This is a genomic window from Prosthecobacter dejongeii (genome assembly GCF_014203045.1).
GTDB lineage: Bacteria > Verrucomicrobiota > Verrucomicrobiia > Verrucomicrobiales > Verrucomicrobiaceae > Prosthecobacter > Prosthecobacter dejongeii.
On the sequence record NZ_JACHIF010000012.1, the window covers coordinates 1 to 57,671 of the forward strand.

Genomic DNA, 57,671 nt, shown 5'->3' on the forward strand with positions numbered 1-57,671 from the left:
TCAAAGGCGTCCACCAAGGCGGCGACATTCGGTGCGGTCTGCGGTGCCAGTAACCCGGCTTGCGCATCCCCCACATGCAGCACTTGCAGCGTGAAGGAAACGGGCACCGTCGCAGCGCCACGCCCTGGAGAGCCGATATCGGTGGCGCCCGGTGCCTGGAAGGCCTGATAGAGCCCCACCTCTGCCGCTACATAACGAGGGGACTGCAAGCCTGAAGGAACATCCCACACCAGAGCATCCGTCGTCGCTCCACCGCCAGAAACGCCTGCGTGACCACCCAGCGCCCCGCTACCATCTGGCCGCAAGAAGCTCTGAGCGGCATAGCTGAAGTAGAACAACTCGCGCCCGGTATTATCAAACAAAGCGATCCCATCATTCTGCCCAAGACCAGGGGCACCCACGGTTTGAATCACCTGAACGGTCGGCTCTAGCCCCCACCAGGTGCGGAAGGCAGCCGGATCTGCCGTGGTGATGATGATAGACTCACCTGCAGCGATGCTGGTGCCATTTGGGAAGGCCCAGGCCTGGCCCTCGACATACAAACGGCTTTCATCATCCCACGTGAAACCACTGAGATCCAAAACGCTCGTTCCATAATTGGTTAGCTCCCAGTAATCCGCAGCGCCTAAAGCATCCGATGGGCTGGAGTGAATCTCGGTGATGAAGAGCGTCGGAGGTGCAATGTCGCCGTCATCCTGAATGGAGGCGATTGTTGTCGCCAATGAAACTCCCGGTGCAGTGCCAGCCATGAGCACCTGCTGCGTACCATCCGCCAGAGCATCATTCACCGCTGCCACATCGAAGGTCACGGAAGATTGTCCCGCAGGGATGACCACAGACACGGGCACCGTAGCCTCCGTGGTATCTCCGGAGACCAACTGCACCGTCAAGTCAGCTTCCGCATTCCCGTAACGCTGAAGAGTGCCCACAGCGGCAGCCGCACCTGCACCTTCGCTGAAAGAAGCTGGAGCCACCTGCAACAGCAGCAAAGTCGCTGGATCTATGCCAGAGCCAAAAGACCCACCAGGGGAGCCGACATCGGTGCCAGTGGAGGCACCGACGCTGCCATTCACACCATTACTTGCGGCCATGTAACGTGGCAAACCACGGCCTGAATTTGGATCCCAGACAAGAGCCTCCGTCGCCAAGCCCCCTGCGGAAGCCCCTGCATGCCCACCCAGAGATGGCAACCCATTGGAGCGGGTGAATCCACCTGCAGCATAGCTGAAGTAAAAAACTTCTGCACCGGTGTTGTCATAAAGAACAACACCATCGTTCACGCCCAAACCAGGAGAACCCACAGACTGTAGAACGCGTGCAGTCGGGGGCAATCCCCACCAAGCTCTGAACACCTCTGGAGCCGCTGCTGTAAAGACCACGGACTCACCCGGTGCGAGGGAGGTACCTTCTGGCAAAGCCCAGGCCAAGGCCGCAGCGCGGTTACGTCCAGAATCATGCCAAGTATAGCCATCCAACACCTTGGCAGTAGAACCAAAGTTTGTTAGCTCCCAATAATCGCCCACACCCGCCGGGGCGGTGGCAGAGGGGTTCGAATGCAACTCCGTCAGCACAAGCTCAGATGGAGCCACCAACGTGATGTTCACCATCTGTGCAGCCACAGAGCCTTTGTCATCTGTCGCCACTGCACGGATGACGTGCACGCCAGGCGTGCCACCTGACCACAGGAACTGATAAGAGCCTGAAGTCGGGGCAAATTCCTGCAACTCTGTCTCCCCGTCGAAAAACTCCACCTTCACCACAGAACCATCCAAGTCTCCAGCCGTTGCGGAGATAAGAATAGGCGTAGCACTGCGGAATACTTGGTTAGCCTTCGGTGTGTGTAGAGTCAGAGAGGGGGCCTGATTCGTCAACGGTGCACCTGGCACCCACAGCGGCTGCCAACCCACAACTGGGAGACCATCGCCATCCACCGGACCTCTGACTTCACCTGTGAGTGAATCCACAGAGCTCGCGACTGCGGCTCCTGTGCCTTCGTCCAGACCAAAACGGCCCACTAGCCCTGCGGCTGAAACGACCGAAGAATCCTTGGTCGCAGCGATGTCTTCAGGACTGCGGGCATAGTCCCAAACACGGACTTCATCGATCGCCCCGAAGAACGACCCTGCACGCTGCCCTGCGGTGTTAAGTGCCGCACCTATCGCAAACCGATGATTGCTGTCGTAACGAGGCATCACGCCCGGAAGTGTGGTCCGGGCAGCCACCTGCACACCATCCAGGAAGAGTTTCCATTCGCCTTTCTCACCATCGTAAGTCACTGCGGCATGGTACCAGCGTCCGTCCTGGATAGGTTCATGCGTGCCGAAGATGGGGAAATTTGCGCCCCCAGCGACCACACCTGATGTGGGGAAAGCCTCAAAGTCTGCCGCCAAAAAGCCATCTTGAGTCACGCCTACCAAATAGTTGGTATCCGTATTATTGTTGTCGGATTCACCTCGACCTTTGGCAAACAGGGGCTGCACTGTGATGCCACCCGAGCCTGAGCCCGCCGTAGCCCCGAGGCCCTCTTTACGGAACCAGGCCTCAAGAGTCATCCCTTTGGTCGGAGGGCCACCGACCCCCAACTGCGGGGAAGGATTCGTGGCGACATGCTCCACCAGACCATCAAAAAACAGAGCGGTCTGAAGGGGTGGGTTCAGCGGATCTGTGCGCACTACCGCTGTCACAGGCGTACTGGTCGGGGCCAATCCATCATTGTCCGTCGCACGTGCCACGTAAATGTAGCGTCCACCATCCAGGCCGGTCTCTTCAATCGTGTAAGGTTCTGTGGTATCAATGCCAATGAAAGCTCCATTTCGGAAGAACTCCACCTGAGCCACATTGCCGTTAAAGTCAGAGGCATCAGCAGTCACCGTGAAGGACGCCGGGCTGGTGAAAATCTGTCCCTCCGTCGGCGAAGTGACAAGGATATCAGGCAGAATCGGGGCGGAGAAAAAGACAAAGCTAAACATGTCTTCCCCCGCCGTTGCGCCGTTCTCCAGCACTGGCAGTGCGGTGGCACTGACGATATCGCGGCTTTCAATGATCCATCGAGCATTGACTGGATCCCACTGGAAGGAGACGATGTTATCCGAGTTGTTCGTTGCACCACCTTCGGCGCTGATGATCAGAGTCCCCGTATCTGGACTGCCCCCTGGGATCTTCAAAAACCATTGACCCGTCGGTCCCTTCGTAACACTGAAATCACCGCCTGCCACATCCGTCGTTGCATCGCTGTTCACGCGGCCCAGAGCCTGCAATCTTTCCGTTCCCACCTTGCTCACAGGGAAATAAACGAAGGTCACTGGATCCTGCTCTGTGCCTGTGCCGTTGGAGCCATTGTCACGCACACCGATGCGCCATGTGCCATCCGCTTGTGCCGCTGAAGCCGCATAATTGTCCTCATTCTTCGCATGGTTCACCAGCAATACCCCATTGGCGGGAGTGGCTGTGGGGTCGGCTGAACGGAGATCAAGCAACGTCACCCCGGATCCGATATCAATCAGGTTCGAGCCTAAAGCCAACGAGGGACTGCCGTTAAAACGATCTAAAGGCAAGCCATTGCCACGATCTGAAATCCAGCCCGTGCCGCCTAACCAAAGATCATACGGGAAATAACCAAACGACAAGTTCACATTCACCTCAGAGCCCTGTGCTGCTCTGGCAGTGGCAAAAAAGTAAGCGACGGGCGGGTCCACGCCACCGGCCGTGGCCACCGAAGTCGTCGCATAAAACTGCCCGATGGTATCACCAAAGGCATTGTTGTTACGACCATTTTCCGCCACGGAAGAAATCAATGCACCCGAGGTAAAGTCATTCTCATTGAGAAAGCTGATCCCAAAATCAGCCCGGCTGGAAGCGAAAGGCACGGGCTCCCAACGCAGGGTGCCACCTGGCCCACGAAACATCGTGATGGATGTCGAAGTATTCAGGTTATCATTCTGGCGAACAATCAAGGTGCCAAACTGAGTGGAAGGCGGCGGCAACTCCATTTGTGCCCGGAGAGACACTGGCAACAGGGCCACGAGGGCTAACAAAGCCAGCCAGCAGGCCAGCCGCACAGGATTGTTAGCGGCGATCGAAATTCGGGGGGAGCTCATAGTAACGAGCCTCCATAAAAAGCACCCTGCTAACCTTTAGCGACGTGATTAGCGTGACAAAATCGACGTTCTGGAACGTGACGAATTTTTCACACTTCATGTTAATCCAGTTTGGTAAGCTACCGCTAAAGCCGCCTAATCACACAAACTTTCCCGTCACACTCACCTTCGACCCCGCTAAAATCTCCACAAGAAACTGGTATGCAGCGTGAAGTCAGGACTGGCCCGAGTCAGGCCCCCACCCACGCCTAAACGAAGAGACAAATGCTTTGGCAGGCCCACCATGGTGGTCAGCAAAATCTCATGGGAGCTGCCGTAACTGCGAAAGTCTCCGATGGCTTCCACCCCTAGAGAAAGATCATGATGGATCTCACATCTCAATCCCGCTGCATAGCCAAACCCAGGGCCGCCCCCCTGACCGGAAACAAAACTGACGAGGTTCACCACAGCACGTGTGCGTTCTGTGATGTCACTTTCTAAAATGAGGCGGGAGTAAAAACCACTCTCCCCATGCCGATGAATGCCACCATGGGACCCATGGTCATGCCCTCCGCCCCCATGACTATGCGGGGCCACAGGGCCGCCGGCATCGGGGCCGGAACCAGGTGAATGAGAATGCGCACCCACACTGCCTGTGTGGGAATCGTCGGGCCGTTCAGCAAATTCATATCCCGCCCATAGTCCGGCCCTAAAGTTTGTGGGCCCGGTGGGAGGTATCAGAGAAATAACAAACTGAGGTGTGATGCCGGTGTAATTCCAGTCACCACTTTCATCTGAAAAACCCGCCGATAATCCAAAGGCGAGTGATGAGGCAAGGCCGATGAAAAAACCTGGCTCCGTGGAGAAAGAATCCGTGTCTCCATCCCGCTGCCATTCATAGCCTGCAATGGCGACCCCACTCAATGGAGCGGGAATGGCACTGTCCTGTACAAGGATAAAGTCCCGTCCATGATGGCCTAGGACATTCCCAGGAACCAGACATGTAAGAGCAAAAAGAGAGGAAATGACGAAGGCCCTGAATCCAAGGCTGAGCCTTAGAAATTTGGGGTCCATGCAGACTTCTACACAGATGTTCTTCATGGATGGTTCCTTCGTCATTTCCACAGTTAGTTAGGTATTATTCAATGTTTTGCACAGCTTCCAACCAAACGCCGCCCGAGAGAATGGGCGATGTCTTGACCGTGGTGAGCGGACTGAGAGTAGGCATCTGGGGCAGCAGGAAGAATCCGTAGCCTTTTAAGCTTTCACCATCGTCAACAATCATGCCCTGGAAACTGACTGGGCGTTTCAGCGGCTTGTTGGGCGTGACGGTGGTGTCCGTATCTGTCAACTCCAAGGTCCCTTTGAAAGAACCACTGGTTCCTGGTACAAATTTACCAGGTGCACCCGCGACGACGGTGAGCTTGATTTTAGCTGGGTTGGGTTCGGTGATCTTGGTCGTTTTCAGACCTATCTCGAGGGTGTCCAGATCCAGCCTCGTGGTTGGGTCTGGAGCGCCGCCATCTGTGAAGCTGATCTTGGCATTGCCCGGTCCTGCCTGGGCACCCAGGGCTAACTCATCGCTTGCAGGTGTGATGTACTTACGACCAACGACTTCCAGCTCAAGCGGGCCAAAACCCTGGGCATAGGCTCGGTCTTTGGCCACCGCACCTTTGAACCATGAGAACTCTGACATGGCCAGATTTCCCGAGGTCGCGCTGTTTTCACCCACAGTCACAGGAGCTTCGATGCTGAAGGCCCCCAGGAGGGAACCCATGCCTTTGTAAAGCACGCCGAAGACCGTCAAATGACCATGCTGCTCCAGCGGCCCACCAAAGGTCAACTTGGTGTTATCTGCCAAGACGACCACCCCTGTGGCGGCTCCTGTTGGGGCGAGCTTGAAGGCTCCGATGCTGGACCCTTGTGGCAAGGACACATCATCCAGGTTCGTTTCATCCTGCAACAGAGCCAGGGTATAGTCGCCTGCATAGGCACCGGCTGGGCTGAGCGGCTGGCGTGCAATGAAGGGCAGCACTGTGCTACCGTCTGTGACCTCGCCATAGACAGCCTTAGCAGCCGAATCTACTCGCAGGGAAACCTGAAGCGCCGCTTGGCCTGGACGTGGCAGGTTAAGACTCGTTGCAGGCGCAGCAAGCGAAGTATCCAGCAGGGCAGCGACCTTGTGTGCCTTGCTCCCCAGAGTGATTGTTCCCGTCAAGCCCCCCGTCGCAGTGACCTGAAATTTGACGGCTCCACCGAGGAGGCCATTGATGGACGCATCACGGCCCAATGGACCTGTGAAGCTGCCATGGATGCCCGTCGGCAATGCCGTGATGGCAAAGGTATCTGTCACGGGTTCACTCTTACCTGCCCTGTTGGCAGCCACGACCTCAACGGTCACGGATGTGGCAACCACCTGTGGGCGGCCACTGATGGTGCGACTCTTGTTATCAAAGCTCAGTCCGCGCGGCAGCCCTTTCACCGTCAGGGAAACGGGGTTATTCGTAGCCCCGAGTGTGAGCTGGAAAGGCTGGCCGATGATGAGATCAGGAATATCAAAATCATTCACCACAGGCGCAGCAATGACCGCGACGGTTGCAGGAACACTGTGGACCCAGCCCGCAGCATTGCGTACTTCCACTGTGTAATTGCCAGCATCGCTCAAGGCCGTTTCCTCAATCACGAGCGTAGTTGCGGCACCGTCTTCGACGGGCTTGCCGTTGCGTTTCCACTGGTAGGAAAGATTGGGACCGATGGCTTTGACACTCAGCGTGGTTGTTTTACCAGCGACCAATTCTACCGACTTCGGCTGCTGGGTAATCACAGGTGCGATCACAGCGGGGATACCTGTCGTCCATGCAAAGTTAAAACCTTGGCGCAGACTGTTATTTGCAGGAGCATTGCTACCCACGGCGATGGTGTAGTAGCCAGGTGTCAGGGTGTAGGACCGAGTGATCGTTCCTGCCGTGGAATTGTCATAATGATCGAAGTAAGTGATGTCTTCAGCCCAAGCGACGTTGCCACGGTTGTTGTAGGTATGACTATCGGTGCCGTCATTGTCCCAGCCGCGCCAGAGGGTAAAGCTGGGGAACATGCTGCTCGTATCTGCCAGACGGTTCGGCTCTTGCGTGCTCGGCCAGGCGACGTTGGCATCACGGCTCACCGTGAGGTTCAGGGTCAGGTTATCCTTCACATGCACGGCTACCCAGCGTGAAGTATGCGTCCAGCCCACAGGTGCGTCTCCATTCGCTTCGTTAAAAAGCGCATTGTCTTCCCAACTCCAGGCCCCCACATGATTGGAGAAACTGCCACTGTCCCCACGACCCACGCTGATGACATGCGCGTAGCCGATACCACCTTCGGCAGGATCGCCCGCGAGGATGTTAGCGGCTGAGGTGGTTTTGTAAGTGGCTTTGTAACCTTGGCGCAGGGCATTGTTAGCCGGGGCATTGCTGCCCAGCGCGAGGCTGTACTCTCCCGCTGGCAGACGCCACGTGCGAGTGATTTTGTCAGCGGTGGAGTTATCTACATGATCCACATAACGGATATCCTCTGCCCAAAGCACATTGCCGCGATTATTGTAGGTATGCAGGTCTGCGCCATCGTTGTCCCAGCCACGATAAAGCGTGAGGCTGGGGAACATGCTGCTCGTATCCGCCTTACGGTCAGGGGCCGCTAGGCTTGGCCATGGCACCGTCGCATCGCGCTCTACGGTCAGGGAGAAATACACGTCCTCTTCCAGTTTCAGAGCCAGCCAGTTGCTGGTGTGCGTCCAGCCCACTGGTGGCTGACCGGGAGAAAAGAGCGCATTGTCTTCCCAGCTCCAGGCCCCGACATGGCTGCTAAAGCTGCCTGTTTCACCTGCCCCAGCAAGGACCGTAAAGGTGTAACCGATGCCTTCATCTCCTACCACAGGATCAATCTTGGCTTGTGAACTCGTGCTGTAGCTCACTTTGTAACCCTGGTTGTTTGGATTCGTCGCCGGGGCATTGCTACCGATAACAATGCTGTATTCACCAGCGGGCAGCAAATAACTGCGGGTGATCGTTGTCTCCGTGCTGTTGTCAAAATGGTCGTGATAAGTGATGTCCTCTGCCCAAGCGACATTACCCCGATTGTTATAGGTGTGATTGTCAGAGCCATCGTTATCCCAGCCTTTGTAAAGCGTGAAGCTAGGGAACAGGGAGCTGGTATCCGCCAGCCGCTCAGGTTCTTCGGTGGTCGGATCTGGCACTGTGGCATCACGCTCAACCGTGATGGTGAACACAGTCTGGGTTTCAAGACGAAGCGCTATCCAGTTGGAGGTGTGCGTCCAGCCGACGGGCTCCGTGCCCTGACCGTCATTGCCAAACAAAGCATTGTCTTCCCAACTCCATGCGCCGACGAGGCCGGAAACGCTCCCGCTTTCATTTTTGCCTGCGAGGATGGTGTGCGCATAACCCACCCCACCTGTGCCGATGTAATCCGGCTCTGGATAAGTATTCGGCACCGGGTCTACAGCGCCAGAAGGCTGCGAACTAAAAGTGATGCTGTAACCCTGCCGATTCGTATTCGTTGCAGGTGCGTTGCTGCCGAGCGCGAAGGTATAATCCCCGGCTGGCAAGAACCAAGTACGGGTGATGGTTTCTTCCGTGGAGTTATCCACATGATCGGCATACTGGAGGTCTTCTGCCCAATCAATATTCCCCCGGTTGTTGTAGCTGTGGTGATCGCCACCATCGTTATCCCAGCCGCGATAAAGCGTGAGAGAAGGAAACATGGATGCCGTATCTGCACGGCGATAAGGCAACTCTGAGCTTGGCCAAGGCACGTTAGCATCCCTCGTCATGGTGACGGTCAAGATCGTGTCTTTTTGCAGACGAACGGCAGCCCAGTTGGAGGTATGTGTCCAGCCCACGGGTGGCTCTCCAGCCTCGGCATCAAAGAGGGCGTTGTCTTCCCAACTCCACGCACCCACGTGACCATTGAAACTCACGGAGCTTTTCGACCCGAGGTCGATCTGGTGCTGATAGCCGATGCCTCCTGCTGCTGGATCTCCAGCGACATAAGAGCTCGAGACCGAAATGGTCCCGACAAGCCCGTAGGAAGTCGCATCCGGTGTTGGCGACTGGCCCGCGTAATGGGCGCCGCCCACAAAGATGGAGAAATCACCCGCAGGCAGGAAAAACGACTTGGTAACGGTGCCATCAGCATTGCCATCTCCGACCACTCCAGGAACATCCCCGAACAGGCTGGAATCACCATCCACGGCATAGCCTTTAAACACAAACGTGCTCAGACCATCCGCTGCATCGAAGTTAAAAACAGGTCCCGTCTGGTTGTCGCCGCCAACCCGCCAGTCTGCCAGAGACTGGAACACCCCCTCCTTCGCCACTCCACCGAGAGTCGCGAGATAAGCCTGGCTGATGGCAGAGCCATCATGGTCTGCACTGCCGGGCGCATTGGTGATGGGGGCAAGGTGAGCTAGGCCCTGGAAGACTGAGAAGCCAGGTTTGATGCTGCCATCCTTGGTGCCACCATTAGTAGAGCCGCTGAAGGTGATAGTAACATAGCCTGGAGCCGAAAGATTGAAGCGAAAGGCGCGCAGCTTATGACTGTCACCAAAGTCGGCATCCGTCCCATCTGCCCAACCAAAATTGCTGGTCACGGCTTGATCTGAAATCGTGATAGGGGCCGCATTCGGCAACACCGTGCCGAAGTCGCGGCCGGAATAACCGATGTGCGCTGACGCGGTCACGGTGCCCACGAGGAGCGCCGCGCCCGACAAGAGCTGGTTAAAGAAATAGCGTTTATTTTTCATGTGAGTTATGAGGACTCTAGGGTCTATGGATCTCAGTGAGGTCTGGGTTACGTGTTTATTTTCCGCTAGTGAATCATGGGGAAGCAGCCTCAAGAAGGACGCTTCCGGAAAGTTGGGGGCTGGTGGTGGCGGTGGTCTTCGGCTCTGCCGTTGGCATCTGGGCCAGGATGAAAAAGCCATAGCCTTTGACCGAAGTGCCATCGTCCACAAAACTGCCACTGAAGGTAGCTGCGCGTTTCAATAGCTTGTTAGACGGCAGGCTAGTATCCACATCCGAAAGACTGAAGCTTCCTTTGAACACGCCCGTTCCTCCTGCTGTGAAGGCGGTTCCCTTTCCGGGTGTCACGGTGAGTTTAACCAGACCTGGGTTACTCGCTGGGAACACCAACTTAGCTGGACTGCCTGGCTGGATCTCCAGGGCCTCCAGGTTCAGCCGCGTCGCAGCATCTGGTGCTCCGCCTCGGGCAAAAACGAGGCGTGCATTGCCCGCGCCCGCTTCCAGATTCATCGCAATCTGAGTGGTGGAGGGGATGGTGTAAATCCCGCCGATGACGCCTAGATTCAATGGACCAAAAGTCTGCGGATACAGCCGTGAAAAACGCGCCTGAGTTTGTTTAAACCAAGACACCTCACTGCCCACTGCGAGCCTGTGCATGACATCGGCACCCAATTTTAAAAGTCCCTGTGCGGAACCTGTCTTGGCATAGAGAAGGCTGTGGAAGGGTAGATGTCCTCCCTCAGCGATAGGCGCCGCGAAGGTCATCTTTGTGCCATCGGCCAGGAAAATCACCCCCGAGGCCGCCCCCTTTGTGGAAACCTTAAAGGCCCCGTGGCTATGACCTTGGGGAATGTGCGGCTGCCCCTGATCCCCCTCGCTCAGATTCAATGCCAGGGTGTAATTGCCCGTGTAACGGCTGAGTTCTACGTCCGGCAGACGTGCAGCTAAAGGTAAGGTAGTTCCCTCCTCCTCGACCTCTCCCGTCACCATGCGGCTTTCACGACCCAGACTGAGTGTGACTTTAAGGTCGGATTTCCCTTTGCGCTTCACGAACAATTCGTGGGTGGGATCTTCATCCGGCAGCACCTTCAAAGCTCCCTTCAAGGCATATGTCACCAGGCCCAAGCTCAGCGAACCTGAATAAGCACCTGTTTTGGCAACGGTGAGTTTTAGCCGACCTCCCAAAAGGCCGTTCATCCCCAAGTTTCGTGGCAAAATACCGTCATAGGTGCCGATTAACTGAGCTGGGAAAGGCTCCACCGTCAGCTCCTGCGAAACCTGTGGCCCCGTGCCAGCAGCATTCGTTGCCGTGGCCTTAACGAGGTATCTTTTGCTCACCGTGGGGCGTCCGCTGATGACCCCAGTACTAGCATCGTATTTCAGACCAGGCGGCAATCCAGTGATGGTAAAACGAGTGGGCTGCTGAGTAGCACTCACTGTTTCAAAATAGTCTTGTCCAATGATGGCCGATGCAAGATCCAAAGGATTCATCACGGGTTTTAACTGCACACTCAAAGTGGCTTCCTCGCTGGTATCGCTGCCCGCACCATTACTGACGACCACATTGTAAGTGCCAATGTCCGCTGCACTCACTCCATTCAGAACTAAAGTACGTGTGGTTGCACCACCCACAGGGGCAGTGCCACGATGCCATTGGTAAGTCAGTCCACTGCCGGTTGCTGTGACGGTGAACGTGGCGCTTTGTCCCTCTTTCACCGTGATAGACAGCGGGTGTGCTGTGATCAATGGGGCTGGATAGACCTCCAGCTTCACCACCCGACTGGTACGGTTACCGGAGGCATTCTGCACCTGGACGCTGTAGTTGCCAGCATCAGCCGTCGTCACCGCAGTGAGGGTGAGCGTCGCTTCTTTCCCCGTGGGGATTGGCTGCGTGCCCTTATACCACTGGTAGTTAAGTCCCAGCCCTTCAGCCTGGACAGTCAGGCTCACATTTGCGCCAGGAGGAACCGCACGGTCCACAGGCTCTTGGGTGATCGTTGGTAAACCATCCTTCAGACCAGGATTGGGGTCATCACCATTGAGGAAACCGTCTTCATCTTCATCCACACTCAGGCGTGGGCCCGCTCCTGGCAATGTCCCCAAAAAGGAAACTGAATCACTGCCCTCCAGCAAGGACAGTAGCGCACTTCTGGTTAGGCTGCCTTCGCTCGCCTTTTCACTGCGGTAGGTTTTAGGCCCTGGACTGAACTGGTAAACTTTTTCCAGCCCCCCCACTTTACCGCGTACGATCAGGTCACAGTCCGCAGGATCCACCGCAGCGCGAGCTTCGAGCAGATTCAACACCGTTGTGACGCTGGTTTGGTTCCGATTCGAAACGTTCACCGTCGTGCTCATGCCCACCGCAGGTGCCACCCCGGTATCAAAGCACTGCAAAAATGCCGTGACGTGCCTCAGCTCAGCCAAATCCAGATTGTCCAAAACGTAGGGGTGCACGATGGGAAGGACAAAGCCACTGCCATCATGCAGCATGCCGAAGCCACTCAGGGATTCCGCGCCTGCTCGGGGATTATAAAACATGCGCTGATACAGCGTGCGCAGTGGCGGCGTCTTCAGAGGTTGGCTCGCGCCCACTTCCTGGGGTAGGTCAATGTTATTGTCGGTTCCTTTTGGGAGAAGATGGCAAACGGCACAGTGCGACTTCGTGTGATTGTTGTACAAATCGCGACCCATCACCGGATTGCCGTTGCCAAAGGCAGTCGGCAAACTGCGGTCGTTATTGCGATTCGGATTGGGGTGATTGACGATGCTTTCTAAATACTTAGTTAGGTCCGCCATGTCTTCTTCATCAATCTGCTGCCCTCCCATCAAGAGATCGAAAGTCGGATTGAATGCGGCAATGGTCGCCCGGTCACCCCGCCAGTGGAAAGGGGCTCCTCCCTGCATGCCACGGAGGGTCTGGGTCGTCATCGGCCCTTTCATCGGGTGCATCACGCGCGGACGCGGTGCATTGTCATGCACGGAAAGATTCGCCCCTAGCACCGTCATCATCTGCCCACCCGGATCTCCCAGATCCCACGCCAGTCCATCTCGATCCGCATCAAAATGGCAGGTGCCACAGGACACCGTCCCATTGCCAGACAAACGCGCATCAAACAAGTATCCCTGCCCTGCTTTGACGGCGGCGGGCATCGGGTTGAATGCAGCGATGGGCAGCTCATTCACCACGGCGAGAGTCGCCGTCGAAACCACGCTAATGGTGTGCGAGAGTTTATTCAGAACAAACAATCTCTGGCCGGCTTCATCCAAGGCCAGACCGCGGGGCCCTCGCATTGCTGCGGAGGAAGTGTCTGCACCGATACGCAAATCCACCCGTGACTGCACGGATGCATCTTCCGCATTCACTTTGGCAATGCGATCCGAGGCAAAGGCCGCGATCCACAAAACGCTGCCATCGCCGCTAAAAACCAACGCCGCTGGTTGAGCCAAAGCCGTCGCCTGCGCGGCAGCATTGGGCAGCGTCTGGTAGTCAATGCCTGGATTGAGATCAAAAGCCATCACCACGCCCGTTCCTGCAGCAATACGGGTCACCCGATTCTCGGCGAAATGACCTCGGAGATTGGGCTCAAATCGCACCAAATTCAGGGCCTCCGTATTGCCCACCCAGAGATCTCCAGACCCTGGGCGAAAAGCCAGATCAAACAGCGTCGTGCCTACACCCGAAGCATAACCAAGGATGCTGTGAGTCACCGCATCAATCTCCACCACATCATGGTCCAGAGTGAAATGACTGACACGAGGATCATTTGCGGGAACGATCAGAGCCGTCTGTGGCGGTGCCGGAAGATTCGGGTTTTGAGGGACAGGCTGGGCCGGAGCCGCACCTTTAGGCAAGATGGTTGTGCCATTGCCCGAATCTAAAAAAGCAGCATACACTTTGCTGCCGTCCGCACTCGTGGTCAGTGCCCGCGGATACAGCCCCTCCAAAGGAACCGTCGCCACCAGTTGACGCGTGGTCACATCAAAGATGCGCATGCTGTTGTTTCGGGCGCAGGTGACGAAGGCCTTACCTTGAGCGAAGACCACATCCGCAGGTTCATCCGCCGCGCTCAGAGTCGCCAGCACCGCCCCCTGAGTCAGCGAGATGACGGAGACGCTGTCACTCAATTCATTGACCACCCACACTTCATCATTCGTGCGTGCCCGCACCGAAACGGGCTCCAACCCCGTGGGAATCTCCGCCACACGCACAGGCACACCGGCGCCCGTCACATCAAAAACACTCAACCGAGCATTGATAGAATCCACCGCCAGCAGCCGCGTGCCGTCAGGCGTCAGACAGATCGGATGCGTATGGCGTGCCTCAGCATGCTCAAAAGCCGCCTGGGTAAACGCCGGCATCCACACACAGAAAGCCAGAGAAAGGAGAGAGCGAAGGAAAGGAAATTTCATGGGCGGACAGGGGGCATCTTGGTTGGGCTGACCAGATTCAGCGTGCGGACATCGAAGCTTTTAGCCTTGTCCCCCAAGGCCCTCACCGCATCCTCACGCGTGAGTTGATCTGTTGTGGCAATGAGAGTGAGCTTCGGCAACTGCCCTTCAGGTGCCATTTTGATCTTCACCTCCTTCACGCCTTTGATCGTCATCAGTGATGACTTCACATGCGCGGAGCACGCACTGCAGAATAGACCCGCCACCTCGCCTTGATAAACAAAGCTCGGCTCTGCCGCTAAACATGGGCCAGCTAACCAAAGGGTAGATAAAAGCAGATATTTCATAGGATTATAGCTCCGGGTGATCAAGCAGCCGCTGCACATCTTGAGGAAGGTTTTCGCACATCAGCGCGGCGATCTCCGGCTGAGGATGGTAGACCGAGTAATACCGACGCACTTGTCCTTGGCGGTCGATTAGTACCATGCGCAAATCATGCTCATAGTGGTCCAATGGATTTACCCGCTCATCCTCTGGAATAGCCTTGGCGGGCTCCAGGTGGAGCTCTTGAGTCATAAAATTCCAGAGGCTTTTTTGCTCGCCGGTCACGAACCACCAGGGTGAATCAGGCTTGGCCCCCACTGCCTCAGCGTAGTTTGTCAAAAGCGCAGGTGTATCTCGATCCGGATGGATGGCGACAGATAGCAAATGAAAGTCTGCACGCTCACCAAACCTCTTCAACAAAAGCTGCATCTGTGCCGTGATCGCTGCACAGCCATGGGGACAGACTGTGTAGAGATAGGCACACACCACCACTTTTCCTTTAAGATCGGAAAACTTCACGGAGCGTCCAGTTCTCTCGGTCGCGACCAAATCTGCTTGGACCTTGGTGAGTACAGGAAGAGACTTCAGAGGTAAAGACTGCTCAAACAACGCATTTGCTCCCACGCAAAGACCCATCGCGAGGAGGATACCCCCAAGTATAAGCCCCCGGAAAGAGCGTTGATCAGAATGTGTAGCGCGCTGTTTCATCACCTCAAAGATTGCCTGCCAATGGCCATGTTGAGCCAGAAGGGTAGCGCTTTTGGAGTTCATCTAGAGTCCAGGGTTTTTGCCTTTTCCCGTGCTCAGCACGGATGGATGCCACCAACTGAGGAGAAACAGGCAGATGACGCCGCCCCCATATCTGGACGGTGTAAGCCGCCACATCCGCCACTTCGGCATCACTGAGCCAGTTCCCAAAACCCGGCATGATCGGGTGCCTCGCTTGCGTTCCCGGCAGCGGTCCCATGACCCCATAAAGCAACACCGCACTGATTTGCTCTGCACTACACGTGCGTAGCCAAATTGATTCCAGCAACGCGGGTCCTAATGCACTCTTCCCAAGACCACCCTCCCCATGGCACATCTGACAACTACGACGATAGATCAAACCGCCTTGTGTCAGATACTCACTTCTAGATGAAGAACCCGTTGGAGGTTTATTTTCCGGCGCCGGGGCTAGTCGGGCTAACACCGCGAAGGAGCTGCTCATAAACATCACCACCAACAAACAACATAGGACCGACAAGCGCCCCCGACCTCCCGAGGGCTTGTGACCGTTAGCTAGATGCAAGCGAATGTAAGGAACAGACATGGCCTCTATGGATTTCTGGCTTCTGCGGGAACCTTGAGCAATTCAGCCTCAGTCCACATCCCCACTCGGTCCTTATCTGCCTGCCGTACGGCTTGAATCTGTTCAGCTGTTACCGCAGAGGCAGCGTTACCCCAACTGTGGCGAATGTAAGTGAGCACAGCAGCGATTTTCTCATCCGGTAATGCTCCCTGAGGAGGCATCACTGCCGCTGGAGTTGAAAAAGGCTGTCCATTGATATGAATTGGCCCCTGAAAACCATGAAGCAAAATGCGTATCAGTCTCTCCGGCGAAGGAGCTTTCACCCAATCTGATCCCACCAACGGCGGAAACATGTTGGGCAGCCCCAGCCCTGTGGGCTGATGACACACCCCACAGATCGTTGTGTAGATGACTTGTCCTTCCTGATACAGCGGAGGTGCTACTGCAACCGCATTGGAGACAGGAACAACCGGTGCAGGTGCCGCAGTGGCTGCATCTGCACCAAGAACAGGCGCGCTCTCCGCTACAGCAGCACTTTCAAGCACGGGTTCTGCCTGCTTAGGACGAGAGTGCTCAAAAACCCCCATCACAAAAGCACCAACCCAGAACAAGACGAAACCGGCTAGTCCAAAACCAAAACCATAGGTCAATACATGAGTCAGCCATTTAGGCAGACCCGAAGAAGATGGATGCGATGCCATGGTTCAGTTCACAGAAATTTTTTCCAATTCAGCCTGGGTCCACATGGTAGTGCGGGCTTTCTCTGCCTCACGGATGGCCTTCACTTCGGCTGCGGTGACGGCACCGGCTTTATTGCCAAAATTGGATCGTACGTAGGTCAGTACATTGGCGATCTGGTCATCACTCAAGGTGCCCTGTGCTGGCATGATAGGCGCAGGTGAATTGAAAGGCTGGCCATTGAGTTGGATAGGCCCCGTGATGCCATGAAGTACAATGCGAATCAGGCGATCCGACTTAGCCGCAGTGACCCAGTCCGAATTAGCTAGGGGAGGAAACATGCCTGGCAGCCCCAAACCCGTAGGCTGATGACAAGCGAAACAGACCTGCATATACACCGTCTGACCAGCAGTGGCATCTTGTGCAGGGGAGGGAGATAAAAGGAGAGAACAAACCGCAATGATTGAGAAACGAATGAATGAAAGCATGGAATAAAAGATTGAATTAGACACCTGAAGGTCACCTGCCGGCTAAGCAGATGCCCCGCGTCAGTTGGGCAAAGAGTGAAAGTCAGGATGCAGGAGTCATGTCCCGCGCACTGCTTACCCCAACCTCGGAGGTGGCAAAGGCGGCGCAGAAGCCACCCCATTCCACACTTGGTCTAACCAGGGATATTTGATCGTCGGCAGCTTGGGTCGCCACCAATGGATCTGGCAGACAGACAGCATCTCCAATTTCTTTTTCTGGGCGCTGCCACTGTCCTGTTCCTGTTTTTTTTCCTCCTTTTGCCCTGCCGAAACTGCCTGGCAGAGCGGGCATGGATGCGCCCCATCAAAAGTATCACTCAGCCCCTCCACCACGGATCCCTTTTCTATCGAGTATGTCAAAGCCATACCAATCCAAGCCACTGACTGCAAAGCGCCCCAAGGTAGCCCGATGGAGACCATCAGGGCGACCACGATGAGGAGGCGAGCCACGTGTTTCATGAATGGAGAGAAAATTCGAGAATTGTTTACGTCACTAAAACAGGGGTTGACCGCGCTTTTCAGAGCTTCTGAAGAAAACTTTCAAGGGCGATTAGATCCACCCGATGGCCCCTGCCTGGAAACGGCCAGACAGGGACCTCCCGGAACATGGAAACTAGCGGAAACCATGCTCTGTTCTCCGGGAAAGGAGCACGCCCAGGGGCGCGAAAAGAGACAATGGAGTGACCAAAAAACGGCCTAACTTTAAGGATGGCCTGAGAGTGAGAGACAAAGGGCACAGCCTATCGAGCAGCCCCAAAGTAATCTCCCCAATCACTCATTCATCACTGTGCGATGCGTGGCATCATCACGGAGATGATGTCATCTTCAGGCGGGTGAGTTAGGCCAAAACCCCGCTTCGTGGCGGTGGCGATTCAGGCGTGAAAGGGCGTGCATGGCCGGTCTGGGATATCGTGATCCATTCAATTCCCGGCAACTTCTGAAAAACAAACTTCGGGATGGAGGCAACGGCGAGATGCAGCTTCAACTCCTTCACCATCTTCGTGGGAACCGAGTCATCGTTGGGCTGAGGATCTTTGGTCCCCTCTTTAACCATGTGGCAGAGAGGACAGGCATGCTCACCATCAAACGTATCGCTCAGTCCCTGAACGACGGAACCCGTTTTCACCGAATAAGTGACCGCCATACCCACCCAAGCCGCTGACTGCATGACAGCCCAATGCAGCCCGATGGAAATCATCAGGGCAGCAACGAGCAAGATGCGCGAGGCGGCTTTCATCTGCGTTCAATGAAGCAGCTACAGGGCAAGGAGCAATCTCTTTTAGCCCAATTGATCTCGCTTTATTTGCAAATGGCCCCGACCCATCAGCTGAGCGACATCTCTCCTAAAGTTAAAAGGAGTGGCAGGGGGCGGATTTGAACCGCCGACCAAAGGCTTATGAGTCCTCTGCTCTACCGCTGAGCTACACTGCCATGTGATTTGTGGCTCCTGAGGTAGGGTTCGAACCTACGACCTAGTGGTTAACAGCCACCCGCTCTACCGCTGAGCTACTCAGGAGTGTCATTCCGTTCTTTTGAAACGGGCCAATATAGTGCACCGCCGAATTCCATCTGGCAAGTGATTGTTTTCGCGTTTTCAGCTTCTAAGGGCCTAAAAAGTCACTGAACTGGCCTTTGAACACCTCTGCGGGCAGCGATTAAACCATGCTTGGGCGCAAAAATGAAAGCGACGGTGAAAAACAAGGCCTGCGCCAGCACGATGCAGGCCCCCGTGGAGCCATTGATGAAAAAACTCACGTAAACTCCCAGGCAACTGGCCAGGACGGACGAGGCTGCCGCTAGCATTAACATGCGGTCAAACCGATCTGTCAGCAGCCGGGCTGTGCAACCAGGCGTCACTAGCATCGCCACCACGAGAATGATGCCCACGGCCTGCATGGAGGCCACAATGGTGGCAGCCAGGAGCGATAAAAAAACATAGTAAATGACCCGCGTGTTCAAGCCGATGGCGTTGGCATGGGTGGGATCAAAACAAAAAAGCAGCAGATCCCGGCGCAGTAGCAGCAGGATCACCAAAGTCACTCCGGCAGTGATGAGGGTCTGGATCATGTCCGCTCGCTCAATACCGAGCACATTGCCGAACAAGATGTGGTTCAAATGCAGCTCTGACTGGACTTTGGAAAACATCACCAGTCCCAAAGCAAACAGCCCTGTGAAAACAATGCCCATGACGGTGTCTTCCTTGATCCGGCTGTGGGCTTTGATCCAACCCGTCGCGGTGGCGCAAAGCAAGCCCGATGCAAATGCCCCCACCGGTAACGGCAGCCCGACTAAATACGCGACCACCACCCCCGGTAGCACGGCATGAGAGATGGCATCCCCCATGAGCGACCAACCTTTGAGGACCAAGTAACAGGATAACACCGCACAAACAGCCCCGACGAGCGCTGCCACCAGCAGCGCCTCGTTCATAAAGCTGTAGAGAAAAGGCTCGTACCAATTCATGACGATGAAGCTGCAAGATGACGCTGATGACGGGCAGCTAACAAACCGTGTTTAGGAGCCAGGACGAGAGCGATCAAAAACACTGCTGTTTGCAGAACCACGATGCACCCGCCGGTGGAGCCATTGAGAAAGTAGCTGACGTACGCCCCTAGCACTCCGCACACTGCCCCTGTGCCGGTCGCAATCCAGAGCATGCGACCGAAGCGATCTGTGAGCAGATAAGCGGTAGCCCCGGGGGTTACCAGCATGGCCACGACGAGGCAGGCCCCCACCGTCTGCAAAGCCGCGACTGCTGTGGCAGAAAGCAGGGACAGCAGCAGCAAATGTAGAAAGCGAGTGTTCAGGCCGATGCTCCGCGCATGCGTTTCATCAAAGCAGTACAGCATGAGGTCTTTCCACTTCAGCCCTAGAACCAAAATGGAGAGACCCGAGATCACCAGCACCTGAAGGATATCTGGATCTGAGATGGCCAAAATATTGCCAAAGATGATGGTACGAAGGTTTAGATTGCTCGGGTAAAGAGTTAGCAGCAGCAGCCCCAGGGCAAAGAAAGTGGTGAAGACCACGCCAATGACCGCATCTTCCCGCAGGCGGGAATTGGCCTTCACCCAGCCCATGCCCAGGGCAGCTAGGACCCCGGCAAAAAAGGCTCCGACCGAAAAGGGCAAGCCGATCAGCCAAGCCAACGAAACCCCCGGTACCACGGCATGCGAAAGAGCATCCCCCATGAGCGACCACCCTTTGAGGGTAACAAAGCAAGATAAAAAGGCGCAAACACCCCCGATGAGGCCACTGACGAGGATAGCCTTCACCATGTATTCATAGTGAAAGGGGGTGAGCCATTCGCTCATTCTCCCACCTCCTTAGCGCGTTCTCGGACGAGGTGCTCCCGGCCCTGTCGGTCGGTGTATTCCAGGTGCCCATCTTTCCCGAAGACCAGAGGACGTTCATCATCCGTCAGGAGTTTCACAGTGCGACCATCGTGCTCCTGGATGGTGGACTGCTCGAAGTGGAACTGCCTCAGCACGCCACCAAAGGCATGCGTTAGATTTTGCTCGGTGAACACCAAATCCGTAGGCCCGTAGGCCAATACGGTGCGATTGATCAAGACGACTTGGTCACAAAACTCAGGCACGCTGCCGAGGTTATGCGTGGAAACCAAAATGATGTGCCCTTCTTCCCGCAGGGCTCGCAAGAGCTCGATGATCGCCGTCTCCGTCTGCACATCCACGCCGGTAAAGGGCTCGTCCAGCATCATGATGCGCCCCTTTTGGGCCAAGGCGCGGGCGAGAAAGACGCGCTTTTTTTGCCCGCCAGAAAGCTCACCGATCTGCCGCTCTTTAAAAGCTTCCATGCCCACGCGCTCCAGGCAATCCTGGACGATGCGTTTGTCCTCCGCCCGAGGGATCCGCATGAAATTCATGTGCCCATAACGGCCCATCATCACCACGTCCCAGACACTGACGGGAAAGCTCCAGTCCACCTCTTCACTCTGTGGCACGTAGGCCACCAGTTTGTTTCGGCGGGCAGCCAGCACGGTATCTCCGGCGATGCGCACCTGCCCTTTCGCGGGTTTTAAAAAACCCATGATGGCTTTAAACAAGGTGCTCTTCCCACTGCCGTTCACTCCCACCAGGGCGCAGATAGTCCCCGCCTTCAGGAGAAAGGAAGCATCTCTCAGCGCGATGTGTCCATTGGCATACGCCACAGTCACATCGGCAACTTCGACAGAGATGGGCGAGGAGGCAGGAGGCATGGGATCAAGGGGCGGTAAATGCCTTCACCATCGTGTCGGCATTGTATTGCAGCAATTTCAGATACGTCGGCGCAGGGCCTTCGTCACCCGTCAATGAATCCACATACAGCACGCCACCATACCGCGCGCCCGTTTCTTTGGCCACTTGGCGCATGGCTTTATCACTGACGGTGCTTTCCGAAAAAACGACGGGGATGCGCTGGGCCTTCACCGTATCCACCACCTTCTGCACTTGCTGCGGGGTGCCTTCCTCATCGGCATTGATGGGCCAGAGATAGAGTTCCTTCATGCCGTAGTTCCGGGTGAGATAAGAGAAGGCTCCTTCGCAACTAACGAGCCAACGTTGATCGGCAGGGATGGCTTCCAGCGCTTTCCGCACGGGTTCATCCACGGCCCGCAGTTTTTCGGTATAGGCAGCGGCATTTGCATTGTAGGTAGCCTCATGAACCGGGTCCATTTTCACCAGGGCCTGGCGGATGTTTTCCACATAGATCACGGCATTGGCGGGTGACATCCAGGAATGCGGGTTCGGCTTGCCAGTGTAGGGCCCTTCTCCGATGCCGATGGGCTCGATCCCCTGGGTCAGCACCACACTGGGGACATGCTTCACCTGCTGGAGGAATTTTTCAAACCACCGTTCCAGGCCCATGCCATTCCACAGCACCAGATCTGCCCGCTGCGCCTTCACCAGATCCAGGGGTGTAGGTTCGTAATCATGGATCTCAGCACCCGGCTTGGTGATGGACTCAACGATGGCCACATCTCCAGCCACATTTTGTGCGATGTCTTGGATGATGGTGAACGTAGTCAGGATCCTTTTACGGCCGTCGTTAGAAGGGGCCGAAGAGGGACCGCAAGAGACCAACAGCGTGGCTGTTAGGAGAAGAACAAGGCGATGTTTCATAAAATCAGATTAGAATCGAAAGCTCACACCCGAAAAGACGCCAAAATCGGGAGCGGGACGATTTAAGCCAATGCGCACCCCGGCATCGAAGACGCAATTATCCGTCACAGCAAGAGTCAGCCCGGCATCAAAAAGCGCGATGTAGTCTGCATCCTCTCCAGCGATGCCGACCAACTCCACATACATGCCTAACGTTTCCGTGAGGCTGATGCCCAAGGTGGCGGAGTGCAGCCACTCCAGATCCTGCCCCCCTGTTTCCACGTCCTGCGTGATGTCCACCTGCGCCATCAGCCCCAGGCTAAGGCGCTCTGTCAAAGAGATGGCGAGAGGCACAATCAGCCCTCCCTCCCACAGTTCGGAACTCATTTCCGCACCTGTGGGGAGGGTGACGTAAGGCATCAGTGCCAAGGCCGTCTGCCCTGAGTCATTGCCCCAGAGATTCTTTTTCAGGCGCACCGTCACATCTCCAAAGCCAGAGAATCGATCGGCACCTGCGGCTCCTTTCACGCGCACTTCTTCATAGCTGTTAAAAACCACCTGGAGATCCAGATCCGCCGCCAGCCCTGCTTTCACATTCATCTGCCCCAGGGCCCAGGACTCCACCCGCTCACCCTCGAAGGTATCTCGGCTGTAATCGAAGAAACTCATCTCCACCTGAAACATCCCTGCTGGCACTGTGTAGGCAGACTCCGTGGTATCTGGGCGATCCGTGCTCATGGGGCGGACTTCCGGCGTGGCCGAGGACAGAGCCACTGGGGTGCCTGCTAAACCACCGAGTGTGCTGAGCCAGACGAGGGATAAAACATGAAGATTGGCTGACATGATAAAGTTAGTCTCGGCTAAATTCATCAGCTCAGCCTATAGCGCAAATAAAACTTAGCCTGGACTAAGTTTTTGTTTTTTGGGGGATGGAAATCCATTTTTCCTTCCTCCTGCCTGCTGCTATGGGTGCAGCGATGCCCGCCAAGCGCAAAGAACCCACCGCCCATGTCCATTCCCCGGCCATTGAGGATTACCTGGAGCAGATTCACAATCTGATCGAAGGAAAGGGCTACGCGCGGGTGGTGGACATTGCCCAAAATCTCAGCATCTCTCAAGCCAGCGTGACCAACATGATCCAGAAACTGGATGCGGAAGGTTACTTGGTTTATGAACGCTATCGCGGGGTCATATTGACAGAAGAAGGACGCAAAATAGGCCAGGAAATCGCCCGTCGTCATGAGGTGCTCACCCGTCTTCTCTCCACCTTCGGTCTGGATGCGGATACCGTACACCACGATGTGGAAGGTATGGAGCATCACATCAGTCGCCAGACCCTTGATGTGCTGACTTTGCTCATGGAAGAGTTGGAGGGGAATCCAGAGCTGCTGAAGAAGCTGAAGCGCAAAATGACCCGCCCATGACTCCAGCGGATTCGTGACGATTTAGAGCTTGGTCTTCAGCCCAGCCTTGTGCATGATACGGACATGAAGCTCCCCTTGCTCCTCCCCACCATCGTCGCCATTGGCTTGGCAGTCACCAATCCCAACGAAGCTTCTTACCGCGAATACATCCGCCAAAAAGAAGGCCTCCCAGGCACCGTGGGTCTTGCCGTGGCAGATCTCGTTTCAGGCACCAAAAAGGGCGGCGTTCAGCGGGATAATTACCTCGTGGCCAGCAAGTTCTACATCGGTGGAGATGGCATCCTTCCGCGTGAAGACATCGCTTGGGGCGTGGCTGGCAAGTTCATCGAGATCAAGAAGTAGTCTCCCCGCACGCAAGAAGTGCCCTTCCGAGTGCGACAGGTATGGATGCGCCCTTTTTTCGCCCTGCTGGCACTCGCCTTCTGCCCCCTCATACACGGGGAGGCACCGCCGCTCCAGCAATGGATTGACGAAGCCATCCAGGCAGGTGGAGGCATCGTCACCGTGCCGGAAGGGACGCATGTCCTGGACCAGGGGCTCATCCTCAACAAGGCCAAAAAACTGGCCCTCCGTGGAGTGAACAAGGAGCGCTGCATCCTGAAGCTGCGGCCCCAGCCAGCACCCTCCCAGCCCACGCACCTGATTACCCTCACAGGGGGTTGTGAAACCCTGGAAATCGCCAATCTCACCCTGGATGGAGCCTTGGAAAACAAAAGCCAAGTGGCCGAACTGATCCTGGTGGATGGCATGGCGGCACCGTCAGACGCACCCTTCAAGGACATCACTCTCCGCGACTGCCTGCTGCAAAACTTTTCAGGAAGTGGCGTTCTCTTCCACCGGACGGAAGGGGGAGTCATCGAACGCTGCAGCTTTCGAGATGGCGGCACGCAGGCGATCGGTTTCTGGAACTTCTCCAAGGGCTGCATCGCCCGTGGCAATCGCATCACCCGGGTCAGCAAAGCGTTTGATCTCCTCAACTCCAGTACCTGCCTGATCGAAGGCAACGAAGTGGGCGAATGCGAGATCGGTGTGAGCATCTTAAACGAGCACCCGGCCAGCGACAAAGAACGCCACATCCTCCGCAACAATGGTTTTTCCAACTCGTTCCTTTTTGTCCAACCCGGCGGCGGCACACCGCAGCCTTTGACCGAGGCCAATGACGGCCTCATCCCCTTCCCCAAAAATTGATTTCTCCCTCGCACCTTTCAGCCACCTCATGAAGCCCGCCCTCCTCCTCAGCCTGCTCCTGGCCACGTCCTGCCTACTTGCGCAGGAATCCACACCGCGCCCAGACCCTCAACGTTTCGCCAAAGAAATCACTGCTTTTGCCGAGAAACCTGCTGACAAGGGCGGCATCGTCTTCACGGGCAGTTCCAGCATTCGTTTGTGGAAAACTCTCCAAAAGGACTTCCCAGGCCTGCCGGTCCTGAATCGTGGTTTTGGTGGCAGTGTGGCCAATGATCTCATCGTCCACTTCGATACCGTCGTCGCACGGCATGAGCCAAAGCTGGTGGTCACCTATACGGGCAGCAATGACATCAATGCGAAACTGACCCCGCAGGAGGCCCTAGCTGACTACACACGTTTTCTTGACCTTGTGCACACACGGTTACCCCAGACCCGCGTGATCGTGACCTCGGTCAAAATTGGAGAAAAACGCCTCGCTCAGATGCCCCAAGTGCATGAGCTCAACCGCCTGTTGCAAGCCTGGATCCAGGGCAAAGACTGGGTGCGGTATGTGGACACCACCAGCTACCTAGCCGATGAAAAAGGCCACCCCATTCGCAAATACTATGTGAAGGATCTGCTGCATCTTAGCCCTGAAGGCTATGCCATGTGGACAAAACTCCTCACTCCCGTGTTGAAGGAAGAATGGGCGAAGGTGAACGAGAAGAAATCCTGAATTCTTTGATAAAGCGACGTCGGAGAGGCGAGATTTAGCTCGCCCCACCGACTCCGCAAAACGCTACCCAATCCCGCCTTTTACGGCTGGCCAGGGGGAACCACCGTGATGGTGATGGTCTGACTCGAGATCCACGTAGGGGTGACGGAGTTCTTGGCTTCGACACGATAACTGCCGCTGTCCGACTCACCCACTCCATTGATCACCAGGGTGCTATCTGTCGCCGAAGTGATCGCTTCGTTCCCCTTGAACCATTGATACTCATAGGGACCAGGGGCATTCGGTTGAGCGCTGAATTCAACAGAATCTCCCACCACAAAAACATTCGTATTGCCACTGAGGCCAATGGCGACGGAGGTGACGGGTGAGATCACTGAAAGCAGTACGATGTTACTCAAAACTCCTGCTGGCGTGGTGGGGTTAGACACCAAGACTGTGTAGCTCGCGTTATCAGCGGCGGATGCCTTGCTGATGGCATAGCTGGCCAAGTTTGCTCCTGGAATATTCTCGCCATTTTTCTTCCATTGGAAGGAGAACGGTCCCGCACCCTGGGCACTGACAAAGAAAGTCACAGGTGTGTCCAGGGCTACCGATTCCGTAGCGGGCGTGCGTGAGGCGTTCACATTCGCCACGGCGGTATCCACACTCAAAGGCACACCATTACTCTCCACACCAGCGGGCGTGAGCACGTTTTTCACCAGCACGGTGTAAGTGCCAATGTCTTCCGCGTTGACGAAATCAATGCTGTAAGAGGCCGAGGTGCCGCCTTCCAAAATATCCTCGCCATCTTTGCGCCATTGATAGGTGTAAGGTCCTAGCCCACCGATGCTGGAGATGGTGAAGATCACATTGCCACCGATGTTGATAGACTCATTGTTCGGCGAACGCACAGCGGTCACTTGGGTGATCGGGTTGGAGACGGTCATTTCATTGCCTGCCTCGCTGAGTTCACCAGTAGTGCTGATGGCACTGAAGACGCGCACCTTATAGGTACCCACATCTCCAGTCGAGACGGGGTTGATCGTAAAGGTAGGAGTTGTGCCTGCGGCCGCCTCGATTTCCACGTCATTTTTATACCATTTGTAATTGAAGGGGCCCTCGCCTTTGGCGGCAGCCGTGAAGGTGACTGAACTGCCATTGGCCACCGGATTTGCCGCTGGAGCACGGGTAATGGTGACGGTGTTGACGGCGTCATTCACCAGCAGGTTAGCCTGGTCACTATAGACAGTCGAATAGACCGTTTTAAGCATCACGTCATACTTGGCTTGGGCAGCCTCGGTGACGGGGTTGATGGTGTAACTGGCGCTTGTGGCCCCGCTGATATTGGCCCCATTTTTCCGCCACTGATAAGTGAAGGGGGTGGAAGCTGGGGCCGCTGCGACGACGCTGAAAGTGACGGAAGCTCCTGGATTCACCGTCTGCGATTGCGGCTGCTGAGAGATGAGAACAGGAACGGGGTTGAGATTCACCCGACCTGACAAAATCGGCGAAGTTTTAAGCGTTGTGACCGGTGCTTCAGTGGAGGGAAGTTGAGCCAGGGTAAAGTGGCCAAACCCTCCAGAATCCGTCTGGGTAAAGAAGCTGCCGTCACTGAACGTGCGAGCAGGGATGGCGGGCACGACAAGACCATAATAACTGGCCACGCGAGGCGCCGTCGCAGGCGGATCATACAACTTAAAGGAACCTTTAAAGAGGCCAGTTGCACGGTCTCCGGTGAATGAAATGCCGCCGGCATTTGTGATGCCTGCAGGAATGAGCGGAATCTTACCCAGAGAAATCGCTACGACATCAGGATTCGTGGCAGAGGCCTCCACGCCACCTTTGGCAAAGAGCAGGCCGGCATTTCGGTCCATCACAGGCACCCCCAAGAGTTGGGGCGAGTAGTCCTGAGGGATGTAGGTCCTGCCCAGCGCGTAAAGTGAGACAGGACCGAAACCCGCTTTGTAGCTTCGCTCCGTAGCCAGCGTTTGAGGCAAGCGAGTCCAAAGCATCTCACCCTCCACTCGGAAGCGATTCCCCAGATTGATATCCGCCTGAGTCAGAGGAGGAATGTACTGTAAAAAGGCCCGACCCACAAAAGCTCCCGTATTTTTATAGAGAGATTGGTAGATCAAGAACTGCTGCTGGCCGCCGACAAAGGAACTGGAGGTCAGAGTGGTGCCATCTCCTAGACGACCCGTGATTTTCGCAATTCCATTGGAATCAAAAAAGGCGATGGCATAGCCGGTGCCCTGAGGCACAGACACATCATTTTCCAGATTGCTGGGAAGGTGAAACGCGATGTGATGCCGCCCCACGTAGGGAGAAGGACGACCGCCTTTGCTAAAGTTGTAGATGTTCCGATAAGCGGCAAAGAAGACCAAATTTTCCCCGTCTGAAATCGTCCCTGAAACATCTCCACTGTCGGTATAACCGCCAATGCCGATGGCACTGAGATTGATCTGAAGAGGGGTATTGCCCTTACGCACCGCCGTGGCTTGACCGGAGGTGCGTATACTGCCTGGATTCTGGTCCATCTTGCCTGTGAAGCTGAGGATGTCCTTCCCCATGCTCAACTTACCCGAGATGAGGCCGCCATCCGTCACGGTCATGTCAATACGGCCTCCCTGATTGCTATTCAAAGCGGGAGAGTTCCCGATCTGCCCCACAAACGTGCCCACCACCGATTCTGGGAGCGGGAAGACAAAGAATTCCACATTGCTGCGGGTGAGGCTGCCCTTTGGATTTTTGACCGTGATCGTCAGCTTAAATTCACCGGAGCGTGTGGGTTTCCCAGTGATGCGCCCGGTGCCAGCATCCAGCTTCAGGCCCGTAGGCAGCCCCGCTACGGCAAAGGAGGAGATGGTGGTATTCGAAGGGCCACCACCAGGGAGGGTGTAGTCGTACTCAATGCCCACATAAGCGGCAGTGGGGGTGATGGTGGCGGGCAGAGTGGGCACCGCGCCAGTGATGCCCACTTTCCAAAGGCCCGTGGTGGCATTCAGCGCAGGGTTGAGATCATCCTCCACATAACAGAAATAGTCGGCGGCATCGTTTAAGGTGATATTACGAATCGTCAGCGTGGCTGTGGTGGTGCCCGTGAAATGGCCGAGCTCTTCTGGGACATCAACTGGCTGTGCCTGCCCAACCTTCTGCATGCGCCAGCGGTACTTCATGGTCGGGCCTGAAACTTGAGCCTTCAGCGCCACCGTCTTGGCGGGGAGGGAGATCATCAGGCGTGCGGTCTTGTCCACCACGATGACGCTGGCAGGGTTTGAGTCCACCTTGCCTGCGACGTTGGTCGCCCGTAAAACGTAGCTGCCCCCATCCGTGATTTTGACCGCAGGATTATTGAGTTTAGCCAGCTTTTGGTTTGCCACTGTCTTGCCCGATTGCAGCCAAGTAAAAGTGGGGGGCGGTGCTCCTGTGGCAGCCGTTTCCAGCACCAGAGGTTGACCGACCTCAAGGACCTTTGCCACGGGATGTGTGGTGATGGCAGGGAGAGCGCGCAAGTCCAGCCTCACCTCGGCACTGGTCAGAGTGGTGGTGCTATTTCCCACCAACACGCGGTAGAGCCCTGTTTGCTCTGTCTGCACACCGGTGAAACTGAGGGTCTTGGTGCTGGCACCAGGAACGGGCCCCCAAACCTCGCCGTCTTTTTTCTGCCATTGATACTCCAAAGCCGTGCCTGTGGCAGTGACGGTGAAGCTGGCCTTAGCCCCAGGCAGCACGGCCAGTGAAACTGGCTGGCGGGTGATGACCGGGGACTTGTGACCACGGACCACATTGACATTGAATTTTTGATCCACCGGATGGTTATCCAGGTCGCGAGCGCGGAGGGTCACTTCGCTGCTACCCACGGCTAAACCTTCCAGACGCAAAGTACCGTCACTCTGCACGGTAGCGCGGACCACACCTTCGTTGCTTTCGGGGGTGTCAATCACCTCAAACTTAAAGGGGATAACTTGACGTGCGGAGAGGATCTTCACCGTCTGGCTTTCATCCATTTCAGTGGGCGCTGTGGTGCCTGTGACATTCATGGGCACTTCTTCGAAGGGCACTTTACTGCCATCCAAAATCACGCGACGATCCAGGCTAGCCGCCGTCCCGCCATTCGTGTTGTAGTCCTTGTAAACGCCGATGGGCAAAGCGGCGATGCCATCTACCACGTTCATCCCATCTCCCGCCACACGGGCGAAGACCGTGAAGCCAGAGTTTTGATTGTCCAGCTCTCCCGGCGTCGTGGTGCTGTTATCCTTCAAGTTGAAGAAGAAGTCATGCGTGGCGCTGTCAGGATTCCCCCCCACCTTGGCATGGGCAATGGTTCCGCGAAGGTTAGAAATACCCGGTTCATTGAAGGAAGGTGGCCTTTTCAATAAGGATGAAAACACATTCGGTGACTGGATCGGGACATAAGCGCCTGTCTGCACGATGAAGTTAGGCACGGAACGATGAACGATGACGCCGTTATAGGCCCCTGTTTCCACATAACCCATGAAGTTTTCGACGGCCTCAGGCGTCAGGCTGGGGTAGAGCATCAAGTCCACATCGCCACGATTAGTCCGCAGCCTAACGGCAAGTTCAGTATCTGCATCGGCAAACTTATCAGCCAAATTGACTGAGAACTGCGCGCCCTGTCCCACAGTGATATCGGGAATGTCTTTGGCCACCGTCGGGTTGGCATCGGGGCGTGGGATCCGCAGCATGAGCGGCACCGTGGCCGAGCCTGTGATGTACGTTACCGTCATGGGGCAGGCGAAGACGCCGTGCTCCGTCGGGCTGCCACTGATGATGCCCGATTGATCGTTAAAGGTCAGTCCATCCGGCAGGTTGGTGACCGTCCAAGACACCCGCTCCAGGGGAGCTGAGACCTTCATTTCATAATTGAAGGGTTGGCCGATTTTGGCGGGATGATAAGTGCGACTGGTGAACCCACGGCGAGCAAAGGCTTTGGCCACGTTGCTGTCCGAAATGACGCCGGCAATATTGGACGGCTCGAGAGGATTGATGGCGATGGCTTGTACCTTAAAGTCGTACTCCGTATCCCGAGTGAGATTGACCGTTTGGGTGCCATTGAAATAAGCCGTCACAGTAGCACGGGTGGAGTTGGCCAGCATGTCTTGGGCATCGAACCATGGGGCGCTATCGGCACCACCGGAGGGGCGCACTTTAATCTGGTAATAACTCTCCGACACGGAGCTGTCCTGCCAGACGAGGTCCACCGCTTCCGAGACGCCGGATGTCGTGGCTGTCAGTCCCTGTGGAGCCAGGAGGGTGCCCGTGAGATTGGTATAAACGTTGCTGTAATTCGATAGGTCTGCGGGATCGAATGGGACGGTGGAGGCAGCGACTGGCACCGCCCGCACCCGCCACTCCATGTAGCCGCCGGGCACTACCGGGACGGAGATTGAACTGCTGTTTTTGGAAAGAGATCGACTGTACCAAGTCGTGGAGCCCACGGGACGAAACTGAAGCTCATAGTAGTCTTCATTGGTCGAGTTATCTTTCCATTGAAGGAGAATCGTCTGGCTATCAAGCTGAGTTCCCGTCAACTCGGTGGGCGTGGTCACACGTGGCACGATGTATTGATTGGTCGGGCCACCCGAAATGACCGGGGGAGGATAGGCGGTGGGAGCGACTAAATTGGTGAGATTGAGCTGACTGGTTGTCGCTGCCGTACTCTCGGTGTCCAAGCGTGATGCACGCAATCTAAAGTGGTAGGCGATACCGGGCACAAGTGCATGCTGAACCCTAACCTCAGTAAGATCCGTATCTGCTGTGCCCTCACGGTTATCAAACAAATGTAAGGAACCGAGGGTGGCATAAGCCGTATCAGCCTCGCTGGCTTTCTTGTAATAAATCTGGTGGCGACGCTCGCCGGTGCTCTTGTCCTTCCAGCTAAATTTCAAAACGCCATCGGACTCTTGAGTCACCCGAAAATTTTCGGGAGCAACGAGAGTGGCAGTTTTTTTTTGGCTCAGGTATTCCACCTGCGGACTGACACTGCCCTCCACAGCAGCCCCGTTGTATTTGTAGGCGACGACACGAAACTGCAGGAGGAAATTCTCCCCCACATCCAAGGCTACCACTTCGCCCGTTTGGTTGGCTTGGACGAATGTGAGAGTACTGAAGGGCCCTGTGTTCCCAGCACGGGCTTCGATGCGGAAGCCTGTCTCATCCAGAGAATTGTCATCCCAAAGGATCATGTATTCGCGAGCGGTGACATCCAACACACTCGGCGTTTGTTGATTGATCAGCAGCGTCGTCTTGATCCGGACATTTGAAGGGGCCTTCGGTGCTACAGCCCCAGCGGGCAGGGCCACGCTGGCCGCTAAGGCGCACAGAGGCAAAACCCAAGCACGCGCACGAGAGACGTAGGATGAGAATGAAAAAGACATAAAAAGAAAGGCGCGGTTGGGGGAAACCTGAAAGGTCTATGTTTGAGACCCCGAAATCGTAACGTTTGTTCGAGTAAAATACCCTTTTTGTCATTACATCGTCAATCTTTTTGCGATTCAGTGTCAGCTTTTGCTCGCCCTGACTCCCCTCAAGTTTCAAAATCCGACCCATGATGCGATTCCAGGTTTTCTTTTTATCCCTGAGTCTGAGTGCCACTCTCCAGGCGCAAGTGACTCCCCAGTTCCGCGAACAAGAAATCGACGACAAAGTGGGCATCGGCTACGGTCTGGCGCTGGCAGATGTGGATGGCGATGGTAAAACGGACATCCTTTTGGCAGATAAAGACATCATCGCCTGGTACCAAAACCCCACCTGGACGAAGCATGTCATCGCGGAAAAACTGACGGAAAAGGACCATGTCTGCATCGCCGCACGAGATACGGATGGCGATGGCAAAGCCGAAATCGCCGTGGGAGCCCAGTGGAACCCTGGCGATACGGAAACCAGCGGGGCCGTTTTTTACCTGCAACCGCCTGCGGACCGCACCCAACGGTGGAAACCCATCCAGCTCAGTCATGAGCCCACCACCCACCGAATGCGCTGGGTGAGAAACCGCGCAGGCCGCTATGACCTCATCGTGGCCCCGCTGCACGGCCGCGGGAATAAGAATGGTGCAGGCGTGGGAGTCCACATCCTGGCTTACCATAAACCGGAGGATGTGACCCAGCCGTGGAACACGACGCTGGTGCATGACAGCATGCACATGACGCACAACTTTGAGGTGGTGCCCAGCCCTGCCAATGAGGCGGAACCTCTGCTGCTGGGAGGCCGCGAAGGCATCGTGCGCCTGACTCCAGGAGATGCAGGCTGGAAAGCCCAGTGGGTGACCAAGCATGACACGCCGGAACTTCTCGGCGTGGGAGAGGTGCGCTGGGGTGCCTTTGCCGGTGGGCAACCTTACGTGGCGGCGATCGAGCCCATGCATGGCAACCAAGTCGTGATCTACACCCCACCGCCCGAGGGCCCGAAAGATGGCCTGTGGCAGCGCCAAGTGCTGGATGACACCCTGGTGGATGGTCATGCCCTAGCCTGCTATGATTATTTAGGTCTGAACAATCGCCAAATCGCTGTGGGCTGGCGTGCTCACCACAAGATTGGCACTCGGGTAGGCGTGAAACTTTTCTACACGACCAAGGAAGATGGCAGCGGCTGGCAGCAGCAGTTGGTGGATGACAACACCATGGCCTGCGAAGACCTCATGGGAGCCGATTTGGATGGAGACCGGGACACAGACCTCATCGCGGCAGGTCGAGGAACCAAGAATCTCAAGATTTACTGGAATTTACGGCAATAATCAGCAGAAAAAGATCTGCATCCACCTGGGAAGGGCCGTTGCAAAAGGACCTTTTTCGCTAAGGTGAACTCCGCTATGAATATTGCACGACTCACCCTTGGGCTCATTCTGGGCAGTGTTCTCACTGCCTGCCAAGTACCTGTCTCCTTTGTCAGGCAGGAAGTCATTCGCAAACCGATCCTGGTCCAGCCAGTCAATTCCTCCAGCAGCCCGCTTTATGTTTGGCATGGCAGCGGCCAGCCGGGACCAGTGAGAGTGACGATCGACCTCAGCGAGCAGAAAGCCTACATCTTCCGCAACAGTGAAAATGTAGGCTGGAGCTATGTGGCCACGGGTCGCAGTGGTTACCGCACTCCGACCGGCACCTTTGTCATCTCTGAGAAGGTGGTGAACAAACGCTCCAACAAATACGGCAGCATCGTGGATGCGAACGGCAACGTGATCCGTGGCAATGCCACCGCCGGCGTGCATAGCGCTGCGGGTGGCCGATTCCAGGGTGCTAAAATGCCCTACTGGATGCGCCTGACTAACAACGGTGTGGGCATGCATGCAGGGGCTATCCCAAATCCCGGCTCACCTGCATCTCACGGCTGTATTCGCCTGCCCTACACCATGGCCCAGCAGCTTTACGAGGTTGCCCCCAGTGGCACTCGTGTGACCATCGTCCCCTAGTCTGCTTCACGCTTGAGCATTCCCGACTGGCTGCAGCAGAACACGCTTTTCACGGCAGATCCGCAGATCTTCCTCATGGCTGCCGTGGCGGCCTTGTGCATCGGCTTATCCAAAAGTGGGCTTTCAGGCACGGCCACCCTGAATGTGGTGCTGATGGCGCAGGCCTTCGGGGCCAAAGCCTCCGTGGGGCTGGTGCTGCCCCTGCTCATCGTGGCAGATTTCATGGGCTTTTACCTGAACCGTCACGGTGGTAGCTGGCGGCGGGTTCTGCCCATGGCCCCACCGGCCATTGCGGGTGTCATCGCCGGGTACTTCCTCCTTGGGGAAATTGATAACGTCTCCGCCCGCACCGTCATCGGCTGGCTCATCATCGGCCTGCTGGGATTCAAGCTGCTGCTGGATGCCAGCAAAGGCGCTCTTGAGATCCTCACCGGTCACCCTATTTTTTCCTGGGCCATGGGCCTATGCGCAGGCATCACCACCATGCTGGCGAATGCCGCAGGGCCCGTGATGACCGTTTACCTCCTCTCCCAAAAGCTGGAGAAAAAGGAGCACCTGGGGGTCTTCAGCCGCTTTTTCCTCTTCATCAATCTCTTCAAAGTCCCCTTCTCTGCCGATCTGGGCATCATCAATCCGCGCTCGCTCATGACCAATCTCGTGCTGCTGCCAGGCGTGGTGCTGGGCATCTTGCTCGGCTGGCAAATCCTCAAACGCATCCCGCAAAAGCCGTTCGAGTGGACCCTCTTTGTCCTCACGCTCGTGGCGGCGGTGTGGCTGATCCGGGGATGAGTGGAGGCGAGTGCTCGACCTGCCCAAGGCCCTCATCAGCGCACTAAAATCGTCTGAGATCTGAGGGAAGTTGACCCATCCACGCATTTGTGATGCTATTTCCCTTTCTCCATCCCATGATCCTTCGCAGCCTCTTTGTATCCCTCGCCCTCGCCGCCTCCCTGGTCCGCGCTGAAAATCTCCTCCCTGCCAATGCCCGCGTGGCTGTGATTGGCGATAGCATCACGGAGCAGAAACTCTACTCCAAGTACATCGAGGCCTACCTCCTCGCCTGCACGGGCCGCCAGGATATCACCGTATTTCAGTTTGGCTGGAGTGGTGAGCGGGCTGGCGGTTTTGCCGCTCGTTTGAAAAACGACCTCAGCGTCTTCAACCCCACCGTGGCCACCACCTGCTATGGCATGAATGACGGCAGCTACGTGGCCTACACCGACGCCATCGGTGCCGAGTATGAAAAGAACATGCGCCTGGTGCTGGATGGTCTCAAGGAAATGGGCGTGAAGAACATCGCCGTCGGTTCCCCAGGCGCGGTGGATACCAAGTTTTTCACCCGCTTTGAGCCTGCCATCTACAATGACAACCTCGCCCACCTGCGCGACATCGCCAAAAAGCTGGCGGGGGAATACGGCCAGAGCTTTGCCAACGTCCACGACACCATGATCGCCGCCATGGCCAAGGCCAAACCGGCGCTGGGAGAAAACTACGATGTCTGCGGAGCGGATGGATTTCATCCCGGCCCCAACGGCCACCTGCTCATGGCGGAAGCCTTTCTCAAAGGCCTGAAGATGGAGGGCAACATCGGCACCATCACCCTGAATCTTAGCGGCGAATCCACCGCCAGCACCGGCCACAAAATCACCTCTAGCCAGGCCGGCAGCGTGACGCTGGAAAGCACCACCTGGCCCTTCTGCTTTGACGCCGATCCCAAGGCCTCCTGGAGCACCCGCAGCATCCTGCCTTTCACCACTTTCAATCAGGATCTCAACCGCTACACGCTGGTGGTCAAAGGCCTCACCAAAGACAAGGCCAAAGTCACCTGGGGCGCAGCGAGCCAAGAGTTCACCAAAGCCCAACTGGAAACCGGCATCAACCTCGCCGCCGAGTTCCCCACCACCCCCTTCGACGCCGCTTTTGCCGATCTCCTGGGAGCCATCGGCAGCAAACAATCCTTTGAAACCACGATGATCAAAAACCTCATCACCCACTTCCGCAGCCTGGGCAAAGAAGCCGAAGGCGACCCCGAATTCTCCGCCGCCCTCAACGTGCTGAAAAAGAAAAGCATGGCCAAACAGCAGCAGTACGACGCCAACGTCCGCAAGCGCCTGAAAGCCGTGATGCACACGATCACGGTGGAGTAGGACGGAGTCCAAAAGTGCCAATCTTCTTAAACCCTGGGTTCCGTGAGCCCAGGGTTTAAGGCTTCAATTCTCTCGGACCTTGAGGCCTGAAACCTCTAACCACTCTTTTAATTGTGCGATAACCGCCTGCCGATGGCTGAACAAAAGGAAGTGATCGGCCTTAGGGACAATATTTAATGTCACTTGCCCGCGGTTTGCTTTCATCAAAGTAGCTCCATCTCTCACAGACTGCACAGGCACGCGGTCATCTTCAGCTCCCGTGATGATATGGATAGACTTGTCCTGCCAGTTCTTGATGAAGAGCGGATTGATGAGGGAACGCACTTCAAACACGGGCGAAATGAAAGTGAGGGAGACAAATTTTTCGCCCATGTCACGCCCTACATGCCCCAGTCCCTTACCTCCATTGGAGAGGCCCATGAGATGCATCTTCCGAACATCAAGCCTCACAACTTTTTCGGCGTCGGCCAGAGCCGCATCCACCACATTAGAGGAATCTGCTGCAGTCCAGTCTCCCATCCCGTAACTGGGGCAGATCAGGACGAACCCGAGTTCATCCGCTATTTGTGAGAGTAACCAAGGATAAGCTTTAAAATTGCCCCCGCTCCCATGCAGAAAAACCAATACGGGTGCTGGCACATCTCGCTTGAGATCAGGCGGCACATACAGAAAGGAATGCCCCTGGCCGGACTGACTGAACCAAATATCTGAATAGGCATGTGGCATGACCGAACCCAGCGCATGAAAATCCGCATCGGCTTCGAGTTCTCGATAGATTTGTGACGTCCAGCCAGAGATCTTCCGCGATTGCTGAAAAGTGAAATAATGATCAATCAAAGGCACCACTTTGAAGCCTAACAAAAATTGATCCAACTCAGGCAACAAGTTACCCAATGCCTGCCGCTGAAACCCCCACTTCTCTTTTGTATAGCGATGCTGAATACGCGCGCCTTCCGGCAAATGGCCATCTGGAGCGAGCATGACCAGCCAGACCGTCAGCCCTGCCCAGCACAGACAGCCCAGCCCACCCGCCCACTGTGGCCAAAGCCGATCAATCTCTATACCGATGAACACTAGCAGCGGTGACAATCCAATCATCACCCCCGCAATCCCAAAAAGCACGCTTTCAAACGACTGCCCAACGAAGAGCAGCAGCAACGACAAAGGCGTGACGAGGAGCGCCAGCATCAGGCTGGCCATGCGTGCTAGAACAAAAAACATCTAGCCTTAACATACCGTAAATTTTGCCTCAACCAAGTGAGGCTCTATCCCCCTCACGGAGCCGCGCATTCTTTGGCCAGTTGCTGGCTGGCGGCATCGAGTTTGCTCATGGGGTAGGGCACTTCTTGGGCATTGATGGGCATGCGCAGATACACGGTGTCGCCTTCCAGTTTCACGAAGCCTGCTTTGATCTTTTTGCCTTCAAAGTTGGTCCAGGTGAGGATGGGCGGCAGCTTTTTCTGGACAGGGGCCATCGTCGGCTTGGGCGCATCTTTGTCCAGCAGGGCACCTTCCGTGATCCATTCTCGCAGAGTCTCGATCTCTTTGCTCGAAAGATTGTCCTTCGGGGGCATGTGGGCTTCATGCTCGGGATCGGCCACGACTTTGAAGATGTGGCTCTCTGCCGGGTTACCTGGGACGATGCCCCCTTTGGGATTGATATCCAGCTTCAGGGTGGCGAGGTCATCGAAGACGTAACCGGCCTTTTTCTTCCCAGTTTTGTCACTGTGGCACTCGTAGCAGTGCTTTTCAAAAATGGGGGCGATGTCTTTTTTGAAGTCGGCAGCGGCCGCTGCGGAGGCGGTGAGAAGGAAAGCAGGCAGAAATTTCATGCAGGGGGTCATGCAATCAAACGCAGGAGATGACAGGTCCTTAGCTTTGCGTGAGACTTGGCCCACCCATGCTCGATGCCATTGACAGTTTTATTCTCCATCTGGCCACCGAACGCGGGCTGTCCACGAACTATCAACTGCTGGTGCGACGGGTGCTGGAGGCCCTGGCTTCCTGGCTGAAGCAGGAACGGCAGATCGAAGACGCAGCCGCTGTGACCACGCCGCACCTGACAGACTACCTCGCCCGGCGAAAAAAGGATGGGCTGGCGGCCTCCAGCGCGCGGGTGGAACTGGTGGCCGTGAAAATTTTCTTTCGCTGGCTGGCGGCTCGGGGCAAACGGGCGGGTGACCCTGCGGAACCCATCCTACCTCCACGCATGGAAAAGCACCTGCCAGGGACGATGAATGAGCAGGATGCGAGGACACTGGTGGAATCCATCACAGGCAACGATCCCCTAGACCGCCGAGATCGCGCCATTTTGGAACTTTTTTATGCCAGCGGTCTGAGGCTTTCCGAGCTCATCACCGCTCGGTTGGAAAACCTGAGCCTGGAGGAGGGCTGGATCCGCGTGACCGGCAAAGGGGCAAAAACTCGCCTTTCTCCAGTGGGAGGAGCCGCGCGGGAGGCCCTGGAAGCCTACCTCACCCACTCACGCCCTCTTTTGGTGAAAACCAAAAAGACCCAGAGCCACATTTTCCTCTCCCAACTCGGCGGCCCCCTGACCCGGGAGCGGGTGTGGCAGATCGTCAAAAAACGGGCTGAGCAAGCTGGCCTAGGCACTCACATTCACCCCCATCTGCTGCGCCACTCCTTTGCCACCCATCTGCTCAACAACGGGGCCGATTTACGGGTAATCCAGGAGATGCTGGGCCATGCCGACATCGCCACCACCCAAATTTATACCCACGTGGATCAAAAGCGGCTGAAGCAGGTGCATCGGCAATTTCATCCGAGGGCCTGAAAAAAAGATTCTTTCTCTGAAAATCTTTTGAACGCATCACAATAGGCAGGAATCAAATTCAACATACGGTCTGCTGACTCTCAGCTCTTCACGTGTGTGATCTGATTGAAGGCCAACTTTCCTAGTTACTGCACTGCACCCCCGCTTGGTCTTGGTCGATTTTACAAGCGGAGGTGCAGAAGCAGAACCGGAAAATTTTTTTGAGGTGTACATTAGGGCTGTAACCAGTCCAGCCAGGCCGCCTGTTTCCTAGCGACCCAAAAGTGCGGACTCATGAGTGTGCGGGTGTGAAAATGTCCCGTGCCATGAGACACGGTCAGACTTTGCTCAGGACACGAAATGTTAGAGATCGCGATTGACGTCTCTGGATTTGCCTCTTATTAAACGCCTGTTTTAAACAGCCGTTTAACTTCCGATGCCTAAGTCTCGCCAGACTCCCCCGCCTTCTGCTGCTGCCCGCGAGCGTGATCCTGACGCACGGAAAGAGCGCATCATGGCGGCGGCGGGCGAAGTCTTTGCCCGCACGGGATTTGCCGATGGCAGCGTGCGTGAAATAAGCCAGATCGCTCAGGTGAATGTGGCCTCCATCAATTACTACTTTGGCAGCAAAGAGGGCCTGTATCGGGAAGTACTGCTCGCTGCTCATGCTCACGCGCTGGAGCAGCAAGTGCTGCCGGAACTTTCCAAAAATCCTGAACTGGCCCTGCGCGAGTGGATCCATTTTTGCCTGCGCTTTGTGCTGATGAAACGCAAGGCTCACCCTGTGCTGGGCCGCCTGATGGCCCATGAAATGCATCAACCCACAGCAGCGCTGGGCGAGCTGGTGAGACTGGTCATCAAACCCCGATTCGCCGACCTCATCGGCCTTGTCACGGCCGTTGCTGATCCCTCACGCACTCAAAGCGATTGCGAAATGGCAGCGCATCAGATCATCGCCATGTGCGTGCACTTCGACCACAGCCGGGAAGTGGTGGGGCTACTGGGATTTCCCGCGCCCGAGACGGAGGCTGACTTTGCCCGCCTGGCCGATAGCATCGCCGACATGGCCCTGTACGGCCTAACGGGAAGCAAGTCCAAAACGCTTGCCACAGCCAACCCAGCCTCCGGCAAATCTGCCTCGCTGAAGACACGCACCCCCCTTTCCAAAAAGACTCCCCCCACTGCATGAAAAGGACCTCCCTCATCCTCCTGATGGCCGCCGCTTATTGCGTGGTGGCCTGCCAAAAGGCCGCTCCAGATCCTGCGGCGTCTCCTGCGCCTGAAGCCGTGCCTCCGCCGATCCAAGGCAGCACGGTCAAGGCTACCGAGCGCAGTTTCCCGCGCTTTTTGCGAGTGACGGGCCAGTTGGCTGGGCAGCATGATGCCGTGGTGGCAGCCGACTCCACCGGGCGCGTGATGACAGCCCCTGTCGAGCGTGGGTCCATCGTGAAACCTGGCGATGTCTTGGCCACCCTGGATGATCGCCAAGCCAAACTGACGCTGGCGGAAGCCCATGCCTCCGCCGAGCTGGCCAAGTCCCGCCTAGCTCTGGCTAAAAACGAGCAGGAACGCAACAAACCTCTGGCGGAGAAAAAAGCCGTGGCCGATGCCGATTACCAAAAACTGCTGACCGAAGTCTCCGCCCGCGAGGCTGAACTCGCGGCTGCCATCTCCCGCCAGGAGCAAGCGCAAAAGACCCTGGATGACTGCGTGATCCGTGCCGTGGCTGGCGGTGTGGTGGCCGAGCGCATGGTGGACCCAGGCGAATACGTGCGCATGGATTCCGCGGTGGCGCGTGTGGTGGATCAATCCACGATGCGTCTGGTTTTGAATGTGCCTGAAACGGAGGTAGGCGGGCTGGAGATTGGTCAAACGGTGGAGTTCACCACGGCTGCCTTTGCCGGTCAGACTTTTAAAGGTCAACTCAAGTTCCTCGGAGCAGCCATGCGCGAGGCTTCGCGTGATCTCGTCATTGAGGCGACTGTAGACAATGCGGATGGCAAGCTGCGCGCGGGTTTCTTCTGCGATGCCCGCATCCAGATGCGTGAGGAAAAAGCCGTGGCTGTGCCCGAAGATGCGCTACGCATCGAGGGCTCACGCCGGAAGGTTTTTGTCGTGACGCCGGAAGCCAACACGCTGTCTGAGCGGCTGGTGGAAGTGGGTGATACTCGCGAAGGTTTCACCGAGATCCGCAAGGGCGTGGTGAAGGACGAAACCGTTCTGGTGAAACCCCCAGCCGAAGCCACCGATGGCCTGCCCTTCCAGCCGAAGGCATGAGAGAGTCTTTGAACTTTAGCACCTCCTCCCCCCCATGCAATGGCTCGCCGCAATCTCTGTTAAACGCCCGGTCTTCGCCAGCGTCATCATCCTCGTCTTCGTGGTCGTGGGTGTGCTGGGTTACACGAAACTGCCGGTGGACCGGTTCCCCAAAATTGACTTCCCCACTGTCAGTATCGTCACGCGTCAAGATGGCGCGACGCCGAAGGAAATCGAAACCGAAATCACCGACAAGATCGAAGAAGCGGTCAACACCGTCGCCGGCATTGACGAGCTGCGTTCCATTTCCAGCGAAGGCATCTCTCAAGTGCTCGTGACCTTTGTTCTGGAAAAGAACATTGATGTGGCCGCTCAAGAGGTGCGTGACCGCATCGCTCGCGTGATTCCAGAATTACCGGAGGATGTGGACGCACCCATCATCGAGAAGCTGGACCCAGACGCTGCGCCCATTTTAAACATCGCCCTGGTTGCCAATAAGCCCGTGCGTGAGATCACTGAGTATTCAGACAAGATCCTGCGCCGTCAGTTGGAAAGTGTGCCTGGTGTGGGCCAGATCACCCTGCTAGGTGGACGCCTTCGGCAGATCAATGTTTGGTTAGACCCCATGCGGCTGCGGTCCTATAACCTGACCGCGACCGATATACAGCGAGCCCTGCGGGCGCAGAACGTACAGATCCCCGCTGGCACCGTGAAAAACGCCGCGAGCGAGGCCGGCTTCCGCGTGCTGGGGAAGGCCCGCAGCATGGATGAAATCAATATGCTGGTGGTCACTGAAAACAGTGGCGGCCTGGTGCGCCTGCGCGATGTCGCCCGGGTGGAAGACGGCGCGGAAGAACAACTCACCGTGGCCCGCAACAACGGTGTGCCTTCTGTGGTCCTCTCCATCCGCAAGCAGAGTGGCACCAACACCGTGGCCGTGGTGGATGCGGTGAACGAAAAGCTGGCCGATGTGAAAAAGTTGCTGCCGGAGGGCTACAATGTCGAGGTCGTCCGAGATACCTCCACTGTCATCCGCACCAGCGTTCATGCCGTGAAAGAGCACTTGGTTCTTGGCGCACTTTTTGCCGCCGTCGTCGTGCTGGTCTTCTTGGGAAACTCACGTGCCACGCTCATCTCCGCGCTCGCCATTCCCACGTCCATCATCGCCGCCTTTGGCATCATGTGGGCCCAGGGGGTGACGCTGAACGTCATCAGCCTCGTCGCTCTGGCCCTGGCGGTAGGCATCGTGATTGATGACGCCATCATCGTGGTGGAAAACATCTTCCGCCACATGGAGGACAAAGGTGAAGACTCGTACACGGCCTCCATCGAAGGGCCCAAGGAGATTGGCCTTGCCGTCATGGCCACCACCTTGTCCCTGCTGGCCGTGTTTGTCCCTGTGGCCTTCCTCAGCGGTATCGTCGGTATGTTTTTGAAGAGCTTCGGCCTCACCATGGCTTTTGCCATCGCCGTCTCACTTTTGGTTAGCTTCACGCTCACCCCTTCGCTTTCTGCCCGCATGTTCAAGAACGGTCACGGCACCCGCTTTGACAGGTGGCTGGAGCATCTGGTGAACATTTTCTACAAGCCAGTGGAGGTGGTGTACATGGGGCTACTGCGTTTTTCCATGCGCCACCGCTGGGTCGTCGTGCTGGCCTGCATCGGCATCCTGGCCTGCATGCCCATCCTGATGAAAACCGTGCAGAAGAGCTTCCTGCCCCCTGTGGAGGAAGCTGAGTTCGTGGTAAACATCCGCACGCCTGAAGGCACGAGCCTAGCCGCGACGGACCTGATGGTGGAGCGTTTTGCCCGCGAGGTGCGTAAGCTCCCCGGTGTGGATGGCACCCTGCTCACCATCGGTGACAATGACCAGCGCACGCCCAATCTGGCCGGCATCTTCGTCCGCCTCAATGATCCCGCTCTGCGGCAGGACCAGCAAACGCTCATGGATCGCGTGCGTCAGGAGATCGTGCCGAACTTCCCCAAAGAATGGCGCATCAGCGTGCTGGCTGTGCCGCCTTTCAATACCGGCACCTCTAGCGCTAACGTACAGTATTTCATCGCAGGCCCAGATCTGGATGTGCTCACCCGCGCCACTCAGCAAGTCATGGAAGAAGTGAAAGATCTGCCGGGCCTTCGTGACCTAGACAGTTCCCTCATCGCAGGCAAACCCGAAATCTCTGGCACGGTCAACCGTAATAAAGCCGGGGAGATGGGGGCCAGCATCGCCGATATTTCCAGCACCTTAAGACTGCTCGTGGGTGGAGTGGACGTCTCCACCTATGATGACAGTGGCGAGCAATATGACATCCACCTGCAGGCTGAGGAAACTTATCGCAACACCAGCGAGACTCTCAACCTACTCACCGTGCCTTCCCTCAAAGCAGGCCCGGTGGCCATCTCGAACCTGCTCACGCTGGATGATACGGACAGCCCTTCGCAGATCAATCGCCTCAACCGCCGCCGCCAAGTCACCATCACCGCGAACAATGCCCCCGGCGTGGGGGAGACGGAGATCATGGATGGCATCTCCGCTGCCGTGAATCGCCTGAATCTTCCGGCTGACTACGCCAGCGGCAGCACGGGCAGGTCGAAGGAAATCGCCAAGGCTAGCAAAGCTTTTGGTGTCGCGTTCCTGATGGCTTTTATTTTTATGTACCTCATTCTCGCTGCACAGTTTGAGAGCTGGATTCACCCTTTCACCATCCTGTTAGCCCTGCCCCTCACGCTGCCCTTCGCCATCTTGTCACTCATTTTGTTCGGCCAGTCCGTGAATATTTTCTCCATGCTCGGCATCCTCGTGCTCTTCGGCATGGTGAAGAAAAATGGCATTCTCCAAATTGACCATACTAACCAATTGCGTGAAAAAGGCATGGATCGCCTAGAGGCCATCCTTCTGGCCAATAAAGAACGTCTCCGCCCCATCTTGATGACCACCCTGGCCTTCGTCGCAGGCATGGTGCCAATGATGACCGCAACCGGCGTGGGCGCAGCCTATAACAACGCCACTGCCGGCGTCATCCTCGGTGGTCAGAGCCTCTCCCTGCTGCTCACCCTGCTGGCCACGCCGGTCATCTACTCCCTCTTTGATGACATGATCCACTTCCGCGAAAACCGCCGAAAAAAACGTGAGGCTAAAGCAGCAGCGAAGTCCGCCGCCCCTAATCCAGGGACTGCCTCCCTTTAATTTTCACTCCCAGCGCCATGCTCCAACGCTCCACGCTTTTCATCGCCGCCCTGGCCCTTAGCGCCTGCACCGTCGGGCCCGACCACACCCCGCCGGACCTCACGGACATCACCCCTGCCAAGTGGCGCTGGCAGACTGCCGCGCCTCGCGACGATGCCCCGCGTGGCGAGTGGTGGAAGATCTTCCGCGAGCCTGAGCTGGACCGACTGGAGGCCCTGGCCCTGCAAACCAGCCCCACTCTGCGAGCTGCTGCTGCGCGCGTGGATCAGGCCCGCGCCGCCGCACGCATCAGCACCTCCTCATGGCTGCCGGATGTGCGTCTCAAGGGCGATGGCAAACGCGAACAGACTTCCGGCAACCTCCCTACCCCCATCCCGGTGGACATTCCACGCGGTCGAGTGAATAGCTTCAGCACCCTCCTGGACCTGAGTTACGAGATCGACTTCTGGGGCAAGATCCGTCGTGAGGTGGAAAGCGCACGCGCTACGGCCGACTCCACCTCCGCAAGCTATCACAATGCCATCCTCACGCTCACGGGCGATGTCGCTGCGCAATACTTTTTGTTACGCGCTGCCGATGCCGAACTGAGCGCTCTCCGCCGCACCATTGCCCTGCGTGACAAGTTTAAAAACCTGTTGAACGACAAGTTCAAGGCCGGAGCCATCCCCGAGACCGACTACGCCCGCGCCGTCACCGAGGTAGCCACCGCCAAGGCCGAATTGGCCGACGTGAAACGCCAGCGCCAGGAGGCCAGCGACACCCTGGCCCTCCTCTGCGGCCAGCCTGCCAGCAGCTTCACCGTGCGGGAAAACCCCATTGGAGCGAAGGCCCCGCCTCTAGTCCCCGCTGGCCTTCCTGCCTCCGTGCTGGAGCGCCGTCCAGACATCGCTGCGGCAGAGCGTATCGTCGCCGCTCGCAACGCCGATGTCGGCGTGGCCATCTCCGCCTACTTCCCCGCCGTGAAGCTCACTGGCACCGCCGGTTACCTCAGCAATGAAGTGGATACGCTGCTAGGAGCCGACAGCCGTGTTTGGAGCCTCGGCCCCAGCATCAGCCTGCCCATCAGCGGCCTCACCGTCATCAAGTTCAACGTCCGCCGTCAGAAGGCCGCCCGGGAAGAAGCCATCGCCAATTACCGCCAAGCCGTGCTCAGCGCCATCCGCGATGTCGAGACCAGCCTCGCCCAGACCCGCTACCTGCGCGAGCAAGCTGGCGCCATCAGCGAAGCCCTCGCCGCCTCCACCAAGGCCACCGGCCTCGTCCAGGAATCCTACGAGCGCGGCACCCTCAGCTACTTCGAGTACCTGGACGCCGAACGCACCCGCCTCCAAACCGAACGCCAAACCGCCCAAATCTCCGCCCAACGCCACATCTCCACCGTCCGCCTCATCAAGGCCTTGGGGGGCGGCTGGTGAGGCCGTAAATCAGAAGGGCGACATTCTTGGGAAATTTTGCTTTAAAGCGAGGAGGGCCATGTAGGTCATCCAAACAAATCCTGCCCAACCAAGCCACCGTTCCAGGGGCTTGGTGCACAGCACCCCCAGGAGCAATCCCGGCACAGCCAGCCAAAAAACGGTGATTAAGTTCAATATCGAATCGGCTTCTAGGCCACGTCCACAAACGATCATGGGATTCATCGACACAGCCAGGATCAGGCATGACAGCCAAGGTCCGGCGATTGCAAAAAAATCAATCCACCCCTGCGCGGTTTCTGAGATGCGGAGGATTTTCATAGCACGATTCGGTCTCCATTTTATCTGAAAAGCCCCGCAAGTGGAAGCGGCGAATTTGTTTGCAGACTACCTCGTGGCTTTCTTCCCAATGAGTCTCCTCATGAATCACAAAGACATGGACGTCTTTTCCCCAACCCCGGCATTTGCCAGGGAGGCCTTTCGCCTCTAATCTCGGGAACAAGACATGGATTGCCGACAGGAAGAGATCGTTCAGAGCCTCATGACCTCATACAAGGAGGTCGGCGGGATCAACCACGTGGATTGCGGGGCTTTGCCGTCCAAACAGGCGATCGCGACGCTCTGTGAAGATCTGCTGCAGGTGCTGTTCCCGGGTTTTTACTCGGTGGATGCGGTCTCCTCCCATGATCTGGAGCTGATGACGCATGAGCTGGTGGCCAGCACGCGGGAGCGGCTGCGCACGGAGATCCGCCGCAGTCTGCGCCTGCGCGACCAGACGGGCAATCACCATGAGGAGGCGATGAAGCTGGTCTGTGATTTCATGGTGAAGCTGCCCGAGGTGCGGCGGCTATTACAAACAGATGTGCAGGCCGCCTATGAAGGCGACCCTGCGGCGCGGAGCTATGAGGAGATCATCCTGGCCTACCCAGGCCTAGAGGCCATCGCCATCCAGCGCACGGCGCACCAGCTCTATAGCATGGGCGTGCCGCTGATCCCGCGCATGATGACGGAGTGGGCGCATGGCCGCACGGGCATTGACATCCACCCTGGGGCCCAGATTGGCAGCCACTTTTTCATTGATCACGGCACGGGTGTGGTGATCGGCGAGACGTGCAGCATCGGCACCCGCGTGAAGCTTTACCAAGGCGTGGGCCTCGTGGCGCGCTCCCTGGCCCAAGGGCAGGCGCTGGCTGGGAAGAAACGCCACCCCACCATCGGCGATAACGTCACCATCTACGCAGGGGCGACCATTGTGGGGGGCGATACGGTGGTGGGGTCCCGCAGCACCATCGGTGCGAACGTTTTCCTGATGGAAAGCGTGGCCGAGGACATGATCTACGCCCTGGGTGACCAGGAGCACCGCATCCGCGACCGCAAGAACACGCCATTGACCAAAGTGCCTAAAACGGCCGATTCTGATAAGGCCTGATGCCCCCGTCCATGCTGAATCTTTCCCAGCTCGTTCTCGACTTTCAAGCCGGCATCCGCGGCAGCCTCGCAGAGCGCGCCCTGGACCGCCCGCTGTATGCGGAACCCGCCCCTGAGGCCCTGGCTGCCCCAGCGAAGGAAGAAAACGGCAATGTGCGGGATGCTGAGTTGACGGAACTGTGCCAGCAGTTGCTGCACAGCATCGATCTCGCAGGGGCTGCCAAGCTAGTCTCTGTCCAGTGGAACAGCCGCCTGCGCAGCACCGCCGGGTATGCGAGCTTTCCCGCCTGGAAGATCGAGCTGAACCCGAAGCTGCAGGAATTTGAAGGTCAAGTGGACCGCACGATGCGCCATGAACTGGCCCATCTGGTGGCCTATCACCGGGCCGGGCGGCGGCGCATCGAGCCGCACGGTGCCGAGTGGCAGCAGGCCTGTGCGGACCTGGGCATCCCAGGTGAAAGTGCCCGCCATCGCCTGCCTCTGCCCCGCCGAGAGGTAAAACGAAACTACGCCTATGCCTGCGCTCACTGTGGCCTCACCGTGCAGCGGGTGCGTAAATTCAGCCGCTACACGGCCTGCCGTGAGTGCTGCGGCAAGTACAACGGCGGCCAGTATGATGCGAAGTATCGCTTTGTGCTGATCCAGGATCTGCGCAGCAAGGAGTGACTGCCTACTCGCGCCACACCCGGCCCTGACCTGTGCGGAAGGAACGCTCGAGACTGGCGTGCAGGGAATTCAGCCTTTCCTCGCTTGGCAGGACAAACTCCACGGTGTGCGCATGGGTGGAGATGGGGTAACTTTTCACCACCTTGGGCGTGGTCAAAGTGGGGGAGACGCGTGAGGCGGCGTCCTTCATCAGCTCGCGCGCTTTATCAATGGCCTGCTGCCCAGCCCCGATGACACCACCACCCTCCAGGCGCACAGGCTCGAGGTAGTAAAAGCGCACGGTCATGTTGGAGTTCATGGTGAGATTTACCTCCACCACACGGGCCGTGCCATCGGCCACGTACTCGTGTTTGGACAGTGCTAGGATCTGGGTGCAGCGCACGAGGTAACTGCCCCCCGCCAGCTTGCCATCCCACAGCCCGTCTCGGGTAACCTCCTCTTGGTTAGGACTGGCGGGAGTGGCCGGGGCGCTGCTTTGAGCGATGGCGGTGGCGCTGCCTAACAAAGACAAGAGGGCGAAAAAGAGGATTTTCATGGGCGTGGGAAGTCTGAAGGCAATCCGCCCAAATGTAAACCCACCTGTGAGAGATCGTTTTTGAAGCCTCCACATCCATGGTTCATTAGTCCATTTCGAATCCTGAAAACCCGTGATCGTGGGAATCAGAACATCCCAAACCCATAGCAGGATTGTCCATTTATATTTTTCACTGGGTGGCGTATAACTCAGGAATACACGACCTAACCTTATGTTTAAATTTTCTGGCGATGGCTCCATCACCACCTGCGATGGTGTGACAAGGCGCGACTTTTTACAAGTCGGCATGCTCGGTGCCCTGGGGCTGACGCTGCCCAGTTTTCAGGCCCTCAAGGCAGCGGGAAAGGTGGACTCAAAAAAGAGCCAGCGCGCCTGCATCATGATCTTTAACCTAGGTGCTCCCAGCCAACTGGACCTTTGGGACATGAAACCGGATGCACCCAGTGAGATCCGAGGCCCGTTCAAACCCATCCGGACGAACAACGATGCCTTTCAGGTCTCGGAGATCTTGCCCATGCATGCGAAGATCGCGGATAAGTTCAGCCTTGTGCGTTCCTGTTACCACAACGCGGCAGCGGTACATGACACGGGCCATCAGATGATGCAGACTGGCCGCCTCTTTACGGGTGGTGTGAATACTCCACACGTGGGCTGCGCAGCGGAGTTTTTGTTAGGCCGCCGTTCCGACCTTCCCGCTCATGTCATTTTACCAGAGAGCATGGGGCCCACAGGCGGCAACATGCCGCATGGCCAGGATGCAGGCTTTTTGGGCAAGGCTTACGATCCTTTTGTCCTCAATTCCGACCCCTCCACGGCTGATTTCAAAGTCCCTGACTTGCTCCCCCCAAAAGAGATCGGCGAGGTGCGCCTGGAGCGGCGCCGACAGATGCGAGATCTGGTGGATAGCTCGGTAAAAAACTTCGAGTCTAGCGAACAAGCCAAGCTGATGGATTCGAACTTCGCCTCAGCCTACCGCATCATGACCAGTTCACAGGCACGTGAGGCCTTTGATCTGACGAAGGAGCCCATGAAGGTGCGCGAACGCTACGGCCTGAATCGTTTTGGCCAGAGCTGTCTGCTCGCCCGCCGCCTCGTTGAACGCGGCGTGCGCATGGTGACGGTGAATACCTTCATCACGGTCTTTGGTGAGATCACCTGGGACATCCACGGCAGCAAGCCCTTCACCAGCATCGAAGGCATGCGCGACATCGTGGCCCCCATGTATGATCAGGGCTACACGGCACTGATTGAGGATCTTTTCCAACGCGGCATGCTGGATGACACGATGGTGACCTGCCTGGCTGAATTTGGCCGCACGCCAAAAGTCAATCCAGCAGGTGGTCGCGACCATTGGCCAAACTGCTGGACCGTCAACTTCGCCGGCGGTGGGGTCAAAGGCGGCCAGGTCATCGGCAAGAGCGACGAGATCGGCGCTTACCCTGCCGAGCGTCCCGTGGACCCCGGTGAGATCGTCGCCACGATCTACGAGAGCCTTGGCATTGACCTCCACACGGAACTCCCCGGCCCCCAAGGCAGGCCGTATCCCGTCGTGGACTTCGGCAAGCAGAGCATCAAGGAGCTGTTCGCCTAACCCAAGGAACGCCCTCATTCATTCCCGTCTCCGACTGTTCCGTTATGCTTTTGAAGCGCCTATTATTTTTGTCACTGCTCGCCCCAGGCGGACAGTTGATCTGCCAGGCCGAAGCGCCCAGCTTTCGCAATGAAGTTCAGCCCATTTTGACCCGTTTTGGCTGTAACATGGGAGCTTGCCATGGTGCAGCAGCGGGTCAGGGGGGATTTCGGCTTTCCCTCCGTGGTTTTGATGATGAAGGCGATTACCTCTCCGTCACACACTCGGCCATGGGCCGACGCATCAATGGGGATGATCCCGCGCGCAGCCTGCTGCTTTTGAAGGCAATCAAAACTGTGCCTCACAAGGGCGACAAGCGCTTTGAGATGGACTCCGAGGCCTACCAAACTTTGGTAAATTGGATTGCCCATGGGGCACCCGGCCCGAAAAAAGAAGATGCGCGTTTGGTCTCTCTTGAGGTCTCGCCAAAGCAGGTTCTCAGCAAACCGGGCAGCCAGCAGCAGCTCAAGGTGCTGGCCAAATTCAGCGATGGCCGCAGCGAGGACGTGACCCGCTGGGCGAAGTTCAATGCGGTGAACGCCAGCGTGGCCACCGTGGATGATCAGGGACTGGTGAAAGTCACAGGCTCCGGTGAAGGCACCGTCAGTGCGTGGTACCTTAGCCGACTGGACATCGCCATCGTCAGTGTCCCGCAGGAAGGTGCAGCGGATGAGACACTCTTCGCCCAGCTTAAGCAGCGGAATTTTGTGGATGAGCTGGTGTTGGAAAAACTACGCGCATTGAACATCCCACCGTCTCAGCGGTGCACGGATGGCGAATTCATCCGCCGCGCCCACCTGGACACCATTGGTGTGCTGCCCACCGCCGAAGAGACTCGCGCTTTTCTGGCGGATACCCAGCCTAACAAAAGAGATCGTCTGATCGAATCCCTGCTCAAGCGCCCAGAGTTCGTGGATTATTGGTCACACCGCTGGAGTGATCTGCTGCTGGTGAACAGTGACAAACTCACGCCCGAAGGCATGTGGGCCTACTACCACTGGATCCGCAGCCGTGTGGCCGCGAATACCCCTTGGGATGTCATGGTCAAAAGCCTGCTCACCGCCACGGGCAGCACGCTGGAAAATGGCGCAGGCAATTTCTTCCTGCTGCATGACGAGCCGACCCGCCTTTCCGAAACCGTCTCCGTTGCCTTCCTTGGCACGGCCATGAACTGCGCCAAATGTCATAACCACCCCTTGGAAAAATGGACGAATGACGAATACTTCGCCTTTGCCAATCTCTTCTCCCGCGTCCGCACCAAGAATGGAGCCACGGCCGATGAACGTGTGGTCTTCAGTGCCACCGAAGGGGATCTGGTGCAGCCTCTCACCGGCAAACCCCAACCGCCGAGAGCCCTAGAAGTGACGCATTCCGTCTCCATGACCGCGCCCGAAGATCGCCGGGTGCCCATGGCCGCTTGGCTGACATCCCCGGACAACCGACTTTTCAAACGGACCATCACCAACCGCGTCTGGGCAAACTTCTTCGGTGTCGGCTTGGTCGAATCTGTGGATGACATCCGCATCACGAATCCTGCCAGCAACGAAAAGCTCCTGGATGCTGCCTGTGACCACTTGGTTAATCACAAGTTTGATCTCAAGTCCCTGATGCGAGTCATCCTGCAAAGCGAGACCTATCAGCGCAGCAGCGAGACGATCTATCAAAATGAAAAGGACACCCGCTATTACAGCCACTTCTACCCTCGTCGTCTGAAAGCTGAAATCTTGCTGGATTCAGTCGCTCAGGTCACAGCGGTGCCTACGACCTTTAACATTGATCGGCGCAATGCAAACAAAGGCACCAAGGACACTTACCCCATGGGCTTCCGCGCCTTGCAGCTTCCGGATTCCAACATCGCAAGCTACTTCCTGAAAAGCTTTGGCCGTGCTGATCGCGTCGCCACATGCGAATGCGAACGCACGAACGAACCCAGCATGGCCCAGGCCCTGCACATCGCCAATGGCGACACCTTGAATGACAAACTCGCCACCAAGGACAACCGAGTGGATCAGCTCCTTAATTCCAAGCAACCTAACGAAAAACTGGTTCAGGACGCCTACCTCATTGCCTTAGCACGTCAGCCCACGGCTGCGGAGAAAACCAAGGCCACGGAACTCCTCGCTACCGCGCCTCCCACCGACCGCCGCGCCACTCTCGAAGATCTGTTCTGGAGCCTCATGAGTTCGAAGGAGTTTTTGTTCAATCATTGAGTGATGCCCCTGCTCCTAGAATTCGCTCTTCCAGTCGCTCCTTCAAATCCGTTGGATTTCTCGCCGTATGCCAGACCAAAACCACGACCACCCATTCCTCATGAATGCGGAAGTAAACCGCATAAGAGAAGGGCTTGATCAGGATACGCCTGAACTGACGATAGACGGGTCTGTGAATAAGAGCATCCCGCAAAATCTCCGGAAGATAGCTGTAAAACGACGCGAGGAAACGGTCTCCAAGAGTTTTGCCACCGCAGTGATCATACCACTCCGCCCCTTGTTCGATGTCCTCCAAGACCTCAGGAAGAATGCGCAACTTCATCAGCCGCGCTTCGCATTTATCCGAGCCTGGAATTCTTCCAAAGTGAGCGCGCTCAAAGGATCTTTTTCAAAACGTTCCCAACGGGCATTCAGCTCTCGCTTCTCAGCATCCAAAACTTCCAGTTCTGATTCAACATCCACCATGGATTCCCAAATTTCATCCACGAGCAAAAGCTTTTCGCGCATTGGAAGTGCACGCACCTGTGAGAATTCAGCCAGAGTCATGGCTCAACATCTCTCCTTTCGCTTCCATTTTCAACTGCTGCTTTCAACGCTGGTTTTTGCCTTTTTAGCTTCAGCTTTTTCTCAGGAATCCATCTCCTATGAAAAGCAAATCCTGCCGATCTGGGATGCTTACTGCATGGACTGCCATGGCGCAGATGACCCCGATGGCGGCTTTGCCTTGGACACCTTTGCGTCCCTGATGAAGGGTGGTGAGGAAGGAGTTTCCGTCGTGGCTGGAAAAGCAGAAGAAAGCCTGCTGGTGAAGTTTCTAGAAGGCCGCTCCGGCCGAGGTGGCAAGAATGAATTCATGCCTCCGGGCAAACGCGACAAACTGAAGGCGGAAGATATCTCCCTCATCAAAGCCTGGATCAATGGGGGAGCCAAAGGACCCATCTTGGCGGAGCAACCCGCGGCACCACGTGAAGTCATCACGCCTAAAATTGCACCCAAGGTGACTCCAAAGAGATCCATTCAAGCAGTGGCTTTTTCGGATGCGGTGAAGCTCATCGCCGTAGGCCGATATGGTGAGGTGGAACTGGTGAATCCGGTCACCAAAGTGGTGGTTCGAAAATTGGCAGGCTTTAAAGGACGGGTAAATGCCCTCACCTTTTCAGCCGATGGAGCGACCCTTTATGCCGCAGGTGGTGAGGCCGGAATCTCCGGGGAGGTGCGCGCGTGGAAAACAGCCGACGGCACCGCTTTACAGACTTTCACGGGCCACACAGATGCCTGCTATTCGCTCGCTTTATCTCCTGATGGCAAAGTGTTGGTGACGGGAGGCTACGACCAAAAAATCCGACTTTGGGATGTAACCAATGGGGCTGAAATCAAGCTCCTCAAAGGTCACAATGGCAGTGTCAATGGCCTGGCTTTTCGACCAGACGGCAAGGTGCTCGCCAGCGCCAGCGCAGACCGTACGGTGAAGCTCTGGAGCATGCCCGATGGCGCTCGCCTGGATACCCTTTCCCAACCCTTGAAGGAACAGACGGCTGTTCTTTTCAGCGCCGATGGCGGGCAGCTTTATGGCGTCGGCATGGATAGCCGCATTCGTGTTTGGAAGATCAGTCCCACGGCCAAGGAAGGCAGCAACAGCATCACCACTTCACGCTATGCCCATGAAGGCGGCATCCTTGGACTCGCCCTGTCCCGTGATGGAAAGACCCTGGCCACCAGCGCCACAGACCGCTCCATGAAGGTCTGGGATGCCGCCAGCCTCACTGAAAAGAAGGTGCTGGAAAAACAGTCCGACTGGTCTCCCGCACTGGCCTTTGCAGAGAAAGGGCTACTCTTCAGCGGTCGGGCCGATGGCAGCCTGGGCGTGTATGACAGCGTCACGGGTCAACCCATCGTGATGGCAAAGCCTGCCGCCAAACCAAAGATGGTCGTCAAATCTGAGCTGACCCGCATCCTGATGCCTGCGCTGCAAAGCGGCGGCACAGTGACCCTGAACGTGCAGGGCAAGAACCTCGAATCGAACCCACAAGTTCTGTTTAATCATCCAGAGATTACGGGAGTCATCCTGGCAGATTCCCTCAAGCCCACAGATTTGCAAATCCGCGCCACAGCCCCTGCCACGCTCCCGCGCGGAGCTTATGAAATGTGGCTTAAGACGACGCATGGCGAGACGGCGAAAATGAAGGTGTATGCCGATGACCTTTCCCCTATTTCGACGAATGCCACGACGTTTCAAAACGGGCCTATGAAGGTGAGCCGACTCCCCTCTAGTCTTTGGGGAACGCTGGTAGAAACTGGCCAGCAAGATGTCTATCAAATCCGTGTCAAAGCGGGGGAAGAACTTGTCTTTGATCTCGCCGTTCAGCAGATCGGCAGCACGGCCAAATCACCGCGCTTAGAAATTCTGGATACCTCTCTCAATGTGCTCGCTCTGAACCGTGGGCTGGACCCCGGCAGCGATCCTTTCATCGCCTGGAAAGCACCGCAGGATGGCGACTATCTCATTCGCGTCAGCAACACCACCTTGGATGGCAGTGCAGGCCACCTTTATCATCTCACCATGGGGGCTCTGCCCTATGTCACAGGCTGGCAGCCACTGACCGTGGCGTTAAATCAAGAGACCCCTGTGCGGCTGATTGGACATCACTTGGATCAAGTGCCTGAGATCAAGGTGAAAGGCGAAGCCTTGGGATCACTCAACGTGCCCATGCCTACACAGGGCGTGCGTTTGCGAGTCATGCCGAGTGTGCAGGTGAAGGCACTGCCGCAGGCTGAAGAGACAGAACCGAATGACGAATTCGCCAAGGCTCAAACTATAAGCGCCCCTGGTATCATGAACGGTCGGCTGCTCTCCAAGAACCAGCTTGGTGACACCGATCACTTTGTCTTTGACGCAAAAAAGGGCCAGTCATGGATCATTGAGACCTTCGCTGCCATGGCAGGTTCTCCTGCCGACACGAAGATCGAAGTGCTGGACGCCAAAGGCCAACCCGTGCCACGCATGCTGATGCAGGCCGTGCGCGACAGCTACAACAACTTCCGCAGCGTGGATGCTAACAACCCAGACATCCGCCTACAAAACTGGGAGGAAATGGAACTCAACGAATACGTCTATTTCAACGGCGATATCATGAAGACCTTCCGTATGCCGCGCGGGCCAGACAGTGGTTTTTTGTTTTACGCGACCGAGGGCAAGCGCCGTTCCTACTTTGACACCAGCACCACCAGCCATGCACTGGATGAAGCTTGTTATACCGTCATCCCCCACCCTCTTGGCACCGCCTTGGTCCCAAATGGCCTGCCGGTCTTCACCCTGAATTATAGCAACGATGATGAAGGCAGCCGCACGCTGGGGCGGGATTCGCGCCTCACTTTCACAGCACCCGCAGATGGGCGCTACATCATCCGTGTGACCGATACACGAAGTTTGTTAGGCGAACGTTTTGTGTATTCACTGATCATTCGCCAACCCGCACCTGATTTCACCCTGACGGTGGATACGAACAAGGTCACGGCCATCCCCGCCCGCTCCTCCATCGGTTTTGCCGTCAAGGCAGACCGCCAGGATGGTTTTGAAGGCCCCATCCGAGTGGACATCGCTAATGTGCCAGAGGGTTACTACGCCTCGTCACCCGTGCTTATTGAAGAAGGTCACACCCTGGCCACAGGCAGTCTGCATGCTCTACCCACGGCCAAGGCCGATGCGGACTGGAGCAAAGTCACGGTGACTGCCACGGCAGACATCGCGGGAAAAGCCGTGTCTCACAACATACCCAACTTTGGCAAACTCACCCTGGGGCCCGCGCCGAAATTCGTTGTTTACCTGGAGCCCGAAGTGGATGGCAAGCCCGTGAAGCGGGAAGACATTCAGACAGCCCAGCCTTTGGAGCTCACCCTTGTTCCTGGCCAGACGGTGAAAGCCTGGATTCGAGTGGAGAGAAACAGCTTTGACGACCTCATCAACTTCGATGTCCACAATCTACCGCATGGCGTCATCATTGACGACATCGGCCTTAACGGCGTGCAGGTGCGGGCGAAGGAAAACGAGCGTCCCATCTTCTTTCGCTGTTCCAACTGGGTGGCGGATCAGGATCGTCTCTGCCACGTGGCCATGGCCTCCGCCCGCGCAGAACAGGACAGTGCAGGCGTGGTGACTAGCTTTCCTATTTTGCTAAAAATTCGCAAACCTGCGGGTGTGGCCGCGCGCTAAAGGTTTTCCTCGAAATGAAGGCTCAGGTGATCACGTTCATGCTCTGCCATGAAGTTTGCCCTGAGTCTTTCTCTCTTCTTATCCACGCTGTCGCTACACGCTGAGCTGCGCCTGCCCGCCATCATTGGCGACAACATGGTGCTGCAGCAAAAGCAGACCAACCCCATCTGGGGCTGGGACACACCAGGAACCGAGGTCACCGTTAAATTCGCGGGCCAAACCAAGACGGCAAAGGCTGATGACAAGGGCAAGTGGACCGTGAAGCTGGACGGTGTGCCTGCGAATGCCAAACCCGCGAGCCTTTCCATCCAAGGCACCACGGCCAAAGAACTGAAAAACGTCTTGGTAGGAGAGGTCTGGATCTGCTCTGGCCAGTCCAACATGGGCTTCACGGTGGACCGTACCTGGACGGCAGATTTGGACATGGCCCAGGCCAAATATCCCCTCATCCGCCTCATCTCCGTTCCCCAGGTGGGGACCCAGGAGATTCAGGATGACTTCAAGGGCCAGTGGGAGGAGTGCTCACCCACAACGGTGGGTAGCTTCAGCGCGGTGGGTTATCATTATGGCCGCGTGCTGCATGAGATGCTAGGTGTGCCCGTGGGTTTGATTGACAATGCCTGGGGTGGCAGCGCCGCCGAGGCCTGGGTGAAACGTGATCTGCTGGAAAAAGACGCTCGTTTTAAAGACATCATCGAACGCTGGCAAAAGACCGAGTCCACCTTCACTCAGGAAGGCTTCGACAAACAAGTGGCTGATCATCAGGCCAAAGCACAGGCTTGGGCCGCAGCTCGCAAGGAAGCCATTAAAGCAGGCAAACCGCTGCCACCCCCGCTCTCCCGTCCACCGCAAAATCCGATGAAGGGCCAACACCGCCCAGGCAATCTCTATGCAGGTGTTTTGCACCCGACCATCGGCTACGGCATCAAGGGTGTGATTTGGTACCAGGGCGAAAGCAATGCGAGCCGCGCCAAGGAATACCGCGATCTTTTCCCCTTCATGATCCAGCATTGGCGCAATGAGTGGAAACAAGGTGACTTCCCCTTTTACTGGGTGCAACTGGCCGATTTCAAAGCCTACGTAACCGCCCCTGGAGACAGTGAGTGGGCTGAACTGCGCGAGGCGCAGACACTGACGATGAGCAAGCTGCCAAACACGGGTGAATGCGTGATTACTGACCTGGGCGAGGCCAATGACATCCACCCCAAAAACAAACGCGACGTGGCTGAACGCCTCGCCCGCTGGGCCCTGGTGAAGGACTATGGATTCAAGCTCCCCTACCGCAGCCCCACCTTCAAGAA

At 56.7% G+C, this 57,671-nt stretch carries 42 protein-coding genes and 2 tRNA genes (1 of these 44 running past the window's edge); 19 read left to right on the forward strand and 25 right to left on the reverse strand.

All coding sequences use genetic code 11. The features are described from left to right. The 18 genes from HNQ64_RS21525 to HNQ64_RS21610 all read right to left on the reverse strand — a co-directional run. A partial coding sequence (locus tag HNQ64_RS21525; RefSeq protein WP_184212702.1) for an Ig-like domain-containing protein occupies positions 1–4,097 on the reverse strand: 4,097 nt, incomplete at its 3' end. Positions 4,098–4,274: 177 nt separating this feature from the next. Then, positions 4,275–5,177 carry a hypothetical protein gene (locus tag HNQ64_RS21530; protein ID WP_184212704.1) on the reverse strand — a complete coding sequence of 301 codons (903 nt, stop codon included), beginning with the start codon at positions 5,175–5,177 and terminating at the stop codon, positions 4,275–4,277. 37 nt (positions 5,178–5,214) lie between these two features. Further along, positions 5,215–9,876, reverse strand: a complete 4,662-nt coding sequence (locus HNQ64_RS21535; RefSeq protein ID WP_184212706.1) for an immunoglobulin domain-containing protein — start codon at positions 9,874–9,876, stop codon at positions 5,215–5,217. Between the two features lie 73 nt (positions 9,877–9,949). Continuing rightward, positions 9,950–14,284: an immunoglobulin domain-containing protein gene (locus tag HNQ64_RS21540; protein ID WP_184212708.1), complete on the reverse strand. Its 4,335-nt coding sequence runs from the start codon at positions 14,282–14,284 to the stop codon at positions 9,950–9,952. Beyond that, positions 14,281–14,610 (reverse strand): heavy-metal-associated domain-containing protein, encoded by a 330-nt coding sequence (locus tag HNQ64_RS21545; protein WP_184212710.1) that lies wholly within the window; start codon positions 14,608–14,610, stop codon positions 14,281–14,283. Before HNQ64_RS21545 ends, HNQ64_RS21540 begins: the two co-directional genes overlap by 4 nt. A 4-nt stretch (positions 14,611–14,614) precedes the next feature. After that, entirely contained in the window at positions 14,615–15,295 is a 681-nt protein-coding gene (locus HNQ64_RS21550) for an SCO family protein (RefSeq protein ID WP_184212712.1), read from the reverse strand. 4 nt (positions 15,296–15,299) lie between these two features. Continuing rightward, positions 15,300–15,899 (reverse strand): c-type cytochrome, encoded by a 600-nt coding sequence (locus tag HNQ64_RS21555; protein WP_343075916.1) that lies wholly within the window; start codon positions 15,897–15,899, stop codon positions 15,300–15,302. 5 nt (positions 15,900–15,904) lie between these two features. Continuing rightward, on the reverse strand, positions 15,905–16,579 hold the full coding sequence (locus tag HNQ64_RS21560; protein ID WP_184212716.1) for a c-type cytochrome: 675 nt from the start codon (positions 16,577–16,579) through the stop codon (positions 15,905–15,907). A gap of 3 nt (positions 16,580–16,582) precedes the next feature. Further along, positions 16,583–17,044: a c-type cytochrome gene (locus tag HNQ64_RS21565; protein ID WP_184212718.1), complete on the reverse strand. Its 462-nt coding sequence runs from the start codon at positions 17,042–17,044 to the stop codon at positions 16,583–16,585. 114 nt (positions 17,045–17,158) lie between these two features. Further along, positions 17,159–17,542, reverse strand: coding sequence for a hypothetical protein (locus tag HNQ64_RS21570; protein WP_184212720.1), 384 nt, complete (start codon positions 17,540–17,542; stop codon positions 17,159–17,161). 379 nt (positions 17,543–17,921) lie between these two features. Continuing rightward, entirely contained in the window at positions 17,922–18,320 is a 399-nt protein-coding gene (locus HNQ64_RS21575) for a hypothetical protein (protein ID WP_184212722.1), read from the reverse strand. Positions 18,321–18,442: 122 nt separating this feature from the next. Continuing rightward, a tRNA-Met gene (locus tag HNQ64_RS21580) sits at positions 18,443–18,514 on the reverse strand. Between the two features lie 10 nt (positions 18,515–18,524). After that, positions 18,525–18,599 (reverse strand) — tRNA-Asn (locus HNQ64_RS21585). A 101-nt stretch (positions 18,600–18,700) separates the two neighbouring features. Further along, complete coding sequence (locus HNQ64_RS21590) at positions 18,701–19,546, reverse strand: metal ABC transporter permease (RefSeq protein WP_184212724.1); 846 nt, start codon at positions 19,544–19,546, stop codon at positions 18,701–18,703. Beyond that, entirely contained in the window at positions 19,543–20,397 is an 855-nt protein-coding gene (locus HNQ64_RS21595; RefSeq protein WP_184212725.1) for a metal ABC transporter permease, read from the reverse strand. The genes HNQ64_RS21590 and HNQ64_RS21595 overlap by 4 nt, the downstream gene beginning before the upstream one ends. Next, a complete protein-coding gene (locus HNQ64_RS21600; RefSeq protein ID WP_184212726.1) occupies positions 20,394–21,302 on the reverse strand; it encodes a metal ABC transporter ATP-binding protein in 909 nt (302 codons plus the stop codon). Before HNQ64_RS21600 ends, HNQ64_RS21595 begins: the two co-directional genes overlap by 4 nt. Before the next feature lie 4 nt (positions 21,303–21,306). Beyond that, positions 21,307–22,206, reverse strand: a complete 900-nt coding sequence (locus tag HNQ64_RS21605) for a metal ABC transporter substrate-binding protein (RefSeq protein ID WP_184212727.1) — start codon at positions 22,204–22,206, stop codon at positions 21,307–21,309. A gap of 9 nt (positions 22,207–22,215) precedes the next feature. Then, positions 22,216–23,028, reverse strand: a complete 813-nt coding sequence (locus HNQ64_RS21610) for a transporter (RefSeq protein ID WP_184212728.1) — start codon at positions 23,026–23,028, stop codon at positions 22,216–22,218. 86 nt (positions 23,029–23,114) lie between these two features. Between HNQ64_RS21610 and mntR the strand changes: the two genes are divergently transcribed. The 4 genes from mntR to HNQ64_RS21630 all read left to right on the forward strand — a co-directional run bounded on the left by mntR (position 23,115) and on the right by HNQ64_RS21630 (position 25,512). Then, positions 23,115–23,609 (forward strand): transcriptional regulator MntR, encoded by a 495-nt coding sequence (gene mntR, locus HNQ64_RS21615; protein WP_246431159.1) that lies wholly within the window; start codon positions 23,115–23,117, stop codon positions 23,607–23,609. A 63-nt stretch (positions 23,610–23,672) separates the two neighbouring features. Continuing rightward, positions 23,673–23,951 (forward strand): hypothetical protein, encoded by a 279-nt coding sequence (locus tag HNQ64_RS21620; RefSeq protein ID WP_184212729.1) that lies wholly within the window; start codon positions 23,673–23,675, stop codon positions 23,949–23,951. Positions 23,952–23,996: 45 nt separating this feature from the next. After that, positions 23,997–24,797, forward strand: coding sequence for a right-handed parallel beta-helix repeat-containing protein (locus tag HNQ64_RS21625; RefSeq protein ID WP_184212730.1), 801 nt, complete (start codon positions 23,997–23,999; stop codon positions 24,795–24,797). Positions 24,798–24,825: 28 nt separating this feature from the next. Further along, positions 24,826–25,512, forward strand: a complete 687-nt coding sequence (locus HNQ64_RS21630; RefSeq protein WP_184212731.1) for a GDSL-type esterase/lipase family protein — start codon at positions 24,826–24,828, stop codon at positions 25,510–25,512. Between the two features lie 80 nt (positions 25,513–25,592). Here HNQ64_RS21630 and HNQ64_RS21635 read toward each other — a convergent pair whose 3' ends face one another. Continuing rightward, on the reverse strand, positions 25,593–31,889 hold the full coding sequence (locus HNQ64_RS21635) for an immunoglobulin domain-containing protein (RefSeq protein WP_184212732.1): 6,297 nt from the start codon (positions 31,887–31,889) through the stop codon (positions 25,593–25,595). A gap of 170 nt (positions 31,890–32,059) precedes the next feature. Between HNQ64_RS21635 and HNQ64_RS21640 the strand changes: the two genes are divergently transcribed. From HNQ64_RS21640 to HNQ64_RS21655, 4 genes are all read left to right on the forward strand, one after another. After that, entirely contained in the window at positions 32,060–33,244 is a 1,185-nt protein-coding gene (locus HNQ64_RS21640) for an FG-GAP repeat domain-containing protein (protein ID WP_184212733.1), read from the forward strand. Between the two features lie 75 nt (positions 33,245–33,319). Further along, complete coding sequence (locus HNQ64_RS21645) at positions 33,320–33,916, forward strand: L,D-transpeptidase family protein (protein WP_184212734.1); 597 nt, start codon at positions 33,320–33,322, stop codon at positions 33,914–33,916. A gap of 12 nt (positions 33,917–33,928) precedes the next feature. Then, positions 33,929–34,705, forward strand: a complete 777-nt coding sequence (locus tag HNQ64_RS21650) for a sulfite exporter TauE/SafE family protein (protein ID WP_184212735.1) — start codon at positions 33,929–33,931, stop codon at positions 34,703–34,705. Between the two features lie 116 nt (positions 34,706–34,821). Next, complete coding sequence (locus tag HNQ64_RS21655; protein WP_184212736.1) at positions 34,822–36,063, forward strand: SGNH/GDSL hydrolase family protein; 1,242 nt, start codon at positions 34,822–34,824, stop codon at positions 36,061–36,063. Positions 36,064–36,126: 63 nt separating this feature from the next. Here the strand turns inward: HNQ64_RS21655 and HNQ64_RS21660 are convergent, their stop codons facing one another. Next, complete coding sequence (locus tag HNQ64_RS21660; protein ID WP_184212737.1) at positions 36,127–37,284, reverse strand: hypothetical protein; 1,158 nt, start codon at positions 37,282–37,284, stop codon at positions 36,127–36,129. A gap of 53 nt (positions 37,285–37,337) precedes the next feature. After that, the gene (locus HNQ64_RS21665; RefSeq protein WP_184212738.1) at positions 37,338–37,895 is read right to left on the reverse strand and encodes a c-type cytochrome domain-containing protein; all 558 of its coding nucleotides are present in this window, start codon (positions 37,893–37,895) and stop codon (positions 37,338–37,340) included. 68 nt (positions 37,896–37,963) lie between these two features. Between HNQ64_RS21665 and HNQ64_RS21670 the strand changes: the two genes are divergently transcribed. The 5 genes from HNQ64_RS21670 (at position 37,964) to HNQ64_RS21690 (ending at position 45,694) form a co-directional block, all read left to right on the forward strand. Beyond that, positions 37,964–38,857, forward strand: a complete 894-nt coding sequence (locus tag HNQ64_RS21670) for a tyrosine recombinase (RefSeq protein ID WP_184212739.1) — start codon at positions 37,964–37,966, stop codon at positions 38,855–38,857. Positions 38,858–39,272: 415 nt separating this feature from the next. After that, complete coding sequence (locus HNQ64_RS21675; RefSeq protein WP_184212740.1) at positions 39,273–40,025, forward strand: TetR/AcrR family transcriptional regulator; 753 nt, start codon at positions 39,273–39,275, stop codon at positions 40,023–40,025. Next, positions 40,022–41,113, forward strand: coding sequence for an efflux RND transporter periplasmic adaptor subunit (locus tag HNQ64_RS21680; RefSeq protein ID WP_184212741.1), 1,092 nt, complete (start codon positions 40,022–40,024; stop codon positions 41,111–41,113). Before HNQ64_RS21675 ends, HNQ64_RS21680 begins: the two co-directional genes overlap by 4 nt. Before the next feature lie 34 nt (positions 41,114–41,147). Further along, the gene (locus tag HNQ64_RS21685) at positions 41,148–44,279 is read left to right on the forward strand and encodes an efflux RND transporter permease subunit (protein ID WP_184212742.1); all 3,132 of its coding nucleotides are present in this window, start codon (positions 41,148–41,150) and stop codon (positions 44,277–44,279) included. A gap of 17 nt (positions 44,280–44,296) precedes the next feature. Beyond that, positions 44,297–45,694, forward strand: a complete 1,398-nt coding sequence (locus HNQ64_RS21690) for an efflux transporter outer membrane subunit (RefSeq protein WP_184212743.1) — start codon at positions 44,297–44,299, stop codon at positions 45,692–45,694. A gap of 9 nt (positions 45,695–45,703) precedes the next feature. On the opposite strand, the gene HNQ64_RS21695 is transcribed toward HNQ64_RS21690, so the two are convergent. After that, on the reverse strand, positions 45,704–46,012 hold the full coding sequence (locus HNQ64_RS21695) for a hypothetical protein (protein WP_184212744.1): 309 nt from the start codon (positions 46,010–46,012) through the stop codon (positions 45,704–45,706). A 220-nt stretch (positions 46,013–46,232) separates the two neighbouring features. Between HNQ64_RS21695 and epsC the strand changes: the two genes are divergently transcribed. Together epsC and HNQ64_RS21705 are read left to right on the forward strand one after the other, a co-directional pair. Continuing rightward, the gene (epsC, locus tag HNQ64_RS21700; RefSeq protein WP_246431160.1) at positions 46,233–47,120 is read left to right on the forward strand and encodes a serine O-acetyltransferase EpsC; all 888 of its coding nucleotides are present in this window, start codon (positions 46,233–46,235) and stop codon (positions 47,118–47,120) included. A gap of 11 nt (positions 47,121–47,131) precedes the next feature. Beyond that, positions 47,132–47,785: a SprT family zinc-dependent metalloprotease gene (locus HNQ64_RS21705; protein WP_184212746.1), complete on the forward strand. Its 654-nt coding sequence runs from the start codon at positions 47,132–47,134 to the stop codon at positions 47,783–47,785. 4 nt (positions 47,786–47,789) lie between these two features. Here HNQ64_RS21705 and HNQ64_RS21710 read toward each other — a convergent pair whose 3' ends face one another. Next, positions 47,790–48,320, reverse strand: coding sequence for a hypothetical protein (locus tag HNQ64_RS21710; RefSeq protein ID WP_184212747.1), 531 nt, complete (start codon positions 48,318–48,320; stop codon positions 47,790–47,792). Between the two features lie 211 nt (positions 48,321–48,531). Between HNQ64_RS21710 and HNQ64_RS21715 the strand changes: the two genes are divergently transcribed. Further along, positions 48,532–49,911 carry a DUF1501 domain-containing protein gene (locus HNQ64_RS21715; protein WP_184212748.1) on the forward strand — a complete coding sequence of 460 codons (1,380 nt, stop codon included), beginning with the start codon at positions 48,532–48,534 and terminating at the stop codon, positions 49,909–49,911. Between the two features lie 44 nt (positions 49,912–49,955). After that, entirely contained in the window at positions 49,956–52,160 is a 2,205-nt protein-coding gene (locus HNQ64_RS21720; RefSeq protein ID WP_184212749.1) for a DUF1553 domain-containing protein, read from the forward strand. Here HNQ64_RS21720 and HNQ64_RS21725 read toward each other — a convergent pair. Together HNQ64_RS21725 and HNQ64_RS21730 are read right to left on the reverse strand one after the other, a co-directional pair. Beyond that, entirely contained in the window at positions 52,150–52,482 is a 333-nt protein-coding gene (locus HNQ64_RS21725; RefSeq protein WP_184212750.1) for a type II toxin-antitoxin system RelE/ParE family toxin, read from the reverse strand. The genes HNQ64_RS21720 and HNQ64_RS21725 overlap by 11 nt on opposite strands. Next, positions 52,482–52,706: an addiction module protein gene (locus HNQ64_RS21730; protein WP_184212751.1), complete on the reverse strand. Its 225-nt coding sequence runs from the start codon at positions 52,704–52,706 to the stop codon at positions 52,482–52,484. Before HNQ64_RS21730 ends, HNQ64_RS21725 begins: the two co-directional genes overlap by 1 nt. Between HNQ64_RS21730 and HNQ64_RS21735 the strand changes: the two genes are divergently transcribed. Both HNQ64_RS21735 and HNQ64_RS21740 read left to right on the forward strand, forming a co-directional pair. After that, on the forward strand, positions 52,705–56,370 hold the full coding sequence (locus HNQ64_RS21735) for a c-type cytochrome domain-containing protein (RefSeq protein WP_184212752.1): 3,666 nt from the start codon (positions 52,705–52,707) through the stop codon (positions 56,368–56,370). The genes HNQ64_RS21730 and HNQ64_RS21735 overlap by 2 nt on opposite strands. Positions 56,371–56,418: 48 nt before the next feature. Next, on the forward strand, positions 56,419–57,671 hold the 5' portion of the coding sequence (locus HNQ64_RS21740; RefSeq protein ID WP_184212753.1) for a sialate O-acetylesterase. Its footprint extends 460 nt past the window's final position; only the first 1,253 of its 1,713 coding nucleotides appear in the window; it begins with the start codon at positions 56,419–56,421; the stop codon falls past the right edge of the window.

Bases quoted from the DNA above. Each gene is read 5' to 3' on its own strand.
- HNQ64_RS21535 (WP_184212706.1), bottom strand. From the start codon at position 9,876: ATGAAAAATAAACGCTATTTCTTTAACCAGCTCTTGTCGGGCGCGGCG.
- HNQ64_RS21540 (WP_184212708.1), bottom strand. From the start codon at position 14,284: ATGAAATTTCCTTTCCTTCGCTCTCTCCTTTCTCTGGCTTTCTGTGTG.
- HNQ64_RS21660 (WP_184212737.1), bottom strand. From the start codon at position 37,284: ATGTTTTTTGTTCTAGCACGCATGGCCAGCCTGATGCTGGCGCTCCTC.
- HNQ64_RS21625 (WP_184212730.1), top strand. From the start codon at position 23,997: ATGCGCCCTTTTTTCGCCCTGCTGGCACTCGCCTTCTGCCCCCTCATA.
- HNQ64_RS21685 (WP_184212742.1), top strand. From the start codon at position 41,148: ATGCAATGGCTCGCCGCAATCTCTGTTAAACGCCCGGTCTTCGCCAGC.
- HNQ64_RS21635 (WP_184212732.1), bottom strand. From the start codon at position 31,889: ATGTCTTTTTCATTCTCATCCTACGTCTCTCGTGCGCGTGCTTGGGTT.
- HNQ64_RS21600 (WP_184212726.1), bottom strand. From the start codon at position 21,302: ATGCCTCCTGCCTCCTCGCCCATCTCTGTCGAAGTTGCCGATGTGACT.
- HNQ64_RS21610 (WP_184212728.1), bottom strand. From the start codon at position 23,028: ATGTCAGCCAATCTTCATGTTTTATCCCTCGTCTGGCTCAGCACACTC.
- HNQ64_RS21630 (WP_184212731.1), top strand. From the start codon at position 24,826: ATGAAGCCCGCCCTCCTCCTCAGCCTGCTCCTGGCCACGTCCTGCCTA.
- HNQ64_RS21735 (WP_184212752.1), top strand. From the start codon at position 52,705: ATGGCTCAACATCTCTCCTTTCGCTTCCATTTTCAACTGCTGCTTTCA.
- HNQ64_RS21605 (WP_184212727.1), bottom strand. From the start codon at position 22,206: ATGAAACATCGCCTTGTTCTTCTCCTAACAGCCACGCTGTTGGTCTCT.
- HNQ64_RS21710 (WP_184212747.1), bottom strand. From the start codon at position 48,320: ATGAAAATCCTCTTTTTCGCCCTCTTGTCTTTGTTAGGCAGCGCCACC.
- HNQ64_RS21595 (WP_184212725.1), bottom strand. From the start codon at position 20,397: ATGAGCGAATGGCTCACCCCCTTTCACTATGAATACATGGTGAAGGCT.
- mntR (WP_246431159.1), top strand. From the start codon at position 23,115: ATGGAAATCCATTTTTCCTTCCTCCTGCCTGCTGCTATGGGTGCAGCG.
- HNQ64_RS21665 (WP_184212738.1), bottom strand. From the start codon at position 37,895: ATGAAATTTCTGCCTGCTTTCCTTCTCACCGCCTCCGCAGCGGCCGCT.
- HNQ64_RS21560 (WP_184212716.1), bottom strand. From the start codon at position 16,579: ATGGCATCGCATCCATCTTCTTCGGGTCTGCCTAAATGGCTGACTCAT.
- HNQ64_RS21530 (WP_184212704.1), bottom strand. From the start codon at position 5,177: ATGAAGAACATCTGTGTAGAAGTCTGCATGGACCCCAAATTTCTAAGG.
- HNQ64_RS21575 (WP_184212722.1), bottom strand. From the start codon at position 18,320: ATGAAAGCCGCCTCGCGCATCTTGCTCGTTGCTGCCCTGATGATTTCC.
- HNQ64_RS21705 (WP_184212746.1), top strand. From the start codon at position 47,132: ATGCTGAATCTTTCCCAGCTCGTTCTCGACTTTCAAGCCGGCATCCGC.
- HNQ64_RS21680 (WP_184212741.1), top strand. From the start codon at position 40,022: ATGAAAAGGACCTCCCTCATCCTCCTGATGGCCGCCGCTTATTGCGTG.
- HNQ64_RS21725 (WP_184212750.1), bottom strand. From the start codon at position 52,482: ATGAAGTTGCGCATTCTTCCTGAGGTCTTGGAGGACATCGAACAAGGG.
- HNQ64_RS21670 (WP_184212739.1), top strand. From the start codon at position 37,964: ATGCTCGATGCCATTGACAGTTTTATTCTCCATCTGGCCACCGAACGC.
- HNQ64_RS21620 (WP_184212729.1), top strand. From the start codon at position 23,673: ATGAAGCTCCCCTTGCTCCTCCCCACCATCGTCGCCATTGGCTTGGCA.
- HNQ64_RS21715 (WP_184212748.1), top strand. From the start codon at position 48,532: ATGTTTAAATTTTCTGGCGATGGCTCCATCACCACCTGCGATGGTGTG.
- HNQ64_RS21690 (WP_184212743.1), top strand. From the start codon at position 44,297: ATGCTCCAACGCTCCACGCTTTTCATCGCCGCCCTGGCCCTTAGCGCC.
- HNQ64_RS21555 (WP_343075916.1), bottom strand. From the start codon at position 15,899: ATGTCTGTTCCTTACATTCGCTTGCATCTAGCTAACGGTCACAAGCCC.
- HNQ64_RS21545 (WP_184212710.1), bottom strand. From the start codon at position 14,610: ATGAAATATCTGCTTTTATCTACCCTTTGGTTAGCTGGCCCATGTTTA.
- HNQ64_RS21675 (WP_184212740.1), top strand. From the start codon at position 39,273: ATGCCTAAGTCTCGCCAGACTCCCCCGCCTTCTGCTGCTGCCCGCGAG.
- HNQ64_RS21645 (WP_184212734.1), top strand. From the start codon at position 33,320: ATGAATATTGCACGACTCACCCTTGGGCTCATTCTGGGCAGTGTTCTC.
- HNQ64_RS21565 (WP_184212718.1), bottom strand. From the start codon at position 17,044: ATGCTTTCATTCATTCGTTTCTCAATCATTGCGGTTTGTTCTCTCCTT.
- HNQ64_RS21730 (WP_184212751.1), bottom strand. From the start codon at position 52,706: ATGACTCTGGCTGAATTCTCACAGGTGCGTGCACTTCCAATGCGCGAA.
- HNQ64_RS21655 (WP_184212736.1), top strand. From the start codon at position 34,822: ATGATCCTTCGCAGCCTCTTTGTATCCCTCGCCCTCGCCGCCTCCCTG.
- HNQ64_RS21550 (WP_184212712.1), bottom strand. From the start codon at position 15,295: ATGAAACAGCGCGCTACACATTCTGATCAACGCTCTTTCCGGGGGCTT.
- HNQ64_RS21720 (WP_184212749.1), top strand. From the start codon at position 49,956: ATGCTTTTGAAGCGCCTATTATTTTTGTCACTGCTCGCCCCAGGCGGA.
- HNQ64_RS21695 (WP_184212744.1), bottom strand. From the start codon at position 46,012: ATGAAAATCCTCCGCATCTCAGAAACCGCGCAGGGGTGGATTGATTTT.
- HNQ64_RS21590 (WP_184212724.1), bottom strand. From the start codon at position 19,546: ATGAATTGGTACGAGCCTTTTCTCTACAGCTTTATGAACGAGGCGCTG.
- HNQ64_RS21640 (WP_184212733.1), top strand. From the start codon at position 32,060: ATGATGCGATTCCAGGTTTTCTTTTTATCCCTGAGTCTGAGTGCCACT.
- HNQ64_RS21570 (WP_184212720.1), bottom strand. From the start codon at position 17,542: ATGAAACACGTGGCTCGCCTCCTCATCGTGGTCGCCCTGATGGTCTCC.
- epsC (WP_246431160.1), top strand. From the start codon at position 46,233: ATGACCTCATACAAGGAGGTCGGCGGGATCAACCACGTGGATTGCGGG.